Below are 57,671 nucleotides of genomic sequence, written 5' to 3' on the forward strand. Positions count from 1 at the left end.
GCCCTTTACAACTAGCAAGCCTTCGACTCCGCTCAGGGTGACATCAATGTACCCGAAAATGAAAACTGAAAGAGGAAATAGTCGCAGTTTTCAGTCGCAACTTGAAACTTGAAACTTGAAACTAAAAGCCCAAAACTGTCATGCTGAGCGAAATCGAAGCCCTTTACAACTAGCAAGCCTTCGACTTCGCTCAGGGTGACATCAATGCGCCCGAGAATGAAGACTGAACGCTAATAGATAAACATAGTCCCAGTCTCAGTTTTCAGTCGAAACCTGAAACTTGAAACCTGAAACCTGAAACCTCAGACTAAACCCCCAACTGTCAGGCTGAGCGAAGTCGAAGCCCTTTACAACTAGCAAGCCTTCGACTTCGCTCAGGGTGACATTAATGCGTCTGAGAATGAAAACTGAACGCTGACACAGAAAATAGTCTCAGTCTCAGTTTTCAGTCGAAACCTGAAACTTGAAACCTGAAACTTAAAACCTGAAATCCAAAACTAAAACCTAAGACATCCTAAACTTAGCATCTTCCATTCTATGCCCTTTTTCCTCATCAGAAATGGCGTAGTTAAATCCGGATCTCAAACTATAACCTGCATGTTCACCATTTTTATTCAAGGCAATAAACCCGACTTGCAGGTATTCCATGTCTTTATGGTTTTTATGTTTGTTGTAAATACGTTCTGTGATTTCTTTACACGCTTCCAAAGGAGATTTCCCCTGACGCATTAGTTCGACTACCATCGCGCTTCCGGCAGTTCGGATTACAGCTTCTCCAAGACCAGTTGCTGCAGCTGCTCCTACCTCGTTATCCAGAAAAAGACCTGCACCGATTATAGGGGAGTCGCCCACGCGACCGTGCATCTTCCAGGCTGCTCCGCTTGTGGTACATCCCCCTGAGAGGTTTCCATCCTGATCTAACATTAACATACTAATGGTATCGTGATTTTCTATGTTTATAACCGGTTTGTATTTAGAATCTTCCAACCATTTTTTCCAGTCTTTTTCAGCTTCGGCAGTTAATAGATTTTCTTCTTTAAAACCTTCAGACAAGGCAAACTGAAGTGCTCCCTGCCCTGCCAACATTACATGGGGTGTATTCTGCAATACTCGTTTTGCTACTGAAATAGGATGCATAATTCCTTGCAGAAAACAAACAGAGCCACAATTACTATGGTGATCCATAATACAGGCATCTAAAGTTACTTTTCCTTCCCGATCGGGGTATCCGCCATAACCAACACTTCGAACTTTCGGATCTGCTTCAGGAATTTTCATACCTGCTTCAATGGCATCCAAAGGTGGTTTTCCTGCTTTCAACTGTTTCCAAGTTTCTTCATTAGCAGGTAAACCGTGATTCCATGTCGAGATAATTACCGGTTTCTTCTGCTTTTTTATTGGAGTATCAATTTCTTCTTCTTTGTTTTTTGCAAATCCGTTATAGCCTAAGACCGAACTTATGGCAAGCGTTCCTAAAGTTGTTTTTTTTATAAAATCTCTTCTGTTTGACATCTGTTTCCTTCTTAATTCAAGTGGTTAATTTCAGTATTAAAAATAAAAGCAAAAGTTAAGTAAATTTATTTTACTGGCGGACAAACAAAAAACAATATTTTCCAAAACAAAATTAGCTGCTTCTTTCCTGTCAAAATAATTTTGCAAAGAATCAGATGAAAAACATATGGAGTACAAAAAAAGAATACCTCTAAGATTGTTTACGGTAACTAAAACAGTAAAAAATGAGGAATATAAAATCCCTCATTAAATAAAATGTTATCCCATAAAAATTAGCACAATATTCTTTAATTATAAATACGCTCCAACCTTACACCAGAGTAACAAGGAAAGGACTGGCACTTTCAAAGACAAAAGTTTCAGAATAAGTTCCCCCTTTTGAATCTTCATATAAAACAGTAAATTTAATTTTAAAAGAGTACAGATGTCCTTTTTCAAGGTTTTCAGGTACCGTAATAGAGAACTTCGTACATTTTTTCCAATCTAATACGTCCGCATCTGCTGTGAAAGACGTACCTCCTTCTCCGGTAAAAGTACCGACTATTGAATAACCATCGGGGTCTACTATTACTTCTTGACTTGGAACTATTGCAGTAATAACTGTACCAATTGGTCCTTGAATTGGCGTGAAAGATGTTATTGGAACAATGCAATCATTTTTAACTTCTGACATAATGTATCTATTTTTAAATTAATAAAATAAAGTTAGAAATAACCATCAAAAAGAAGGAATATTCTTTCTTTTTGATGATTTAAAATTAATTACTGTAAATATTTAAACTCTAAACACTCTTTAATGAATCCCATAGATTTTGCTAAACTTTAATACCATTTAAATCTTTATCTTACAATAAATTATAATACCCTATAAAAAGCTATGAAACTACTCCCATTATAAGCGTAAAACAGCATCGTTAACTATTTCATAACACTCACATTACCATTAGTTTATATTAATTTTATTAATTTGAATAAAACTAATCGTTATGAAACTCTTTAATCTAAAATTTTTCGTCTCCTTTAAAGAATGGCTTTTCTTAAAAGCAATGCAATCTTCTTTCCTACATTAATAAACCCTCCCCTATAAAGGAAAGCAGCATTTAAATGAGTAAAACAGAAAACGCACTTTTAAATAAAGAACAATTTGGAGAGGATTTCTTGTGGGGTGTATCTACTGCCGCTTTTCAAATTGAAGGAGCTCATGATGCTGATGGCAAAGGAGCTTCGATTTGGGATGTTTTTACGTCGCAAAAAGGTAAAATAAAGAATGGCCATCACGCCTTATCGGCTTGTGATTTCTATACCCATTATAAAAACGACATTGCTTTAATTCGGGAACTGAATATTCCGAATTTTAGATTTTCGATCAGTTGGCCTCGCATAATGCCAAATGGAAGTCATCCTGTAAACCAATCCGGAATTGATTACTACAATAAAATCATTGATTTTTTACTGGAATGTAATATCGAACCTTGGGTTACTCTTTACCATTGGGACCTTCCGCATGCCTTAGAAGAAAAAGGCGGATGGACCAATCGCGAATCGGTTACCTGGTTTTCGGAATATACAGAAGTCTGTGTACACTATTTTGGAGACCGAGTAAAAAACTGGATGGTCATTAACGAACCCTCTGTTTTTACAGGTGCCGGTTATTTTCTTGGGATTCATGCTCCGGGAAGAAAAGGGTTGACCAATTATTTGAAAGCCATGCATCATGTAACGTTATCTACCGCAGCTGGTGCTAAAATAATACGAAACAGACTGCCTGAGGCTAATATAGGGACTACCTTTTCGTGTACCCATATCGAACCCGAAACGGACAAACCAAAAGATATTGAAGCCGCAAAACGAGTAGATACTTTACTAAACAGAACTTTTATAGAACCCATTTTAGGACTTGGCTATCCCAAAGAGGATTTAGCCGTTCTTAAAAAACTCAAAAGTTATATACTCGAAGATGATTTAAACAATATGTCTTTTGATTTTGATTTTATAGGTTTACAATGTTACACCAGAGAAGTAGTAAGGGCCTCTTTATTGATTCCTTATATTGGTGCTGAACTGGTAAGTGCCGAAAAAAGAAATGTAATCGCGACCGAAATGGGTTGGGAAGTCTACCCTCCTGCCCTATATCATATTATAAAAAGGTTTAACGCCTACAAAAACATCAAGAAAATCATTATTACCGAAAATGGTGCCGCTTTCCCGGATATTGTCAAAAACGGAAAAGTATATGACATCAAACGGACACATTATATTCAGGATCATTTAGAGCAATTACTTAAAGCCAAAAAAGACGGTTACAATGTCGATGGTTACTTTGTATGGAGCCTTACGGATAATTTTGAATGGGCAGAAGGATACAACGCCCGATTCGGATTGATCCATATTGATTTTGATACTCAAAAAAGAACCATCAAACAATCGGGAATGTGGTTCCGTGATTTTTTATCAAAAAACAACTAAAAAGCTTCTAGATTCTTGAGAACATTTTTGGTTTGTATCTCAAAAGTCGAGAATGAATTAAATAGTAACAAACTTTACTTTAAAGAAAACGTTCTCCTTTTTTGTCCTTTCAACGAAGGAGAAATCACTCAAGCTAAGGACGAACGGTAGTCGAATATTGGTTGTGATTTCTCATACCTCAAATCACACAAATAATTTAAAAAAGAAAGGACGAGATTGTAGCGAATCGTTTCTCAAAAATCGATACTAAAAACAGTTCCCTTCCTTTTAATTCAGAGCCAAACCATTCTAAATTTTAGCTGTTTTAACTTTATAGGACGTATCATTTCCTCCTAATTCAAAAATATATCTTACAAAATTCAGCAATATTTGATTGCAAATTATTATATTTCAGTATTCTAAAAGGTATTCTTTATTATGAAAAATAATGTGCGACACGAACCTTATGAATTGGTTCTTATAGAATTAGTAGATCAATCGCAAAAAAGCGAACAAACCGATAGTTTTTTTGAACTTGTATATATTGTGAAGGGAAATGGATTACAACATTTTGCTGACCACACGTTTGCCTATGAACAAGGTCATTTGTTTCTTTTGACTCCAAAGGATTCTCATAGACTGGAGTTTGAAGAACCTACACAATTGTTTTCTATCCGATTTAATACGGTTTATTTGAACAGAACTTCGCAACAGGAAATCCTCAGACAAATAGAAGTGATTCTCAAAAATGCTTCACATGAACCCGGTTGTGTATTAAAAAGCGACGATGATAAAAAAATTGTTCATCCGTTGATAGAGGCCATTATAAGAGAACATCAAACCAAAGGATTGTATCAAAAGGAGTTGCTTACACAATACATCAATACTTTGTTGGTTATCGTGGCCCGAAATGTTATGCTAAGTCTTCCGGAGAAAATAAACGATCAAAGTGATCAGAAAGTGATTCAGATTTTGCAATATGTTCAAGCCAATATTTACAATCCCGAAAAACTCAGAGGGGAGCATATCGGTACCAAATTTGGGATTTCTGAAAGTTATCTGGGACGTTTTTTTCGCAAGCATACCAATGAAACCTTGCAGCAATATCAAACTACTTATAAACTCAATTTAATTGAAAATCGTTTGTTACATACCCATATGCGCATCAATGAAATTGCAGACGAATTTGGGTTTACTGATAAAAGTCACTTGAACAATATGTTTAAAAAACACAGGGGATTTAGTCCGTCTGAATATCGTAAAATGTTTTATGGATTAGGGGGGCTTGATCATTAAGCGCGATCTGGCAATTATAGTTTAACCGCACGCAAAGTTTAATTATAGCATTATGACTCCTTTTTAATTTATACCTAATTTTTTTGCACGCAGATTTAGCAGATTGCACAGATTTTTTTAATTGGAATTTTACACCTAACTCTTGTTTACATAAAATAAAAAAAGCCTTTCGGGAGTGCACTTCCGAAAGGCTTTTCTCTTCAAAAAACGCAATTATACCCATAGATTTTGGAATTTGGAATTTCAAAAATTGGAATTTCATATTTAATCCCGAACAAACTCCTGATTCCTAAAGTTCTCTCGCGTTTACAATGTTTGGTGTAAAAAAGCTACAGCTTCTTTCCATGTATTTACCCGCAAATAGTTTTCTTTCTCTGTATTGTGGAATGAAGTAAACATAATTGGTTTGCCCGTAAATGAATCTAAATTCTTTGGATGATCATCAATCATATAGTCTGTATTGATGATTCTTTTGCTTCCGCATAAAATGATGTTTTCCCAGCCAATAAAAGGAAAATGTTCTTTGAGCCATTCGAATTTTTCTCCGAGTGACACCGGAAATTCCATCGCAGCAGAAACGATAAAGATTTCAAAATTTTCCTGTAATAAACGCAAACTTTCGACTGCATCAGGCATTACCGGAATTGTTCGAAAGAAACCCTTAGAATTCACAATACTGTGCAAATCTTCTTTAATCGGAAATGCTTTTTCCTCACTTAAACCCTGAATGCCTTCTCTCGAGATTTCTATCCCGTGTTTTTCCTTATAAAAGGTAATTAAATGGGTTTCGATATCGGCAATCACGCCATCCATATCAATTGCAATTGTTTTCTTATTCATATTTTTTAAGTTTTTATTGCAACAAAATTATGCAAAAGTCGCAACATATTGCAATAATTAACTTATTTTTGCAATATAAATTTGCAAAATAAATGAAAAAAGAGGAGCGTCAGAAAATAATTTTAGACTATTTGTCTAAAGAACATCGTGTAACTTCAATAGAATTGAGTGAGTTTCTGAGTGTTTCAGAAGACACTATCAGACGCGACTTAAAAGAACTTTCGGATCAAGGGCTTCTAAAAGCGGTTCGTGGGGGTGCTGTTGCTCCTTCTCCAATTCCGCTGCATTATCGAAAAAGAGAAAAACACGATCTTGAAAACAAAAAAATTATTGCCGAAAAAGCGATCTCCTATCTTAAAGACGGGCAAGTTGTATTTATTGATGGTGGAACTACCTCGTTGGCTTTAGTGGCGAGTTTTCCTTATGATCTGAAATTAACGGTCGTTACTAATAGTTTTCCCGTAGCAGTGTTGGTTGAGGATTTACCTAATATTGAATTAATCTTTGCCGGAGGAAAAATGTGTAAAATCTCTTTTGCAACGGCCAGTATTGAAACGATAGATTTCTTCAGAAATTTCAGGGCAGATATTTGCATTTTGGGAATCTGCAGTATCCATCATGAAAGAGGTATTACAGGAGTTTTTTATGAAGATTCTCAAATTAAACAGAATATGATTCAAAACTCAAATTTTGTAATAGGCATAAGTTCTGTTGAAAAAGTAGAAACCGCCGAATCTTATTTTGTCTGTCCGATTAAAGACATTGATGTACTGGTTACCAATATTTCTCCGGAGGATGAGATTTTTAAAGTGTACAAAAATGCCGGTATCACGATTCTTTAATTGCTGCAAAATAAAAAACCTTCCGAAAGTGAACTCCGGAAGGTTTCTTTTTACAATTAAAAAAATCTTTTCTTTATTAATTTTTAGCCTGAGTCATTTTTGCCATGACTTCATCTAAATTAAAACTTGCCGGTTTTTGTCTTGGCGGAAATTCTTTAAAAGATTGCAGCCAATTTGCCACTAAAGCAGTAGATCCGTAATTTAAATAAACATGGTGTACCAGCCAGTTATCATACAGCAACGATTTGTCTCCACGTTCAAATGGATCGATATACATATCAAATATGTTAGGCAGTCTTAATTTCTCGAACTCTTTTCTCCAGATATCCAATCCTTCATTATTTTGTTCTATAAAAACCGTTTTCCATCTTCCGTAACGAATAGCAAAAACATCACCATCATCACTCCAATAGATAAATTCTTTACGCGGTGATTCTTTTACTTCTCCTTTAAAAAACGGAATCAGATTATATCCATCAAGATGTACTTTAAAGGTCTTTTTACCTACTTTGTATCCTTTAAGACACTTCTGCACTACATCTGGTTCGCCGGCAGCAGCAATCACTGTTGGCAATATATCTTCATGTGCAAACATGTCTGTAGTATAAATTGTGCCGGGTTTGATTACACCAGGCCAGCGAATTACAGTCGGTACGCGATACCCACCTTCCCAATTGGTTGCTTTTTCTCCTCGAAAAGGAGTGCTTCCTCCATCTGGCCATGTCATTAATTCGGTACCATTATCGGTTGTATAGATGACAATTGTATTTTCTGAAATGCCAAGATCATCCAGTTTTTTTAGTAATTTACCAATATCATCATCATGCTCCGTCATACCATCAGCCTGTAAACCAAGGCCTGTTTTACCCTCATATTCCTTACTAAGATGGGTAAAAATATGCATCCTGGTCGAATTGAAATAACAAAAGAATGGTTTGTCGGCCTTAACTTGTTTGTCCATAAAATCCATTGCTGCATTGGTAAATTCAGTGTCTACAGTTCTCATTCTTTCAATGGTAAGAGCTCCTGTATCTTCTATTTTCTGTGTTCCATCTGCATTCGCCCAAGTATGCATTACACCACGTGGCTCGAAGGCTTTTTTGAATTCGGGATTCTTTGGATAATCGGGACTTTCTGGCTCTTCTTCTGCATTAAGATGATAGAGATTACCGAAAAACTCATCAAATCCATGCATTGTTGGTAAGAATTCGTCTTTGTCTCCAAGATGGTTTTTACCAAATTGTCCGGTTGCATATCCCTGTCCTTTTAACAATTCTGCGATGGTAGGGTCTTCGGGTTTCAAACCCACATCTGCACCGGGAATTCCAACTTTTGTAAGTCCGGTCCGGATGGGTGATTGCCCTGTTATAAAGGCGGCACGACCGGCAGTACAACTTTGCTGTGCATACCAGGTCATAAATAAGGCTCCTTCACTCGCAATGCGATCGATATTAGGTGTTTTAAACCCCATAAGGCCTCGATTATAGCAACTTGGGTTAAACCAACCGATGTCGTCACCCATAATCACTAAAACGTTCATTTTTTTATTCTTTTGTGCTTGCAATCCTGTTAGAAAAAAACACATAAAAGCAATAAAAACCATGCTTTTAAATTTGATAAATTTTTTCATAATTAAATCATTTTGGTTTTTAATTTGTTCATACTCAAAAAATATACAAGCTAAACCCCAATGGGTACAGGGAATAGTGTTTTTACAAATAAAACTCAAGTGCTTAAAAGAAAATTTAAAAAACCTGCAAAGCTGGTTTATGAGGCCTATAGAGAAAAGGGGCATGCTCAAAAGGGAATTGGCTCAAGAAAAAAACAAGCTAATATACTAATTTTCAACACAATACACAATGACCAAATCGTACCTTAAATTTAAAAAAATCAGGAATATAACTTTTGAACTAAAAGCCTGCAAAAAAAATACAGATCAAAACAGTCCTAAGAAACAGGAACAATCTGCTAAAAACAAATTTCTTTAAAATAAAAAACCTTCCTCGAGCGAACTCTTGGAAGGTTTTTGTCTACAATTCAAAAACACTCTTTATTTCCAACCTCCACCTAAGTCTTTGTAAACATGGACTGCGGCATTTAATTGGTCCTTTTTAGTTTCTATCAATTCTAATTTAGATTCTAAAGCATCTCTTTGTGTCATCAGAACTTCAAAATAATCTACTCTGGCAGATTTAAATAAGTCATTTGAAACATCAATAGAAGTATTTAAAGCCGCTACTTGTTTTGATTTTAAGTCGTAGCTTTTTTCTAAATTATTAATTTTTGAAAGTTCATTCGAAACTTCAATATAAGCATTCAAAACCGTACGATCGTAATTGTACAACGCCTGAAGCTGTCTTGCATTGGCGTTACTGAACTCTGCTTTTATAGCATTTCTGTTGATCAACGGTGCGGCAAGATCTCCTGCTAAGGAATACAATAACGACTCCGGAAACGTTAGCAAATAGGATGGATTGAAAGCATTTACACCTATCGCCGCTGAAATATCCAGAGAAGGATAAAATTCGGCACGAGCTACTTTTACATCCAGTTTTGCAGCTGTAAGCTCCATTTCTGCTTGTTTAATGTCAGGACGATTCTGCAATAATTGAGACGGAATTCCGGAACTAACTGTTGATGGCAACAAACTTAAAAAGTTGTTTCTATCTCGCTTAATTTCCTGTGGATATTGACCCACCAAAAAGTTAATCCTGTTTTCCGTCTCTTTTATTTGCTGAAGAATAACAAACTCTTTGCTTTTAGAATCCATCACCTCTGCCTGAAATTTCTGAACGCCTAATTCAGTTGCTCTGGCTGCTTGTTTTTGGATTTTTACAATTTCTAACGCGTTCGATTGCAATTCTATATTTTGTTTTACAATATCCAACTGACTGTCAAGCGCTAATAATTCATAATACGAACTGGCGATCTCTGCAATCAGGTTGGTAACTACGAAGTTTTTTCCTTCTATGGTTGACAAATATCGGCTCACTGCTGCTTTCTTAGAATTTCGCAATTTTTTCCAGATATCTACTTCCCAATTCGCATAAGCAGCAACTACAAAATCACCTAACGGATCCGGTGTTTCTTTACCGGGTTTGATTTCTGTAGTGGCATCACCGGCTCCCTGACTTGTATATCTTCCTACTTTCTCTACTCCTGCACCTGCTCTCACACCAACAGTTGGTAGATACGCTCCTTTTTTAATACGAACATCGTTTTTCGCAATCTCTATTTCCTGCAAAGTGATCATTAATTCCTGATTGTTTTTCAGTGCCGTATCAATCAACTGTACCAGATTTTGATCTTTAAAGAAATCACGCCACGGAATAGTAGCGGTATTAATTGTATCCTTACTGTTAGTGTACGCCTCAGGAACAATCTTTTTATTTGAAGTTTCGGCTGTGGCCTGTGGTGCCTTGCAGCTAACTGCTGCAAGACAAAGACCTAACACAATACTATATTGTAACTTAAATTTATACATGATTATTGTCAATTTCTTCTGTTAATGGATTTTCTTCTTCATGTTTTACCAATTTGTGTTTCTCTGAGATTTTGGCAAAAATGTAATACAATCCCGGAATAATGAATACCCCACAAATGGTTCCTATAAGCATACCTCCTGCAGCCGCAGTACCAATAGTTCTGTTACCGATTTTACCCGGACCAGTAGCAAAAGCAAGCGGTAATAATCCTGCGATAAAAGCAAATGAAGTCATTAAAATAGGACGGAACCTTGCTTTTGATCCTTCCATAGCCGACTCAAAAACTGATTTTCCTGCTGCATGTCTTTGGATTGCAAACTCTACAATCAATACGGCATTTTTACCCAGTAAACCAATAAGCATTACCATCGCAACCTGTGCATAAATATTGTTCTCTAATCCTGTTAGTTTTAATAAAAGGAAAGCTCCGAAAATACCTGCCGGTAAAGAGAAAATTACGGATAACGGAAGAATGAAACTTTCGTATTGCGCAGCCAAAACCAGGTACACAAAACCTAAACAAATCAAGAATACCCAAATGGCCTGATTCCCTTGTGCCACCTCATCGGCAGAAATACCTGCCCAGTCAATGTCATATCCTCTTGGCAATTTTTTGGCGGCAACTTCCTGAATTACTTTAATGGCCGTACCGGAACTATATCCCGGAGCTGCTCCACCACTAATTTCTGTAGACGTATACATATTGTGTCTCGTAATTTCCGAAAGACCGTATACTTTTTCTAATTTCATGAAGGCAGAAAACGGCACCATTTCGTCGCGGTTATTCTTCACATACAGTTTTAAAATGTCGTCCGGTTGTGCACGGTATTCCGGCGCTGCCTGAACGATTACTTTATAATTAATTCCGTATTTAATAAAACTGATTTCATAGTTACTTCCCACAAGAGTGGACAAGGTATTCATCGCATTTTCGATAGAAACTCCTTTTTGTTGTGCCAAATCATTGTCCACTTTCATCATATACTGAGGAAAACTGGCACTAAAGAAACTAAATACGTTAGTTAACTCGGGACGTTTGTTTAATTCTTCTACAAACTCTTTATTAACCGCTTCCAGTTTTTTGAAATCACTGGTACCAGTTTTATCCAATAAACGAAGTTCAAATCCACCTGCTGCTCCATATCCCGGTACGGCTGGCGGTTGGAAAAATTCAATATTAGCACCCGGAATGTCTTTTGATCGTTCTTCGAGTTCTATCATAATTTCCTGAACCGATTCTTTTCTGTCGTTCCAGTCTTTCAGGTTGATCAAACAAGTTCCTGCATTCGATCCTGTACCCTCCGTCAAAATTTCATAACCGGCCAATGAAGAAACTGATTTTACACCGTCTATTTTTTCGGCTTCTTTCTGTAATTCCTCTGCAATATGATTGGTTCTTTCTAATGAAGATCCCGGTGGTGTCTGAATAATTGCATAAAACATTCCCTGATCCTCATTTGGAATAAATCCGGAAGGAACTGTGCTGCTTACCAACCAGGTTCCGGCACAAAAACCAAGAAGAACTACTATAGTAACTACTTTTCTGTCTACAATTTTGGCCAATACATTTTGGTATTTACCCTGCGCCAGATTAAACTTATTGTTGAAACCATCTATAAACCTGTTTACCGGTGTTTTCTTTTTAGGCTTACCATGATTGTTTTTTAACATCATTGCACAAAGTGCCGGTGTCAAAGTCAAAGCCACAATACCCGAAAGAATAATTGCGGTAGCCATTGTAATCGAAAACTGTCTGTAAAATACCCCAACCGGACCGGACATAAAGGCAACCGGAATAAATACGGCAGCCATCAGGAACGTAATTGCGATAATAGCGCCGGCAATCTCATGCATCGCTTTTTTAGTCGCTTTAAAGGCTGAAAGATGTTCTTCTTCCATCTTGGCGTGAACGGCTTCAATAACCACAATCGCATCATCGACGACAACTCCAATTGCCAAAACCAAAGCAAATAACGTAATCAAATTCAATGAAATATCAAAAAATTGCATGAACACAAAAGTTCCAACCAACGAAACCGGTACGGCAATTGCCGGAATAACGGTAGAACGCCAGTCTCCTAAGAAAAGGAATACCACTAATCCTACCAGAATAAAAGCTTCGATCAAAGTGTGAATTACTTTTTCGATAGAAGCATCAAGGAATTTAGAAACGTCATACGAGATTTCATACTCCATTCCCTTTGGAAACTTTTGCTTAATTTTTTCCAGCTTGGCTTTTACATCTTCAATAACCTGATTGGCATTACTTCCGAAAGATTGTTTTAGTACAATTGCGGCAGAAGGTCTTCCATTCAAATTGGAATAAATATCATACATTGAACTTCCAAATTCTACTTTTGCAATATCTTTCAAACGCAAAAGTTCCCCATTGCTATTCGATCGTACTACAATATTCTCGTATTGCTCTTTGTTTGTAAAACGCCCCGAATATTTCAATACATATTCAAAAGCCTGAGAGCGTTTACCTGAACTTTCTCCTGTTTTACCCGGCGAAGCTTCCAAACTCTGACTTGATAATGCTTCCATTACCTCATCGGCAGAAATTTTATATGCCAACATTCTATCGGGTTTTAACCAGATACGCATGGCATATTCACGAGTTCCTAAAATATCTCCTGATCCAACACCGTTAACCCTTTTCAATTCTGACAATACATTGATATCGGCATAATTGTATAGAAACTTCATGTCGGTATTTTTATCCGTGCTGTAAAGATTCACATACATCAACATACTCGGAACTTCACGGGTAATCTTTACTCCCTCTCTTACTACTAACGGAGGTAGTTTATTGGTTACTGAAGCGACACGGTTTTGAACGTTAATGGCTGCTTGATTTGGGTCTGTACCTAAATTAAAAACCACTTGTATACTCGCCTCACCGTCGTTACCGGCATCAGAAGTCATATATTTCATTCCCGGTACACCATTTAGGGCTCTTTCTAAAGGAATAACAACCGATTTGATCATCAACTCTCCGTTAGATCCAGGGTAATCTGCTGTAACGTTTACCATTGGAGGAGAAATCGAAGGGAATTGGGTAATCGGTAAATTTAGTACCGACAATACCCCTAAAAAGACAATGATCAACGATATTACAATCGACAGTACAGGTCTTTGAATAAATTTATTAAACATTTTTGTATTTTTTTAATGATTAAACCAATCAGACCTATTCTGCTTTAACGCGTAAATGATTCATGACTTTCGCGGGAGCTTGGAATTCATATTGAATTTTATCATTCTCTTTTACTTTCTGAACACCTTCCAGTAAAATTTTATCATTTTCAGCAAGTCCGCTGCTTACCACATACAAATCAGGGATTTCACCTGTAATGGTGATTTCTTTTGAACTTACTTTATTGCTTTTATCCACAACAAAAACATATTTTTTATCCTGAATTTCATAGGTTGCTTTTTGTGGAATCACAATCGCATTTTTAAGAGGTACAAGCATTTGAACTTGTCCTGTCTCCCCGTTTCTAAGTAATTTTCCGGTATTAGGGAATCTCGCTCTAAAGGCAATATTTCCTGTTTCGTTATTAAATTCACTTTCGATCAGTTCAACATTCCCTTTGTATTTAAACGTTTCCCCATTAGCCAAAACCAAACCAACTTTAGCGTCGGCACGATCTTTAATATTCGTCTGATATTGAAGATATTCCGGTTCTGAAACATTAAAATAAGCAAACATCTGACTGTTGTCTGAAAGACTTGTTAATAATTCACCTTCGTCAATAAGGCTTCCTAATTTTAATGGAATCCTGTCAATGGTTCCGTCAAATGGAGCTCTGATTTCGGTAAAAGACAAATGAAGTTTTGCAAGGGCCACTTCTGCTTTTGCTGCCTGAAGTTTAGACATGGCAACAGCTTGTTCGTTTCTGGAAACGATGTTTTTATCTGCTAATGTTTTGGTATTCTGTAATTCTATTTCGGCAGCTTTTTGTTCAGCTTGCGCTTTAAGTAATTCAGCTTCATACATTTTAGGCATGATTCTGAATAAAATTTGGCCTGCTTTTACAAACTGACCTTCGTCTACGTAGATGTTTTGGAGGAAACCTTTTTCTTGAGCACGTATTTCGATGTTTCGAACCGATTTAATCTGCGAAACATACTGTTTAGTAAATGAAGTATCAATTTTTACAGGATTTGTAACTGTAAATTTTTCAGCTTCTTCTTTTTCTTCTTTTTTTGATGTACAACTTGTTAGGCACAACAAGGCAACTAAGCCTGTTAACACGACAATTCTTTTCATGAGTATAATAAATGGAAATTAAGCGATTGAATGCTGGGAACAGGAATTCCCCAGGTCTGAAAATAAAATCAGTCGCCAGAATATAACGTGAAACGGTAGAATGAAAAAGTATCTTAAAAATACAATTCACACTTATGCAGGATCACACTGTGGCAACCGATGTATAAGTCGAATCAAATTCTTAAAACTCTCTGAGTAATATAAATAGGATTTGGCTGGCCGCAAGATGGGCCTAAAATTTCAAAACGACTATAAGAATTTACAACAATTTGACGAGGAAATGTCAAATACAAATCTGCTATTAAGCTATGATTGGTTGCAAAAAATTTATTTGTAAGTCCATTCTTAAGCGTATCATTCCCGACACATTCTTCGTCAAGATCAACATCTGCATCTTCAATTATTGAGCTGCCCTGATCCTGATTGGTGAATTTTACGCGGTGTCTTTTCTCAAGATTGTGGTGAGAATTTAGATGTGTTTCAGCATTAAGATATTGCCCTCCGCCCAGCAGAAGGAAATTCATGAATACTAAAAATACTACTAACTTTCTCATTTGAGTGCGAATGTAATAAAAGATTGGAATAAAAAAAATAAAATAAGAAAGTCTTAACAAGTGTTGACAAACGAAAACGTTTTCATTTCATTATTTATTTTTTTCACAAATAAAAATCGTTATGACCCGAAGAAAAGAATCTAAACAAAACTAATAATCAACTTGTTGCGTATTTATTTCTGACCTATAGATTCATCGTTTATTTAGTCCTAAAAGGGTTATTTCTCTTAAAAATAAATCATGTAAGCTAATGCAAAAAAGTATAATGGAGTTTTATATTTTGAAATTATTGCTCGCAAAGACGCGAAGTCGCAAAGTTTTTTTCTGGCTTTGTACCTCTGAGCCTAAAAAACAACTTCCATTATTGCAAACTCTTGACCTGCCTTACTAAAACTTTTAAGAGTATCTCTCATTCCAAATTTTTCGTAGAATGCTTTTTTATGACTTCGGGCATTGCACCACACCTTTGTAAGTCCTTTTTCTTTGGCCAGTTTCAGGATATAATTTAACAACTCAGAAGCGATTCCTTTTCCTTGATATTCTTCGAGCGTGGCTAATTTTCGAAACTGCATTTCATCATTGGAAATAAAACAGGAAACAATCGAAACTAACTTTTCTTCTGTAAAAACTCCAAAATGCAAACCTAAATCATCCTCTGCCAATTGCACAAATTCAAAAGGCTCGTTTGGCCACATTACTTCATGGCGAATCTTCCAGGTTTGTGGCGCTTTTATTTCTCTAATTTCCATAGTATTCTTGTTTTATTCCATGCTTTCAAATGTAGCGCATTTTATAATATCCATTCCAAAATGACAAACCACTTTGTAGCACTATCCCACTCAGGTATAGCCTCAAAATAATTCAAATTTATCATTCAATTCTGGTTAATAATATTTAATTTTATCAGATATAAATCGAATAGCTTCAATTATGAAAAACTTCATTTTAGCATTGTTATTATGTATAAGTGTAAATGGTTTTGCACAATTAATACAATTTGGACCTCAATTTTCTACTAATATAACTTCTGCCGTTACAGACGATTTTAGTTCAAAAAGCTCCGGAACCGGGATTGGTGTGGCAGGATTTGCGAGAGTAAATTTATTACTTTTTTATGGTCAGGCCGAATTTGGATATACCCAATCAAAATTCAGCGTTTCTCAAACCGGAATTGGCGAAACGCAATATGAAGTAGCCGGAACCGATGCTACCTTGATTGCCGGATTTAAAGTTGTCCCTCTAGGAAAACTGGGAAATATTAGACTTTTTGTCGGTTACAATTGGAAAAATTACTCCAGTATAGATGCCAGCAACAATTTAAACTACATTCCTTTTGAACGTAATAACGGTAGTGTTCTTGGTGGCGTTGGAGTTGATTTATGGAAATTTACACTGGACTACAGGTATCTGGCCGGTCTCACAGATCTGGATGCTTCTAACAGAGAATTAAAAACGGGAATTTCAAATATTTCATTAGGGTATAAATTTCTATAATCCGTTTGAGAACATACTAAGAACCTCCATCGCTTTTTCTGCTTCTTTTTTGTTGACAAAGATATGGTCGTGATAAAATGCCGCAACGACATTGCAACTAATGCCTTTTTGAGAAAGGGCATTAGAAAATGCGGCCGTTAACCCTATCGCCTCCAATGACGAATGGACAGAAAGTGTGATCCAGGACATAATAACGGAATACTCCAACTTTAATTCATCTGCTTTTTCTTTTTTCAGAATTAATGTAATGGCTTCTTTTTCCCTGAATAACATTTCAATATCATTCAAATTTAGAGTGTCTAATGTTTCAATTTTACAAAAAACAAATTCACCTTCATTAAGTTCGGGTTTCATGCTTTTTAATAGCTTCTGTAAATCTTTTTCTCCGGACATATTGAATTTTTATTACAATTTTAAAATCTAAATTACTTTAGAAGCCGCTCTAATTTATCTTTTGTCTCCGGAAAATCTTTATCCAGAGTTAGTACTTTCTGATAGTTGGCCACTGCATTTTTTTTATCTCCGTTCGCTTCATAAAAATCGGCAAGAGAGTCATAGGTATTGGGGCTCTCGGGATAGTTCGTCACATTCATTTTAAATAAATAGCCCGCCAGTTCATTGTTTTTGCTTACAAGTGATTGGTAGCCATAGCTATTGACCATAGCTTCGGGCAACGTTACTTTATAACCCAAATGTTTCGAAACAAGTTCGTAATGTTTTTCAATTTTAGAGAAAACAGCTTTATTGAAATTCATTTGTTCGCCAATCGTAAGTTTCAATTGGTTGAAGGCAAAAATAAACCGAAGCCCGTCATAAGTTGCAATTAGCGGAACGGAACCGTGACTGTCGTCTTTATAATATTTATATTGGTAATTTAAATGGGTTTTCTTATCGCCTAAAAAATCGTTTAAGTCCAGAATAGACCTGATATGTTTTGTCATTACGTTAGTGTCATTTCTAACTTTTACAAGATTCATATTCTCGTCCATAGTATTGGCAACCCCTAGGAATAAAGAGGTATTTACCAAATCCTTGGTTCTTAATTTTGCTTCGGTTTCTTTTAAAAAGTTCTGACGATCCCACCACATACTAGGATCTATTGCAATATAGGAATTGAATAAAGCGGTATGATTGGTCAAAATATTCATTACGGTCAATCCTCCAAAAGAATGGCCTATTAAAGTTCTGTAAGGTGCGGTAGGGTATTTTGAGTCGATAAACGGAATTAATTCTTTTTCCAGAAAGGCTGCAAATTTTTCTCCTCCACCCGATTGTTCACTTAAATCTTTGGTGACAAATGGCGGATCAATATCCGAATGTGTTGGTGTGAGGTCCCTTCCTCTATTGGTGTTTGGAATTCCTACTATAATCATTTCAGGGCAGAGCGTATTGCCGTTCATTTCGCTTAATTGTTCCATCATTCCGACAACAGAACTAAAATGAACATCACCGTCTAACAAATACAATACGGGATATTTTTGCTTGGAAAAACCAGTCAACCGGGTACTTTTTGGAAGATGAATGAGTACTTTTCTGTTTTCGTTTAAAACCTTCGAAAAAACGCTGTCGACAGTTCCAATCTCAATTTTATTGTTTTTCTGAGCAAATCCAAAACTTGTTATCAGTATCAAAACACCAAAAAATAGTATTTTTTTAATTTTAACTGTTGCAAAATCCGTGGTTATCATACTTTTATACATTTGCTCTAAATTTAGAAAAAAATCACAAAAGTATGTACGATAAAGTATAGTTTTTATAGCTATATAACTTTAGTATAATACCGCTCTAAATTATTGAGACTAATTTTTTCTACTGCGTTATTATCTTTCCGGGCAATATTAATAAGCTTCAAGGTAGTTTCCTCTTCATTTATAGAACATATCCAAATAGTACCATCTGACAGGATAATTGCCGAAAATAAAGAATCGTCCGCTTCATTTTCATAAAAAACTAAATCTTCGGATTTCACATATTTTTTAAGTTTTGTCTTTTTATCTAGTTCATTAAACAAAATACTTTTTTCATTTATTTCAAGTAATTCCGTGATCGTTCTGTTTTCATCTTCTACTGTTTTAACTGCCCAAGTTGGTTTATTTCCATCAAAACGCCAAGTACCAATTATTCTAGCCAATAAATCTTTCCTTAACATACTTTTTAAGACTGTTATCTTTTTCATCGCTTCTTTCCCAACCTCATTTTCCGGGTATATTTTACAAGCAATAGAAAACTCATCTAATGCTTTACTTAATTCGGCTTTTTTATAATATGAAATAGCCAAGTCGTATTTGTTTTTTTGAAAGGATGCTTTTGAAGCGTTCTGAGAAAAAATACTAGATGATACCAATAAAACGATAAGGACAAGGTAAGTTTTCATATTCATTATGGTAAAATTAATTTCGTTTGTAAATCGTACAGAAACACAAATTAACAGGAAGTACTTTGCTTCTATTACAAGTTCAAAAGTATTTACGGTTTCGACTTTAGCTAATCCAAAAAAGACTTTTAAATAACAATATAAGATTTTTAATACTTTATAATTTTACGCACAACACATACTGTAAGTTAAGTATTATATTTCAACAAAAATCTCCTTCTTTTTGATGATTTATTATGAATATTTTCGTAAGGAATTAATTTTTCATGAAGATTAAATACAACTTTATGTGAATTAAATATTAAAACACAGACATAGGTCACTACATATCAAAACAGTACAAACAACAAATAGTATTTCATCATTCTTCTGCATAAAAAAAATGCCCCCGGAAAGTTTTTAACTTCCCGGGGGCAAACCCAAAATTAAGATTCTGTTTTATTAGCTTTTCCAAGCATTATTGTTTGGTGTGGCATCCATAAAAATACCTCCGTCAATCATTACCTGCTTGATTTGTTTTTTGTTTTTTAAAGCAATTGTAGCCGATTTTTGGTTCTTCTCCCAAATTGCCGGTGTTTGATGTACGGTTTCTTTTGTATCGTCTGTATAAACAATATTCACATCAAATGGAATCGCAAAACCTCCTACATTTTCTACCAAAATAGTTTCTGCATTAACACTTTTCACAGCAAGATCAATATGGTTATTGGTAAAAAACCAATTGTTAAAAAACCAGTTCAGGTTCTTCCCTGAGGCGCTATTCATTGAGTTAAAATAATCCCATGGAATTGGATGCTTTCCGTTCCAATTGTCCATATAAGCGTGCAATGATTTTTTGAATAACACATCTCCAAGCAAATCTTTTAGCGCAATATAAGAAAGCGAAGCCTTCCCATATGAATTATTACCATATCCGGCACCTGAAAGTTGTGATGACATAGAGATAATCGGCTGATCTTCTTCTGTTGACGGATCGCTTATGTACTGTTTTACTCTGAAATCTTTATAAAATTTATCAGCCGCTTCTTTACCATGTTCTGCAATTCCGATTAAATATTCAAAAGTAGTAGCCCAACCCTCGTCCATAAAAGCATAACGGGTTTCATTGATTCCCATGTAAAAAGGGAAGTACGTATGAGCGACTTCATGGTCCTGAACCAATTGAGCAAACACAGGATCATTCATTTGTGAATCATTACACATCATTGGATATTCCATGTCCGCAAATCCCTGAAAAGCGGTCATTTTAGAAAAAGGATACGGAATTCCCGGCCAGTTGTTCGAAAACCAATCTAACGCGTATTGATTGTTTTTTACAGATACCACAAAATCGGTACCTTTTATATCATAGGCCGCCTGAACACTGGCACGACGGTTTGTTTTTTTGTCTACAACAACACTACTGGCGTCCCATAAATAATGGTCGCTCAAACCGAAACAAACGTCAGAGATATTCTTAGCTTCAAATTTCCAGGTGTTCCAGTCATTTTGTTTGGTTACGATACCACTTTTCATCTCCTGTTCGTTGGCAATATGAAGAACTTCATCTGTTACATATGATTTTTTCAGACGAGACGAAAATTCAGGTTGTAAAACTTCATCCGGATTTAGTAAATCTCCTGTTCCATACACTACATAATTCTTCGGCGCTTTTACAGAATAGGTATAATCATTAAAATCATTGTAAAATTCCTGACGATCGGTATGAGGCAATCTGTCCCATCTATTATAATCATCAAAAACCGTGACTCTCGGATAGCTGTAAGCAACAAAGAATGTCGTATTGTCTATTTGTCCTTCTCTTCCGCTTTCTTTAGACAAAGGGTAATTCCAATCGATATTGATTGTTATTTTGCTATGAGGAAGCATCGCTTTTTTCATTTTTACATTTCCCACCGTTCCCCAGTTTCTTGCATTCTCATTATACACTTCTCCTTCGATTTTAAGAGAAGTAATGGTTAATCCCGCACTTAAAAAATCTTCACTTACGTCTCCGCCTCTTGGTGAAGATGGCTTATGAAGATTATTCACAAATCGGATTGGTAAATTTCTTAATGTATCGTTACTATTGTTTTCGTAAATAATGGTTTCGGTACCGCTGACTACCTTAGTATCAGCGTTAACAGTCAGTTCTATCGTATACTTTCCATGATTTTGCCAGTATTTTTTTCCCGGTTTCCCATCCATAGAACGAGTACCATTTTCATAAGCTTCTTTAATATTTCTGGGCATGTAAAGCTTTTGCGAAAAGCCATATTGCGACAGAAACAGAAATCCTAAAAGCAATAATTGAAGCGAATTTTTTCTCATAAGTGGTTTTGATTTTTATTGATTGATTAATTGTCCTATCACATTAGTGGAAGATTTTATGTAAATGTTACATTGAAGCGTAAAGTTATACTTTTTGTATTTTAATTAAGTTAATTCTTATAATATTTTAATTATTGAATTATAAAAAAAACCGCCCTTTTCAAAAAAGAAAAAGACGGCAATCTAAAATTAATATATAACCTTTGAGCTACAAAATATAATCGGTATTGATAAAATTCGATTCTTTGCTGTTTAGCAATTCCTGCAAAATTTTATTATTATAATCAATATCTTTTGAAGCTACAAATGTACGAATGGAGAAAGAGCGCAAGGCATCCGGAATACTTAAAGTACCTACGGCAGAATCTTTGCGCCCTGTAAAAGGAAAGGCATCCGGTCCTCTCTGACAAGAACTGTTTAAGTTTACTCTGCAAACTAAATTGACCAAAGCATCGATAAGTGGTGCCAAAGTTTTAATATCTTTTCCGAATAAACTCACCTGTTGTCCGTAGTTGGATTCGGCCATATCTTTTAATGGTTCTCTGATGTCTTTAAAAGAAATTATCGGAACCACAGGTCCAAATTGTTCTTCATGATACACACGCATCTGTTTGTTTACCGGAAATAAAACGGCCGGAAAAATATAATTGTCTGCATGTTTTCCTCCTTTTTCATTCAATATGGTAGCTCCTTTACTTTTTGCATCATCAATTAATCCCTGAATATAAGATGGTTTATCCGTTTCGGGAAGTGGGGTTAATGAAACTCCTTTTTCCCACGGATTTCCAAATAGTAAAGCATCCACTTTTTCAGAAAAACGTCTGTTAAATTCTTCACTGATCGATTCATGTACATACAATACCTTCAAGGCCGTACAACGCTGACCGTTAAAAGACAAACTTCCTACTATACATTCCTGGATAGCCAAATCTAAATCGGCATCCGGCAAGATAATCGCAGGGTTTTTGGCTTCCAAACCTAAAATCAAACGCAATCTGTTTTTATTTGGATGTTGATCTTGTAATGCAATAGCCGATTTACTGTTTCCGATTAGTGCCAGAACATCTACTTTACCGGATTTCATTATCGGTGAAGCTACTTCACGCCCTCTTCCGTAAACAATATTGATCACACCTTTTGGAAAACTGCTTCTAAAGGCTTCTAACAATGGCGAAATACACAAAACACCATGTTTAGCCGGTTTGAAAATTACGGCATTCCCCATGATCAAAGCGGGAATTAACAAAGAGAAAGTTTCGTTTAACGGATAATTATAAGGTCCAAGACACAGAACAACTCCCAACGGACCACGACGAATCATGGCATTTACGCCTTGTACTTTAGAAAAATGGGAACTTCTTCCGTTTAGTTCTTTATAACTATCAATGGTATCGTAAATATATTCTACGGTTCGGTCAAATTCTTTTTGGGAGTCTCCTAAGGATTTTCCAATTTCCCACATTAAAAATTTCACCACTTCTTCTCGTGTAGCCTTCATTTGGGTCACGAAATTTTCCATACATTTAATACGATCGGCTACTTTCATCGTAGGCCACAAACCCTGCCCCATATCATAAGCGGCAGTCGCGGCATCCACTACTTCGTGCGCCTCTTTTTCTCCCATAAAAGGAATAGATCCTAATAAAGTCGGTGTGTATTTTTCTGTAGATGAAATTGTGGAAAAAACAGGTGTGGTTTGCCCAGTCCAATGTTTTAATTCACCATTTACAAGATACGTATCTTGATTGATAAGGTTTTTAATCTGAAATTCTTCGGGTATTAAACTCATAATCTTGGTTATTTGTAATTTGGTTATTAATAGCATTCTAAAAGAAAAAAAGAGGCTTTTCGGCCTCTTTTTCTTTATTATTGTACAGTATCACCTTCCCAATCCAGGATACCACCAAGTAAATTATAGGCTTTTTCTATCCCTAATTCATTCATGATCTGACATGCTTTGGCACTTCTGGCTCCGGAACGGCAATACACATAGTAGCTTTTATTTTTATCTAATTCTTCGATTTCGTAAATAAAACCTTGTCCTTTATTAATGTCAATATTTACAGCATTCTCGATATAGCCGTCATTAAATTCGTCTTCAGTTCTTACGTCAAGTATAACTGCATTCTCGTCAGCAGCTAGTTGAGCAACCCAATCTTCTTGTGATAAATTCATAATAAATGTGTTTTTTGTAAAATTACGACGTTTCTATTAATTAAAAACGTGCCAAATGCGATTTCGATTATTATTCTCAGAAAACGTTTTAGAGAAAGGATTATAATCAGTATTTTACAAAAATACTCACTATTTTTAAAAATTCAGTCTATAAAATCGATAGAAAATAGGATTTTTTCATTTGCATAAAACAGCTCTTAAAAACAATTTTCTGACAACTAATCCCATTTCAATCTGCTATCTTTGTAAAAAAATATCGTTTTTAAGTTCTTTTTGACAATAAAAATAAAATTCAAACACATCAGAACATCTGTTTGAAATAATAAAAAAAGAGCCAAAAACAGTTCCTATAGCACTACACTTGACGCTATCTTTTTATACAAAATGAAATGACTTTCATCACGATCATAAAAACGATATCTCCGGTGTTTAAAAAATAAGACATGCAAAATCCATTAAAAAATATCTTCCCCAATTTCTCCGATGAACTTATCGCTACTATTGAAGAGAATGCAAGTGCGCAGGATTTCGAAGCCGGGACAATCTTAATGCGAACGGGACAATACATTAAAAACACGGTTTTGATTACCAAAGGAAAAATCAAAATTTATCGTGAGGGTGAAGATGGTGGTGAATTTTTAATGTACTATCTACAGCCTGGTCAAGCCTGTGCCATCTCGATGATTTGTACCGCCAAAAGCGAAAAAAGCCAGATTATGGCCAAAGTGGTCGAAGATGTTTCCGTCATGATGATCCCCCTGCAAATGATGGACAAATGGATGATGGAACACCGATCCTGGTACGAATTTGTCATAGACACTTACAGAAGCCGTTTTGAAGAGGTCCTTGAAGTAGTAGATAATATAGCCTTCCGTTCTATGGATGAGCGTTTGGAATTTTATCTAAAAAGACATTCCGATGCCTGTGGCTGCACTGAAGTTAAACTGTCACATCAGGAAATTGCGACTGAGTTAAATACCTCAAGGGAAGTGGTTTCAAGATTACTCAAAAAAATGGAGCAGCGTGGTTTGGTTAAATTAAACCGAAATCAGATTGAGCTTTTGAAATAAAAATGTTTAACACGGATTACACTAATTCTCACGGATTGTTTTTTTCTTGCTTTTGCGGCTCAAAAATTTGTACCAATTCGTGTAATTCGTGGCGGTAAAAAATGCTTAACACGGATTACACTAATTTTCACGGATTGTTTTTTCTTGCTTTTGCGGCTCAAAAATTTGTGCCAATTCGTGTAATTTGTGGCGGTAAAAAATGCTTAACACGGATTACACTAATTTTCACGGATTGTTTTTTTCTTCCCTTTTGCGGCTAAAAAATTTGTGCCAATTCGTGTAATTCGTGTTAACAAAAAAATACTTGCCACAGATTAAATTGATTTTCACGGATTGTTTTTTTTCTTCCCTTTTGAGGCTAAAAAATTTGTGTCAATTCGTGTAATTCGTGTTAATAAAAAAATCATTCTAATCATTTTAATCTGTGGCAAAAAAAACGCTTATGTGATAAATGTTACTGTAGATTACCCCTAAACAAAGCACCTTTGCATAAAAATACAATCAATGGAATATTTCGGTTATTTTGCTTCGATTATCATAGGAATCTCACTTGGCTTAATTGGCGGCGGCGGATCTATTCTTACTATTCCGATTTTGGTGTATTTGTTTCGGGTAAATCCGGAACAGGCTACTTCGTATTCCTTATTCATCGTTGGGTTAACCGCTTTATTTGGAAGCTATAGCCATTATAAAATGGGGAATCTAAAACTGAAGTCCGCTTTGTATTTTGCGATTCCGTCGGTGATTTCGATCTTGATAATTCGGGAAGTTATTTTTCCTCAAATTGCCCAAACCTTATTTTCGGTGGCTTCGTATACCGTTTCAAAAGATTTTCTGATTATGATTATCTTTTCCGCATTGATGATTACAGCAGCCATCTCGATGATCAAAAAAAACAAACCCGAAATAAAAGGCGCTGAAACCAACTATCCACAACTAAGTCTAATTGGTTTTCTAGTCGGAATTGTAACCGGATTTCTTGGAGCCGGCGGGGGATTTTTAATTATTCCTGCTTTGCTTTTCTTCGCCAATTTACCCATGAAACAAGCCGTTGGGACTTCTTTATTAATCATCACAATTAATTCTTGTATCGGTTTTGGAGGTGATTTATACATTGGGACTCCGATCAACTACACATTTCTGCTAAGCGTGTCCGCTATGGCGCTTATCGGAATGGTAATCGGCAGTCAGCTTTCTAAAAAAATTGATGGAGCTAAACTCAAACCTCTTTTTGGGTGGTTTGTTTTGGTAATGGGGGTATATATTATTACTAAGGAGGTTTTGTTTTAACTTTATTGTTTCACGCAGATTTGGCAGATAAAGCTGATTTATTTAAACATTTTTAATCTAGTTTCGCATATAGAGTAGTCTTTGTCGCAGTTTTAAACTTGACAAAGATGAAACTAAAAAATCCGTTTATTTTGAGAAATAAACGGATTTGTATATTTTGGGCGTTTCCTCCGGCCGGGCTATCCACTTGTATCTTTTGCTTTTTAAAGAAAAAAGCAAAAGGATACCGCTCCTATCCCTAACGCAATCTCGGGTAAAATGAAATTCTTATTTTATAAATTCTAATGCTCCCCATACCCAATATCATCCATCTTCCCGCTAAAAACACGGTATTGAATAATAAAATAAATAATCACCAAAAATAAAGCAACAAAAAACCAGCTCATTCCAACAGAGAGACCATATTCTCCGGCAGCGGTATTATAAATCGTCAATGATGGATTGACTTTATTGGTTGAAGGCAAAACATTTGGAAAAATAGAAACGGCTGTAGAAGCGAATCCACCCACCAAAAACAAGGTTGAAAATATAAAACCGTGTCCGTCTTTTTTATACGAACGTACTTTAAACAAACCTATAATTCCAACAAAAGTCATTAGAGGAAAAAACCACAGAATCGGGTTTTCTATAAAATTATGAAACGGTTTTGGCTCGATGAAATGCCAAATTTGCAATGAAATAAAAACCAAAATCAACAAGACAATATTCAGTTTAAAAACTACATTTTTGAGTTGTGTATTTAAGGATGAATTCGTTTTGTAAATAATCCAATTGGCACCATGAATGGTTAAAGCCACTACACTTACAATTCCAAGAAACAAGGTAAACCAATCTATAATTCCCAACTCATTGGCTTGTGGACTAAAAGTAGGATTCCACAAGGGCAAAAAGAAATAATGGGCTTCCTGAGTAGAAACGCCATTGGTTACCATTCCTAAATTAACACCGCGAACGATATTCCCTAAAGCGATTCCGAAAAACAAAGCCAAAAGCAAACTAGCAATGCCAAACGCTTTATCCCAAATGGTCTCCCACATCGGATGGTGCACTTGTCCACGCATTTCTAATCCAATCGCGCGAAAAATCAACAACCACAAAATCATGATTAAAGGCAGGTAAAACCCGCTAAAAGAAGAAGCATATAAGGTCGGGAACGCAAAAAACAAAACTCCTCCGGCTGCAATAATCCAAACTTCATTCGCATCCCAAAACGGACCGATAGCGCTTGTAATTGCTTTTTTATCTTTTTCTGTTTTAGCAAAAAACAAATGAATGATTCCTGCTCCAAAATCGTAACCGTCCAAAACAATATAAACGGCCAGAATTCCCATTAAAACGACGTACCAAAAAAATTCCATACTTATTTATTTTCAGTTAAAGCTTCGTTGTGAGGCCCTTTGTTGATAATTTTTCCAATCAATAATAAAAACAACATTCCGAGTAAAAGGTATAGTCCGATAAAACCTAATAACGTAAACAAAGTATTTCCGGAAGAAACCGTTGGTGAGGCACCTTCGGCAGTTCGCAATAAATTATAAACCAACCACGGCTGTCTTCCTAACTCGGCGGTATACCAGCCTGTTGTGTTGGCTATATACGGAAACGGCATCATAAAAAGCAAGGACCATAAAATCCATTTGGTTTCAAATAATTTCCCTCGAATAAGTTGAAAAAGCGCACAAACCATTAAACCAATAAACAAGGTTCCGAGTCCAACCATAATATGATAGGCATAATACAACCCTGAAATATTGGTTGGATGTACATCTTCTTCAAACTGATCTAAGCCTTTTATTTCTTCATGCCAGCTTCCATACGTCAGGAAGCTCAGAATATTGGGAACTGCGATTTTATTGTCCAGTTTTTTATCTTTAACATCGGGCTGACCAATTAAAACAATTTCAGAACCTTCTTTTTCGGTATGAAAAATTCCTTCCATGGCTGCGAAAGTTACCGGTTGGTATTTTACCACATTTTTCGCCAGTAAATCTCCCGTAGGAACGGCAACAATCATACTTGAAATCAATCCGAAAATAACGCCTGTTTTAAGAAACAATTTTCCAAAAACAACATTCTTTTTACTTAAGATATAAAATGCGCCTATTCCGGCTACGACAAACGAACTGGTAACCAATGAAGCGGCCTGATTGTGTAAATAAGAGGGCCATAACCAAGGATTTAAGAACAAGGCCTGAAAGTTATTCAATACAAATTTTCCGTTTTCGAGAATTTCATATCCAACCGGATTCTGCATCCACGAATGGGTGGCTATAATTAAAAATCCGCTTGCCCACGAACCAATGCAAATCAGTAATCCGGTGACAAAATGCCATTTATGTCCAAGGAGTTTTTCTCCAAACAAAAACAAACCTAAAAAAGAAGATTCTAAGAAAAAGGAAAACATTCCTTCCATGGCCAGAGTCTGACCGATAATTCCACCAGTCAATTCGGAGAATTTAGCCCAGTTGGTTCCAAATTGAAACTCCATCGGAATTCCGGTAACCACACCCATTGCAAAATTTAGGGCGAAGATTCGCATCCAAAAATGGGTGGCGTGATTGTATTGTTCGTTTTGGGTTTTTAAATATTTCCATTTGAAATAAACAATGATCAGCGAAAGACCCATTGTAAGTTGCGGAAAAAGATAGTGAAAGGTAATGGTGAAAGCGAATTGCATTCGGTCATAAAAAAGCATTTCTTCCATGAGTGGTAATTTAATTATGAAGTCCCACAAATTTACCTATTAAAACCCGAAATCGCGGGCTTAAAAAAAAGTTTATCGTTTGATATTTAGTAAAGTTTTCGGTACTTTTAGAGGGCTTACTTTTTTTAAACCATATAAGTGATGTAAGTTCATTTTAACGTTATGCTTTAACTTAAATATTTATTTACATCACTTGTTTTTTTTAAACCATATAAGTGATGTAAGTTCATTTTAACGTTATGTTTTCACTTAATATTTATTTACATCATTTGTTTTTTTAACCATATAAGTAATGTAAGTTCATTTTAACGTTATGCTTTCACTTAATATTTACTTACATCATTTGTTTTTTTAAACCATATAAGTGATGTAAGTTCATTTTAACGTTATGCTTTCACTTAATATTTACTTACATCATTTGTTTTTTTAAACCATATAAATGATGTAAGTTCATTTTAGCGTTATGCTTTCACTTAATATTTACTTATATCACTTATATGATGAAAATATTTTCGTTACTCCTCCTTTAAAATTCCTTTTGCAACACTTTCGTTTATTAATCCTTCTGCAAAGTTCCATAAAGTGGTGGAACCTTCTTTTATGACGCTCTTTTTTTCATAAACCGTTTTGTATTTTACGCCGTATTCTTTCCAGGTTCCTCCGTTGTTTGATGTATTTTGTAATAAAGGTTCTAATCGGTCCATTGACTTTGCAAACTTGGCTTCATTGGATTCTCCCGCTTCAAATTCTTCCCAGATGGTAATTAATTCATCGGCTTGTTTTTGGGGGAGTAAACCAAAAATACGGTTCGCTGCCAAACGTTCAGCCACCGTATTATCATGATTGAGTTGTGTGTCATAAAGAAAAATATCTCCGGCATCGATTTCTACAATGTCATGTATCAAAACCATTTTTACCACTTTCAAAACATCGATTGGCTCATTGGAATGTTCTGCCAGAACTAGCGCCATCAAAGCCAGATGCCAGCTATGCTCCGCATCATTTTCATTTCGATCACTATTAAACAGCTTCGTTTTTCGCTGAATGTATTTTACTTTATCAATCTCTTTTATAAAAGCAATCTGATTTAACAAGTCTTCTGTGTTCATAATATATAGTTTTCGTCGTGCTGTAAATTTACAAAATGCGGGATCGTTAATCAAATTACATTCTTTTGATTTTAAAGCTTTAGCAGATTTATTTTTTTTCGTATTTGCACAAAAAACAAATTTCTGTAACATTAGTCACTTATTTTCCAAAAAAACAAAGTTACCTTTGTGCCACATTATTTTAGATTGCATATCATGAAAATAGAACAAATTTACACCGGATGTTTAGCACAAGGTGCCTACTATATCACTTCAAATGGCGAAGCGGCCATTATTGATCCGCTTAGAGAAATTCAGCCTTATTTAGATCGTTTGGAACGCGATGGAGTAAAACTGAAATATATTTTTGAAACTCATTTTCATGCTGATTTTGTTTCAGGTCACGTTGACTTAAGCAAAGAAACGCAAGCTCCTATTGTTTACGGACCAAATGCGGTATGTGAATTTGATTGCATTTCTGCAAAAGACGGGCAAGAATTTAAAATCGGAACTACTACCATAAAAGTGTTGCATACTCCGGGTCACACGATGGAAAGCACCACGTATTTGTTAATTGATGAAAACGGAAAAGACCATGCTATTTTCTCGGGAGATACTTTATTTATCGGGGATGTGGGGCGACCAGATTTAGCACAAAAAGCGGCCGGAATGACACAGGATCAATTGGCCGGAATTTTGTTTCATTCGCTAAGAGATAAAATCATGACACTGGCAGATGATGTTATTGTATATCCTGCACATGGTGCCGGAAGTGCTTGTGGTAAAAACATGAGTAAAGAAACTGTTTCTACGATTGGAAATCAAAAAGCAACCAATTATGCTTTGCGCGCCAATATGACGGAAACAGAATTCATTACTGAGGTAACGGATGGATTATTACCTCCACCCGCCTATTTTAGTATGAATGTTGCTATGAATAAAAATGGCTACGAAAGCTTTGAGTCAGTTTTGAATAACGGAATGAAAGCAATAGACCCAAAAGATTTTGAAGCTGTTGCCGAAGAAACCGGGGCTTTAATTCTGGACACCAGAAGTGCTGCCGATTTCAGCAAAGGATTTATTCCACAGTCTATTAATATCGGAATCAATGGTGATTTTGCTCCGTGGGTTGGAACTTTAATAGCCAATGTAAAACAACCTATTATATTGGTTACCGAAAAAGGATTAGAAGAAGAAACCGTAACCCGTTTAAGTCGCGTTGGTTTTGATACTATTATAGGTCATTTGGAAGGCAGTTTTGAAGCCTGGCAAAATGCCGGTTTCGAAGTAGATACTGTAAACCGAATTACTGCTGCACAATTTGCAAGTGAGTTTAATATTGCCAAAGACAAGGTAATAGACATCCGTAAAGAAACAGAATACGCTGCTGAACATATTGAAGATGCCTACAGCAAACCACTTGCTTATATTAATGACTGGGTAAAAGACATTAATCCGAATGAGCATTTTTACCTGCATTGTGCCGGAGGTTATCGCAGTATGATTGCGGCTTCGATTTTGCAGGCACGTGGTTTTAGAAACTTTTCCGAAGTTGAAGGTGGTTTTGGAGCAATTTCTAAAACTGAAATCCCAAAATCGGATTTTATTTGTCAAAGTAAAGTATTATAATAATTGAAGGGGCTAAGACTCTGAGTCACTAAGTTTCTAAATTTTTGTGCTTAGAAATTTTTAACTTAGAACCTCAGCTACTTAGTAACTCAGAAACTCAAAAAAAATCATGCTCGAAATTATACAACAACCTTGGCCTTGGTACGTTGCAGGCCCTTTAATAGGATTAACGGTTCCTATATTATTAATCATCGGAAATAAATCTTTCGGAATCAGTTCGTCGTTGCGACATATTTGCGCGGCTTGTATTCCTGCCAATATTTCTTTTTTTAAGTACGATTGGAAAAAAGAAAGCTGGAATTTATTGTTCGTTTTCGGAATATTTTTAGGCGGTATACTTGCAACAGCATTTTTATCAAATCCAAATGCGGTTCAAATTACTCCTGCACTTTCAGAGCAGTTAGCCACTTATGGTATTACAGATCATTCGGGTTTATTGCCTGCACAGCTTTTTTCGTGGGAAAGTTTGTTCACACTTCGTGGATTTATTATGATTGTAGTGGGTGGATTTTTAGTTGGTTTCGGAACGCGTTATGCGGGAGGATGCACGAGTGGTCATGCCATTATGGGAATCTCAAATTTACAATGGCCTTCTTTAGTTGCCACAATCTGTTTTATGGTTGGCGGTTTTGCTATGGCCAATTTGATTCTTCCTTATATTTTTTCACTTTAATATTTTTAAAATGACACATTCTAATCTAGAAAATAAAAATACCGATACAGAAGGAATCAACGGAAGTCAATTGAAAGATTCTGCATTCTCTAATCTAAAATACCTGATCGTTGGAATCTTTTTTGGAATTGTATTCGTAAAGGCTGAAATCATCAGCTGGTACCGTATTCAGGAAATGTTTCAGTTACAATCTTTCTTTATGTACGGCGTAATCGGAAGTGCCGTTATGGTCGGTATTATATCAGTCTGGTTGATTAAAAAATTCGATATCAAAACCATTCAAGGCGAAAAAATCGAAATTCAGCCTAAAACATTCAACAAAGGACAAATTTATGGTGGCCTCTTGTTTGGTTTCGGATGGGCTATTACCGGTGCTTGTCCGGGTCCTCTTTTTGCGCAAATTGGTACCGGAGTAACTGTAATTGTGGTTACTTTGGTTAGCGCCATTGCAGGAACCTGGGTTTATGGGTTGTTAAAGGACAAACTTCCTCATTAAATTTTTTATTTAAATTTATATTTATATTTAAACCTGACAGGTTTTAAAAACCTGTCAGGTTTGTTTAATAGTTACGAAACAAATACCCCGATCGTTTTAAAAAACGTTCGGGGTATTTGTTTTACTTTATATAAAAAAACAATTAAATAACATCTGTACAACACTTTAAACCATAAAAACAACTTACATTTATTCCGGTATTCAAAATTTGAAACTTACTTCTAAACCAACCCTTTAATAAAATTAACTAAAAATTAACACAACACTTGTATATACAACTATTAAAAGATATACATTTGTATATACAAATTATACACTTACGACTATGACGATTGAAGAGGTTATTAAAAGTACAGTTAAGATGGATAATGCGAGAAAGGTTATTCTGAATATTATGTACACGCAAAATGTGATTCAGGATCATTTTAATGAAATATTAAAACCATATGATCTGTCAGGAGAACAATATAACGTGTTGCGCATACTAAGAGGGCAAAAAGGAAATCCCGCTAATATGTGTGTGATCCAGGAGCGTATGCTGGCCAAAACCAGTAACACCACCCGTCTGGTAGACAAATTGTTACTAAAAGAACTGGTAACAAGAAATGTTTGCCCGAACAACCGAAGAAAAATAGAAGTTTTAATTACCCAAAAGGGATTAGATACATTAAAAGAGCTAGATCCGAAAGTAGACAACCACGAGCAGACGTTTGCTCAGAATGTGGAACCGGAAGAATTAGAATTATTAAATCAATTATTAGAAAAATACCGCAATCAACACAATTAATATTATGAGCACTTTCTTAGAAAATCAAAATTGGAGATATGCAACAAAACAATTTGATGCAACCAAAAAAATAGCAGAAGCAGATTTAAATACCCTAAAAGAAGCCGTCAGACTAAGTGCCTCTTCTTACGGATTACAACCTTATAAAGTAGTAATAATTGAAAATCCGGAATTAAGAGAGCAATTAAAAGGAGTCGCTTTCGGGCAAACTCAAATTACAGATGCTTCTCACCTATTTGTTTTTGCAAATGATACCAATACAGGAGCAGAATCAGTAGACAACTATATCAACACCATCAGCGAAACAAGAGGCGTTCCTACCGATGCATTAGCCGGATTTAGTGATATGATGAAAGGAGCAATCTCCAGATTACCTCAAGAAGCCAAAAACAACTGGACTTCAAAACAAACTTATCTTGCTTTAGGAAACTTATTGAACGCTGCAGCTGAATTGAAAATTGACGCTACGCCAATGGAAGGTTTTAATGCAACTGCTGTCAATGAAATCTTAGGATTTGACAAATTAGGTCTAAATGCATCTGTAATTGCAACTGTAGGTTACAGACACGATGAAGACAGCACACAGCATTACAAAAAAGTTCGAAAATCAAACGAAGAATTATTTATCACACTTTAATTATTAATAACAATCAAAATCCATTTTAACAAATGAAAAATTTAAAGACAATTGCAATAGCATTATTCGTAGCAGTAGCTAGCGTTTCAGTAAACGCACAAACTAAGAAAATCGACGTAAAAGCGTCTTCTATCAAATGGGTAGGTAAAAAAGTAACAGGAGAGCACTCCGGAACAGTAAACTTTAAAGAAGGTGCTGTTGTTTTAAAAGGAAAAAAACTAGTTGGTGGTAGCTTTACTGTTGATATGAATTCATTAACTGCAACTGATATTACAGGAGAATACCAAGGAAAATTAAACGGTCACTTAAAAGCGGACGATTTCTTTGGAACTGCAAAATTCCCAACTGCAAAATTAGTTTTCAAAACTGTAGCGGCTAAAGCAACTGACGTTTATACTGTAACGGCTGATTTAACAATTAAAGGAATCACTAAACCGGTAACTTTTGATATTACTGTAGCAGGAAACACTGCAACTACTGCATTCAAAGTAGACAGAACTAAATACGATATCAAATACAATTCTGGTAACTTCTTCGAAAACTTAGGAGACAAAACGATCAATGACGATTTCGAATTGACTGTAGCTTTAAAATTCTAATATTTCAGATATACTAATTCAGAAATGCTGGTGGCCTCAATAGTTTGTACTATTGGGGCTACTTTTTTTTATTCTATTTCCAAAAAAATAACGTTCGTAATAGTAATGTAACACTTTGGTAATATCCATCAGGACGTTGATTAACATTGGCCTTCTAATTTTGAGCAAATTAAAAAAATCAAAAACTAGAAATCAAATAGTTATGAAAACAAAAGTATGCCTTGTCATTATTACCCTTATCAGCACTTTTATTTTACACGCACAACAACAGCAAAAAGGAATTATTGGTACTACAAACTGGATGAACAATTGGACTAATTTTAAGCCTTTCGCTAACGAATATAATGAAGCTACCAACATCATTGCCGGAACCATAAACAAAGACACCAAACTACTAAAACGCAATACCTATCAATTAGTTGGTGTGGTTTACGTTACCAATAATGCGACTTTAACCATAGAACCCGGAACGGTAATCCGTGGAGACGATAAAACCTGCGGAACTCTTGTAATCACCAATGGCTCTAAAATTATGGCCGAAGGTTTAGAAACTGATCCAATCATTTTTACTTCAAACAAAGAAAAAACAGAAAGACGTCCAGGCGATTGGGGCGGAATAATTGTTCTAGGAAAAGCTCCTATCAACACGCTTGGCGGCCTACATACTTTGCCTTTTGACTTAGAGCCTCTTTTAAACCATTACGGAGGTCCCGATGCCGAAGATAATTCGGGGATTTTAAAATATGTACGAATTGAATATGCCGGAAGAAAACTGAGCGCCCTTAAAGAACTTAACGGTCTTTCTTTAGCCGGAGTTGGAAGAAAAACGGTTCTTAACAACATTCAGATTAGCTATTCAAATGATGATTCTTTCGAATGTTATGGTGGCGATTTAAACCTTTCCAATCTGATTTCTTACCGAACTACCGATGACGATTTTGATTTTACACAAGGTGCTCAAATCAACATTAGCAACAGTATCGCGATTCGCCACCCTTTTTCTTCAGACGTTTCAGGATCAAGATGTTTTGAAGTAGACTCTTACGATAAAATCCAGAATACAGATATGAGCAAAAAACTGACTCATATCAATGCCAGCAACATTACACTGGTCAATCTGGAAGAAAACAATCAGGGATTAGTCAGAGAATCCATTTATATAAAAGAAAATACCTTTTTCAACCTAACCAATAGTATTGTTTCGGGCTTCTCTCCTTTTGTATTATTAGAAGAAAATATCGGAAATGGTAGTGTAAATTTATCCAAAATCACCTTCAAAAGTATAATAGCGAACAATTGTAATGGCGGAGTTACCAGTGAATCCAGTGGTACTAATACATCACTTCAAAATTGGTACGACCAACCGGAATTTGCTATCGGGTACTCCAAACTAAAAAACAGCGAACTGTTTACAACGCCCAATATCAAAGGGAATCCTGACTTTAGAGCCAACGTAAACAACACAATTGCAATTGGAAATTAGACACTTAAAAATCATTTAATATTTTAAAATTTAACAAATTTCCAAATTAAGAAAAGTTTTTTTTGAAATTTTATGTGTTCTAATTCAAATTACATTTATATCTTTGTCACAACAAAAAAAGAAATGAGAACAATTTTAAACAATACTTGGTGGTGGAAGAATTTACGTCAAACGTCGTGAACGAAGCTTCCTATGGTACTTTAAAAACTATAAATATAAAAGGCTTGTCATGACGACAAGCCTTTTTTTTTGGTAAAAATCGAACTTAAAAAATAATATCAACTACAAAAACTAAATACATTGAAACCTTTTATACTCAACACACACTACAAACAAATTCTGGCCGATACCATTACGCCGGTAAGTATCTATTTTAAAATCAGAGATAAATTCCCAAACAGTCTATTATTGGAAAGTAGTGATTATCACGGAAATGACAACAGTTTCTCCTATGTTTGCTGCAATCCGATTGCGACCATCAAAATCGAAAACGAAATCATTTCAAAAACATTTCCTGACGGAACATCAGAAACAATTTCAATTGATAGCTTGACGAATATTCCGGAAATAATTCAGGAATTTTCAAAACAGTTTAAATCCGAAAAAAACGATTTCAAATTCATCAATAATGGTTTGTTCGGATACATTTCTTATGATGCCGTTCGTTATTTCGAAAAAGTTTCCATTGCCAAAAAAGACAATGCAACTTCAATTCCCGATGTATTCTATGCCGTTTATCAGAACATTATCGCCATTAACCACTTCAAAAATGAAGCTTACCTATTTTGCCACAGCGTAGACGACAAAAACAACATTTCTGAAATTGAGCAATTACTACAATCCAGAAATATTGCTTCTTATAAATTCACCAAAGAAGGAGAAGGATATTCAAATTTAACTGACGAAGAATTCAAACATAATGTGGCTTTAGCCAAAAAACATTGTTTCCGTGGTGATGTATTTCAACTGGTTTTATCCCGTCGTTTCACACAGGGTTTCAAAGGAGACGAATTTAATGTTTACAGAGCTTTACGCAGCATAAACCCCTCTCCGTATTTGTTCTTTTTTGATTATGGTGATTTCAAAATATTTGGTTCTTCACCTGAGGCACAAATCATCGTAAAAAACCGAAAAGCCGAAATTCACCCGATCGCCGGAACCTTCAAAAGAACCGGAAATGATGAACGCGATGCCCTTTTGGCCAAAGAACTTTCTGAAGATAAAAAAGAAAACAGCGAACACGTAATGTTGGTTGATTTGGCCCGAAACGATTTAAGTCGAAATGGTCACGATGTCAACGTAGAGAAATACAGAGAGGTTCAGTTCTTTTCTCATGTCATTCATTTGGTTTCAAAAGTTACCGGGCATTTACATGAAAAAGCCACCACTATGCAGGTTGTCGCAGATACTTTCCCAGCCGGAACTTTAAGCGGAGCGCCAAAACACAGAGCCATACAACTGATTGAAAATTACGAAAAAACCAATCGTAACTTTTACGGGGGCGCCATTGGCTTCATGGACTTTGAAGGCAATTTTAATCACGCCATCATGATTCGAACTTTCCTCAGTAAAAACCATCAATTGCATTGTCAAGCCGGAGCCGGAATTGTAGCCAGCTCAGACGAAGAAAGCGAAATGCAAGAGGTCTACAACAAACTAAAAGCACTGAATACAGCCTTGGAAATGGCAGAGAAAATTTGATATTAATTAGTGCTCAGTCGCAGTCGCAGTCGCAGTTTTCAGAACCTGAAACTTGAAACAAAAAAAACCAACCCATAAAAACCACAATATAAAAATGAAAAAAGCATTATCACTCTTAGTACTATTAATCACAATTTCAGCCTGTAATTCAGATAAAAAACAAAACTTGATTGAAGGAACCTGGCGTTTAATATCCGCCGAAACGACAGAAAAGGATTCTACTTTTTCTACTTTCAATTCAAAAACAAAAATGATTAAAATTATAAACGGTTCGCACTTTGCTTTTTTTAATCATGATTTAAATAATGGAAAAGATTCAACCGCGGCAGTGTTTTTTGGAGGAGGCGGAAAATATACTTTAAAGGATAGTGTTTACACTGAAAACTTGGAATATTTCAATAACCGTCAGTGGGAAAACAACAAATTTGAGTTTGTGGTAAAAGTTAAAAACGATACCCTGATTCAAAAAGGAATTGAGAAAATAGAAAAATTAGGCGTTGATCGTGTTATTGTAGAGAAATACGTTAGAGAGAGATAAAAAAAAGTTTCACGTTTTATTTGTTTCAAGTTTCAAGTTGTTGGAACGTGAAACCTGAAACAGAACAAAAAAAGTTTCATGTTTTCCTTGTTTCAAGTTGTTGGAACGCGAAACCTGAAACCTGAAACAAAAACAAAAAAGACATCATGAAAAAAATATTAGTTATAGACAATTACGATAGTTTCACTTACAACCTTGTACACTATCTGGAAGATTTAAATTGCGAAGTTACCGTTTACAGAAACGACGAATTTGATATCGATGAGATCAGTTCTTTTGATAAAATTTTACTTTCTCCGGGGCCTGGAATTCCGGATGAAGCAGGATTATTAAAAGCTGTGATTCAAAAATACGGAGCAACCAAAAGCATTTTAGGCGTTTGTTTAGGACAGCAGGCTATTGGAGAAGTTTTTGGAGGAACACTTTCTAACCTTGACAAAGTATATCACGGTGTTGCCACAAATGTTAAAACGGTGGTTTCTGATGAAATTTTGTTTGAAGGTTTGGGTAGTGAATTTGAAGTAGGGCGTTACCATTCGTGGGTTGTAGATGCCAATCTACCGGAAGTTTTAGAAGCCACTTCAATCGATGAAAACGGACAAATCATGTCGCTAAGACATAAAACTTTTGATGTAAGAGGCGTTCAGTTTCATCCGGAAAGTGTGTTAACACCAAACGGAAAAAGGATTTTGGAGAATTGGATAAAGGGGTAATGTTATGTTTTTTTTGTTTCAAGTTTCAAGTTTCAGGTTATTGGAACGTGAAACCTGAAACCTGAAACTTGAAACCTGAAACAAAACCTCAGAACCTCAGTATCTCAGAACCTTAGCAACTTTAAAAAAAAATGAACATAGAAATTTTAGCAACCAAAGAAATCAGAATCGAAGATGTATTGGCGCTTTACGAAGCAAATGAATGGAGTTCGGCCAGTAAACCTAATGAATTATACAACGGTCTTTTAAATTCCGAAACTTTGATAACCGCTTGGGAAGGAAAAAAACTGGTTGGACTTGGAAATGCCATTTCTGATGGACATTTAACGGTTTATTACCCACATTTACTGATACTTCCCGAATATCAGGGCAAAGGAATTGGAAAGATGATTTTAGATAAATTACAAGAGAAATACCGTCATTTTCACATGCAAATGCTAACAGCAGATGGAAGATCGGTTGATTTTTATAAAAAGAACGGATTTGAACGCGCCGGAAAAACAGAACCCATGTGGATTTATCAAGGAAATGAACATTGATAGTTTTCAGTCGCAGTATTCAGTCTCAGTAAAACCTGAAACCTAAAACTTGAAACAAAACCTCAGAACCTCAGCATCTCAGAACCTTAGCAACTTAAAAAAAAATGAAAAATATACTAAATAAACTAATCAATCACGAAGTACTTTCTAAGGAGGAGGCAAAAAACGTATTGATTAATATCTCAAGCGGGGCGTATAATCCGAGTCAGATTTCGGCATTCCTTACCGTGTTTATGATGAGAAGTATCACGATTGAAGAGCTTTCGGGATTTCGTGAAGCTTTATTGGAGTTATGTATTAAAGTAGATTTATCTGCCTACAACGCCATCGATTTATGTGGTACGGGAGGTGACGGAAAAGACACTTTCAATATCTCAACTTTAGCTTCCTTCGTTGCAGCGGGAGCCGGAATAAAAGTAGCCAAACACGGAAATTATGGTGTTTCTTCTATTTCAGGATCAAGCAATGTGATGGAGAAAATGGGAGTTAAATTTAGCAGCGATCCCGATTTTTTAGAAAAATGTATCGATCAGGCGGGAATTTGTGTTTTACATGCCCCTTTGTTTCACCCTGCAATGAAAAATGTCGGGCCGATACGAAAAGAACTGGCTGTAAAAACCTTCTTCAATATGTTAGGACCAATGGTAAACCCATCGTTTCCTAAAAACCAGTTGGTTGGCGTTTTCAATTTAGAATTAGCCAGAATGTATGCCTATTTATACCAAAATACCGATGTAAATTTTACGATTTTACATTCGCTTGACGGGTATGATGAAATCTCCTTAACCGGTCCGACAAAAATCATTACTAGTGACATGGAAGGCATGTTAAAACCGGAAGATTTTAAAGTTCGTCTTTTATCACAAAGAGAAATTGAAGGTGGCAGAACAATAGAAGAATCTGCAGATATGTTTACCAATATCATTTCCGGAAAAGGAAGTGAAGCGCAGAATAATGTTGTTTGTGCGAATGCCGCAATGGCCATTGCAACCGTAACAAAATGCTCTGCGAAAGAAGGTTTTAAACAAGCCAAAGAAAGTTTATTCTCCGGAAAAGGATTAAAAGCACTAAAAAAATTACAAGAATTAAGTAAGTAAAAAATAGTTTCAAGTTTTTTTTGTTTCAGGTTTCATGTTGTTGAAACGTTAAACCTGAAACTTGAAACGTTAAACTTGAACCCCGAAACAAACAACAATGAATATACTTGATAAAATAATATTCGACAAACAACGAGAAGTTGTTCTTAAAAAGGCAATTATTCCGGTTTCTCAATTGGAGATCTCTGTTTTTTTTGAAAGACAAACGATTTCTTTAAGTCAAAAGTTACAGCAAAGTGCAACGGGAATCATCGCAGAACACAAACGCCGCTCTCCTTCAAAATCAGTAATAAATCACAATTTTACGGTAGAAGAAGTGGTGAAAGGATATGAAAATGCGGGTGCTTGTGGAATCTCTGTTTTAACCGATGGAAAATATTTTGGTGGTTCACTTGACGATTTACTTTTGGCAAGAGCTTCTGTAAATCTGCCGCTTTTGCGAAAAGAATTTATTGTAGATGAATACCAAATTTTGGAAGCCAAAGCATTTGGTGCCGATTTGATTTTACTGATTGCAGCCGTTTTGACTCGTGAAGAAATCAAGACGTTGTCTGAATTTGCTAAAAAATTAGGTTTAGAAGTTCTATTGGAAGTTCACAATCAGGAAGAATTAGAAAAATCAATTATGCCAACGCTGGACATGATTGGCGTGAACAATCGAAACCTTAAGACCTTTGAAGTAAGTCTGGATTTCAGCAAACAACTGGCATCGCAAATTCCGGATGATTTTGTGAAAGTTTCAGAAAGCGGTATTTCGTCCGTTGAAGCCATTTCTGAACTAAAACCATACGGATACAAAGGCTTCTTAATTGGAGAAAATTTCATGAAAACGGATGATGCCGGAAAAGCCGCAACGGAATTTATTGCACAGCTGTAAGCCGTAAGCTTTAAGAAGCTTCAAAAAAAATAGAAACTAAAAGTTTCGCCACGAATTACACGAATTTACGCCAATTCGATTCGTGAAAATTCGTGTAATTCGTAGCAAAAAAAACAAACACAAAGCTTTGCGAACTTAGCGTTTACAAAGACCAACATAAAAAAACCTTGCGCCCTTTGCGGTTAAAAAAAGAAAAAAATGAAACTCAAGATCTGTGGCATGAAACATCTCGATAATATACTTGAAGTAGGAGCGCTCCTACCCGACTATATGGGATTTATTTTCTGGGAAAAATCTGCTCGTTATTTTGACGGAACGATTCCGGAACTGATTAAAACAATTAAAAAAACGGGCGTTTTTGTAGACGAAACCGTTGAAAATATTATGTCGAAAATCGACAAATACCATTTACAAACGGTTCAGTTACATGGAAAAGAATCCGTTGCATTTTGTCAGGAGTTAAAAGCTAAAATCGATGGCAGAATTGACATCAATACAGAAATCATTAAAGTATTTTCTGTTGATGAAAGTTTTGATTTCACCGTTTTAGAGCCTTATGAAAAGGTTTGTCACTATTTTCTATTTGATACAAAAGGAAAATTACCGGGCGGAAACGGAACCACTTTCGACTGGAAGATATTGGAAAATTATAAATCTGAGAAACCCCTTTTCTTAAGTGGTGGAATTGGGATTGAAGAAATTCCAATGATAAAAGACCTCAAAATTCCGATATACGCTATTGACGTAAACAGCAAATTTGAGATTGAACCGGGATTAAAAAACACAAGTCTATTAAAGAAGTTTCAGAAAAAATTAAAACCTGCTACTTTAAACCCTAAACAACTATACAATGAATTATAATGTTAACGAAAAAGGTTATTACGGCGAATTTGGAGGGGCTTACATTCCCGAAATGCTGTATCCTAATGTAGAAGAATTACGTCAGCAATATTTAAAAATTATAGCAGAGCCTGATTTTAAATCCGAATTCGATCAATTATTAAAAGATTATGTAGGGCGTCCTAGCCCTTTATATTTTGCCAAACGTTTGTCTGAAAAATACAATACCAAGGTTTATTTAAAAAGAGAAGACTTAAATCATACAGGGGCACACAAAGTCAACAATACAATTGGACAAATATTAGTGGCCAAACGTTTGGGTAAAAAACGAATTATTGCAGAAACCGGTGCAGGTCAGCACGGTGTGGCTACAGCAACCGTTTGTGCCTTAATGGGGATTGAATGTATTGTGTACATGGGTGAAATTGACATCGCACGTCAGGCACCAAACGTTGCCCGTATGAAAATGCTTGGAGCAGAAGTTCGTCCGGCACTTTCGGGTTCAAAAACTTTAAAGGACGCTACAAACGAAGCCATCCGCGATTGGATCAACAATCCAGTTGACACTCATTATATCATCGGATCTGCTATTGGCCCGCATCCTTATCCGGATATGGTAACCCGTTTTCAAAGCATTATTTCTGAAGAGATCAAATGGCAGTTAAAAGAAAAAGAAGGTCGTGAGAATCCGGATTACGTGGTCGCTTGTATCGGTGGAGGAAGCAATGCAGCCGGAACCTATTACCACTTTTTACACGAACCTGAAGTAGGTATTATCGCCGTTGAAGCTGCCGGAAAAGGGGTTGACAGCGGTCACAGTGCGGCCACCAGTAAATTAGGAAAAGTAGGAATCATTCATGGTTGCAAAACCCTTTTGATGCAAACTCCGGATGGTCAAATTACAGAACCTTACTCGATTTCTGCCGGTCTGGATTATCCGGGAGTTGGTCCTATGCACGCGCATTTGGCACAAACGGGTCGTGGTGAATTTTTCTCTGTAACGGATGATGAAGCGATGAATGCCGGTTTAGAACTTACCAAATTAGAAGGGATTATTCCGGCAATTGAAAGTGCACATGCCTTTGCCGTTTTAGATCAGAAAAAATTCAAACCTACAGATGTTGTGGTAATCAGTCTTTCTGGTCGTGGTGACAAAGATTTAGACAATTACATCGAGTACTTTAAATTATAATAAAAATCGTAATTTGCATGTTCTCAAGGGTCGGACTGTTTGCGTGATCTTTTGCTATTTCACAAAAAATATCACAAACACAACTCAACAATAATTGCTTCACGAAATGATCCTTGACGCGAACAAATAACGAGAAAAATAATAATTATGGAACAGATATTCTCTTACGGAACCTTACGCTCAAAAGAAATTCAAATGCAGGTTTTTAATAAATTATTGACCGGAAAAGCAGACCAGCTTACGGCCTATAAACTAAAAGACCTGAAAATAGAAGAAGAATTTGGTATGACTGACTATTTTGTGGCGGTACCAAGTGAAAACCCTGCAGATTGTATTAAAGGGACTGTTTTTACAATTTCCAACGAAGATCTAACCAAAGCAGATCAATTTGAATCGAATGCGTATAAAAGAGTCCGAATAACACTGAAATCAGGAACTATTGCGTGGATTTATATTGAAAGTTAATGATCGCAAAAATGTAACGATATAGATCAAATCTGAATGGCCTTTAAACAGATAAAATTTTAAAAAGTATAAATAATAAAGAATAATTAACAACCAAAATGATCTTAGCAGCAGCTCAAACAAAACCAAAACGCGGAGATATCGACTCCAATTTAATAGATCATTATCGTCTGATCAAAATCGCCGGAGAAAAAGGCGCCAATTTAATCGCATTTCCCGAACTGTCGATTACCGGTTATGAAAGAGAAAATGCTGCGGAACTGGCTTTTACCAAAGATGATTCCAGAATTGATCATTTAAAAGAATTAGCGGTTCAATATAATATCATAATTATTGCCGGAGCTCCGATTCAAACTGAAACGGGAATGTTTATTGGGGAGTTTATAATTTTTCCGGACCAGTCGGTTTCTATTTATACCAAGCAATTTCTGCATGAAGGCGAGGACGAATTCTTCCAGCCTTCATTCGATTACAACCCGACGGTTACCCTTGAAAACCAAAAGATCTCATTTGCTATTTGTGCCGATACTGACCATCCGCAACATCCCGAAAATGCGAGTAAAAAAGAAACTTCGATTTATGTCGCCAGTATTTTCTTTACTCCAAACGGAATTCCGAATGCGTACCGGAATTTACAAAGTTATGCCCAGAAACATCAGATGCATGTTTTGATGGCCAATTTTAGTGGGGAATCCTGGGGAACTCCTTCTGCCGGAAAAAGTGCTTTTTGGAACAACAAAGGAGAATTGGTTGCCCAAATGAACGATTCAGATTCCGGTATTTTACTACTGGAAAACAAAAATGATAATTGGACAAGTGAGATTATCGTTGACTAAATATAACACTATAGCTAACCAATTTTTGAAATCGGTTAGGATCAAATAAAACGACATTAAGATGAACAGAATAACTCAAAAACTACAAGAAGATAAAAAGATACTCTCTATTTATTTTTCGGCGGGATATCCAAACTTAAATGACACCGCTCAAATTATACAGGATCTGGAAAAAAATGGTGTTGATCTAATTGAAATTGGTCTGCCCTTCAGCGATCCTTTGGCTGATGGACCAACTATTCAGGCGAGTTCTACACAGGCTTTGCATAACGGAATGACCACACAACTTCTTTTCGATCAGCTGAAAAACATTCGCGAAAGCGTAAAAATTCCGTTGATTATTATGGGGTATTTCAATCCGATGTTACAATATGGGGTTGAAGAGTTCTGCAAAAAATGTGCTGAAATTGGTATCGATGGTTTAATTATTCCGGATCTTCCGGTTGATGTTTATGCAGACCAATACAAAGCCATTCTCGAAAAATACGGTTTAATTAATGTACTGTTGATTACTCCGCAAACTTCCGAGGAACGCATTCGTTTTATCGATAGTGTTTCAGACGGATTCATTTATATGGTAAGTTCTGCAAGTGTAACCGGTTCTCAGGCAGGATTCGGAAATACGCAAGAAAGTTATTTCGAAAGAATCGCAGCCATGGAGCTAAAAAATCCACAAATTGTTGGTTTTGGAATTTCGAATAAAGAAACTTTTACCCAAGCAACCAAATTTGCAAAAGGGGCTATAATTGGAAGTGCTTTTATCAAACATTTAGCGGAAAGCGGAAGTGGAAAAATTGAAGAATTTATTGGAGGAATCAGATAGATTTCTTTTTAGTTTATAAATCAAAAACGGCGTTTAAATTTAAAACGCTCTGATCGCAATCTTAGTTACTTATGCCTCTACTGTATTTGTAATAAAGTTAATAAAACTAAAAACATCTTTCCCATTATGGAAAAAGAGGACACTCTCACTCCATACTATAAAATTATATACTCTAAAAATACTTTGGTGTATTTTTATCCACAGAGAAAAAATATTTGTACAGTTGGTCTTAACACTGAGTTCGAAATTCAGCGTTAAGACCAATTTTTATTTATGATAATTTTTCATAAAAATTCCCCTTCACGTTATGTTAATATTTTGTTAAAATAAAATTAAACAAGCGTTTAAATTAAACGCTTGTTTAATTTTGTACTCTATTAGAAAAATACCATGTCTAAAATCGAATTAAACGATAAAAAAATTCAGATTCTGGAAGTCTCAGAAAAACTTTTTTCTGAACGAGGATTTGAAGGCACATCCATACGGGACATCTCAAAAGCGGCAAAAATAAATATTGCCATGGTTTCGTATTATTTTGGTTCTAAAGACCGTTTGTTAGAGTCTTTAATCATCTACAAAACTTCTGATCTGAAATTAAAAATTGAAAATTTATTACACGAAAATCTGGAACCCATTGATAAAGTCAATAAATTAATCGAAATTTACATTCACAGAATCAATTGTAACAAAGGGATTTTCAGAGTTTTACACTTTGAATTTGCGTCCAGAAAGAAAGAAGAGAATCTACAAGCCTTTACAGAACTGAAAAAAGGGAATTTAAAACTTGTAGAAAGCATCATTCAGGAAGGACAGGCAAAAGGTGTTTTTAGAAAAGATGTTATCATTCCATTAATCACTCCAACTATAATGGGGACTTTTTTCCACTTTCATATGAATAAAACATTCTTTCAGGATTTACTTCAATTAGATACCGAAGCGAAGTATGATGCCTACATTAAAACCAGTCTTACAAATCACATTCAACAAACTATAAAAGCGCTACTTGTTTATGAAAATTAGTCAATTAATGCTCTTTGGGATTTTCTTTATCGGAATTTCATCAATAGAAGCTCAAGAAAAAACAAGTTTAACCTTAGACGAGGCCGTTAAACTGGCTTGGGAAAAAAGTAACGAAGTTACTCTTGCCAACACTAAGGTAAACTCAAAAAAATACGAGTTACAAAACGTCAAAAACAATCAATATCCCGATATTAAAATTGCGGGGCAATACCAGCGTTTAACAAAAGCGTCGATTGATATGCATAATGACGAGGCAAGTGCTGAGCCAATGCCGGCACCCAATCAGGTATTATTTGGTCAGGCGACTCTAAGTCTGCCGATATTCTCCGGATTTAAAATTCAAAACAGCATCAACGCTTACGATAATCTTTACGAAGCTGAAACTGCAAGTGCGGCTAAAACTAAAGAGGATGTAGCCTTACGTGTCATCACTTACTACACTGCTTTGTACAAAGCGCAGAAAACATTAGATCTATTAAACGAAAATCAGAAGCAAGCCAAACAACGTGTTACTGATTTCAAAGAATTAGAGAAAAATGGAATCATCCCACGAAATGATTTATTGAAAGCACAATTATTGGTTTCAAAAACGCAATTATCTATTGATGAAGCAAATAACAACCTCAATAACATCAATTTTTACCTGACGACCTTACTAAAATTAGATCCTACCGTAAAACTTCAGGTTAACGAGTCTGATTTCTTCAATCTAAAAACAAACAATGCACCAACTTCGGATGCAATGGCACTTGAAAACAGAAAAGATCTCGAAGCAATTCGTTTTCAACAAAAAGCAAGTGAGGCAAACATCAAGGTTGCAAGATCAGGATATTATCCGACACTAGCTTTATTAGGTGGTTACACTGCTTTTGACCTTAAAGATTTTATTACCGTAAAATATGCTATGAATTTTGGAGTAGGTTTATCTTATGACTTATCGGGAATTCTAAAAAACAGCGCTTCAGTAAAAGCAGCTGAAAGCAAGGCTTTGGAAGTAAAAAACACAGAGGCTATCATGACGGATAGAATTAAAGTTGAAGTTCAGAAATCTATCGAGGACTATGACTTGGCAATCAATCAAAGTGTGGTATATGATGAAGCATTACAACAGGCCGAAGAAAACTACAGACTTGTAAAAGACAAATTTGATAATGGTTTATCTGATACCAATGATTTAGTTGAAGCTGATGTTGAACATCTAAGCGCTAAAATCAATACGGCTGTGTCTAAGGCAACCATTATTCAAAAATATTACGAATTACTTTCAGTATCAGGACAATTATCACAATCATTCAATCTTTCTAAAATATAATCGATAGCTCTCATGGAAAAGAAAAAAACAAATACTAAATTCATCATTATACTAGCCGTATTGGTCTTAGTGGGCGGAACTTACGGAATAACAAAATACATGCATTCTTTAGCTCACGAAGAAACGGATGATGCTCAGATTGAGAAAAAAATGAACCCGATTATCCCGAGAGTATCCGGTTATGTTAGCAAAGTATATGTAAAAGATAATGATTTTGTAAAAAAAGGAGATACTTTATTTACTATTGACAAAAGAGATTATCAATTAAAAATTGACGAAGCTACTGCTGCAGTATTAGGCGCTGAAGGCCAATACGAAGCTGCAAAAGCCGATATTGGAAGTGCTTACGCAAGCATTTCTGTTTCAGATGCCAACATGAAATCTGCAAGTGGTTCTATCGAAAGTGCAAAAATAAGATTGAGACAACTTACAAACGATTACAACCGTTACAATAATTTGTACAAAACACATACCATTACAAAACAACAGTATGAGCAAGCTTTGACTGCAAAAGAAGAAGCAGAAAATCAGGTACGTGTTTTACAACAACAACAAAGAGCAAGTTCTTTTCAAAAATCGGTAATCGAATCAAAATCTAAGGCTTCTGACAAACAAACAGAAGTTGCAGCTGCCAATATTAAAAGAGCTAAAACAATGTTGGATGTTGCGAAATTAAACCTTACTTACACGGTTGTAACTGCTGCTATCGACGGTCAGGTTTCTAAAGTTGATATTCAGCCGGGACAATTAGTTCAACCGGGACAATCTTTATTTTATATCATCAATAACAATGAAGCTTGGGTTGTAGCAAACTTTAAAGAAACACAATTAAACAAAATGGTTGTGGGGCAAAAAGTTTCTTTAAAAGTAGATGCTTATCCAAACTATGAGTTTAAAGGAGTTGTAACTTCATTTTCACCGGCAACAGGATCTCGTTTTTCTTTATTACCTCCTGATAATGCTACAGGTAACTTCGTGAAAACAATCCAAAGACTACCGGTAAAAATCAGTTTAGATCAATCAAACGATCCTGAAAAAGTAAAATTATTGCGTCCGGGGATGAATGTTGATGTAGATGTACATTTGAAATAAAATATGGCAACAGCAGTACAAGCAGAAGATGATTTAGTAGAATACGGTTTCAGACGTGTCATTATTACGATTACAGCGGTACTTTGTGCCTTACTGGAAATTGTTGATACCACGATTGTAAACGTAGCACTAACAGACATGCGAGGTAGCCTTGGTGCTACTTTGACTGATGTGGCCTGGGTTATTACAGCATACGCCATTGCGAATGTTATTGTAATACCGATGACAAGCTGGCTTTCGCAGCAATTTGGAAGACGTAATTATTTTGTGGCCTCTATCATCTTATTTACGGTCTGCTCCTTTTTATGTGGAAATGCCAGTAATATCTGGGAACTGGTAGCTTTCAGGTTCGTACAAGGTATGGGTGGAGGTGCCTTACTGGTAACCGCTCAAACCATTATTACCGAAAGTTATCCGGTAGCAAAACGTGGTATGGCACAGGCTATTTATGGAATGGGTGTAATTGTTGGTCCAACTTTAGGTCCGCCTTTAGGAGGTTATTTAGTAGATAATTATTCTTGGCCTTATATCTTTTATATCAATATTCCTTTGGGAATTATTGCTACTATTTTGGCACTAACTTTTGTTAGAAGTCCGAAATATGGAGAAAAACTAAAAGCAAATCAGGTAGACTGGTGGGGAATTATTCTTTTGGCAACGTTTATCGGTTCTTTACAATTTGTTTTAGAACACGGACAACAAGACGACTGGTTTAATGATCCCTTAATTACAGGATTAAGTGTCCTTACCGTTTTTGGATTAGTCCTTTTTATATGGAGAGAGCTTACTTATAAATATCCGATTGTAAATCTGAGTGTATTAAAAGATGGAAATCTAAGAATTGGAACGGTAATGTGTTTTATTCTAGGTTTCGGTTTATACGGATCAACATTGATTATCCCGATCTACACCCAGTCCATTTTAGGATGGACGGCAACTGATGCGGGACTATTATTGATTCCGGGTTCGATTACAACAGCGATCATGATGCCATTTGTTGGAAACATGATACAGAAAGGGGTTCCGCAAGGGTATATGGTTGGAGTTGGATTTTTAGTCTTCTTCTTTTTTACCTTTATGATGCAAACCCGTATGACACCTGATACCGGTGTAGAACATATGTATTGGCCGTTGATTTTAAGAGGTATTGGATTAGGTTTACTTTTTGTACCAATCACAACACTTTCGCTTTCGACTTTAAAAGGGAAACATATTGGTGAAGGAGCTGCTTTTACCGGAATGATGCGTCAATTAGGAGGATCGTTCGGTATTGCCATTATCACCACTTTTATCACCCGTTTCAGTCAAGAGCACCGAGTTAATCTGATCAACAATTTAGATCCTGCAAATCATGATGTGCAGCAACGTATTTCAGGAATGCAACATGCTTTTATGTCCAAAGGATATAGCGCCGATGTCGCCCTTAAAAAGGCCTATCAGGCAATAGATTATGCTATTTTAAAACAAAGTACAGTAATGTCATACATTGATATTTTTATGTATTTAGGAATCATGTTCTTATGCTGTATTCCGATTATATTTTTCATCAAAAAAGGAAAAAACAAAATTAATCCTGCTGATGCAATGCATTAATTTTTAACAAAACTAAAAAAGCCGAATTCAAAAATTTGAATTCGGCTTTTTTACTTCGGAAAATTCTATAATGAGATTTTAGGTCTTCAAATTAAATAATTTGGCTAAAGCCTTTTGAAAAACACCCCTGGTCCCACCAGCTGAAGCTGGGGGCTATTAAACCTGAAACCTGAAACTTTAAACTTTTAACAAAAAAACCTACCTCGTAAAAACCAGGTGATTTCCTTTCGAAAGATTCGCATCAAACTGATACCCTTCATAATTAAAGCCTTTCAAATCATCTATCGTTTCAGCATTGGTGTCGATAATGTAACGCACCATCATTCCTCTTGCTTTCTTTGCGAAGAAACTGATTATCTTTAATTTGCCGTCTTTATAATCTTTAAAATCAGGGGTAATTACCGGAACTTTCAAGTTTTTAACATCAACAGCGGAGAAATACTCAGTACTGGCTAAATTCACAAACAACTCTCCTTTTTTCAGTTCTTTATTCAGCGCTTTTGTAACGGGACCTTTCCAAAAATCATGTAGATTCTTATGCTCTTCTATTGGTAGTTTTGTACCCATTTCCAAACGATACGCCTGCATGAGATCCAAAGGTTTTAAGACTCCATAAAGTCCTGATAAAATTCTCAGTTTATCTTGCAGCACCTCTAACTTTTCTAACGGAAGAGTATAAGCATCCAAACCGGTATATACATCGCCATCGAAAGTATAAACTGCCGGACGTGCATTTTCGGGAGTGAAAGGTGTTTTCCAAACTTGATTTCTCTGCCAGTTCAGATCGGCTAATTTTTCGGAAATCGACATTAACACAGCCAAATCTGCCGGTTTTTTAGGTTTTAAAACTTTATGAACCACACGGGCTTCCTTTAAAAAAGACGGTTCTGTATATTGAGTAGTTGGTAATTCTTTTTCGAAATTTAATGACTTCGCAGGCGATATAACAATTTTCATTTGTGCATTTTTAAGTGACCCAAAAATACAAATTGCATTTCTAAAAATAACTAATCAGGATTGATTTGTTCGATGGTGATATAGGCCTATTCGTTGCTGTATTTTTTTTAAACACGAATTACACGAATTATCACTAATTAAACTGCGCAAGCCATACTTAAACATTCGTGATAATTCGTGTAATTTGTGCCAAGCCTTTTTCTAAACACAAATTGCTCTTATAAAAACAACCGATTCGTTGCTTATTTTTTTAACACGAATTACACAAATTTTCACTAATTAAACTGCGGAAGCCACACCAAAAAATTCGTGATAATTCGTGCAATTCGTGTTAAACCTTTTACCCGTTTACGCCTAACATTCTATAATTACACCAATTTTCACGAATCAAACTCCACAAGCCGGACAAAAACATTCGTGATAATTCGTGTAATTCGTGTCAAACCTTTTCCTCGTTTACCACTACATTTTGTGTTTTGGTAAAAATTGCCCCATAAAACTAAGACTTTCGATAAAAAAGTGAGCGATAGATTATAAAAGGCATTTTCAATGTTGTAAATTTGCAGGCGTTCCATTCTCTTCAAGAATAAGACGTACTATTTAAAATTCGTGAATTCGTGGCTATACAAACAAATTATAAAACAGCTTTACAACATAAAATCTTCGGAATCATTTCGCAGGCATCTCAGGAACTAAACGTAGACAGTTATGTCATTGGCGGCTTTGTACGGGATTTACTTTTAAACCGTGGTTCAAAAAAAGATATTGATGTTGTGGCCGTTGGCAGCGGTATCGAATTGGCTTTAAAAGTATCTGAATTACTTCCTAAAAATCCAAAAGTACAAGTTTTCAAAACCTACGGAACTGCTATGTTGCGCTTTGAAGACACGGACATTGAATTTGTCGGAGCCCGTAAAGAATCTTATAATTTTGACAGTAGAAATCCTCTTGTCGAAAACGGAACACTTGAAGACGATCAAAACCGTCGTGATTTCACGATAAATGCTTTAGCCTTATCCCTAAACGAAAAAACTTTCGGAGATCTTTCTGATCCTTTTGACGGATTGGCAGATTTAGAAAATAAAATCATCAAAACACCCTTAGATCCAAGTATTACTTATTCTGATGATCCGTTGCGAATGCTTCGCGCCATTCGTTTCGCTACCCAGTTAGGTTTTGAGATTGAAAAGAATTCTTTGGATGCCATTACTAAAAATGCAGACCGAATTAATATCATCTCGGGAGAAAGAATTGTCGATGAATTAAACAAAATTCTTTCGACAGACCAACCTTCTATCGGATTTTTACTTTTATATAAAACCGGACTTTTAGATCTTATTTTACCCGAATTGACTGCGTTGAATCAAGTGGAAGAAATTGAAGGTCATACCCACAAAAACAATTTTTACCATACACTGGAAGTCGTAGACAATATTTGTCCCAATACCGATGATGTTTGGTTGCGTTGGTCTGCTTTATTGCACGATATTGGAAAAGCGCCAACAAAACGTTTCAATAAAAAACAAGGCTGGACTTTTCACGGACATGAGTTTTTAGGCGGAAAAATGGCTAAGAAAATATTCGAACGCTTGCACATGCCTTTGAATCACAAAATGAAATTTGTACAGAAAATGGTTATTATGAGTTCACGTCCAATTGTATTGGCACAGGATCTTGTAACCGATAGTGCTGTGCGTCGTTTGGTTTTTGATGCCGGAGAAGATGTAGAAAATCTAATGACCTTGTGCGAAGCTGATATTACAACTAAGAACCCGTCTAAGTTCAAAAAATACCATAAAAACTTCGAATTGGTCCGCAAAAAAATTGTTGAAGTTGAAGAACGCGATCATGTGCGTAATTTTCAACCACCAATTTCAGGTGAAGAAATTATGGAACTATTCGATTTGAAGCCATCGCGTGAAATCGGCGTTTTGAAAGAAGCGGTAAAAGAAGCCATTTTAGAAGGTGAAATCCCTAACGAATATCAGGCTGCTTATGATTTTGTTGTAAAAAGAGCGGAGAAGATGGGGTTGATAAAAGCCTCTAAGTAACTAAGTTTCTGAAACTGTAAGGCTACAGCGCCCACGAAAGCAAAATACTGATTATTAAAAAAATAAAATATTGTAAATAGAACATTTGCTGTTTAAAAAAAGACGTGGTTAACCACTACAAACTCAGAACCTCAGCAATTTAGTTCCTCAGCAACTTTTAAAAAGAATGAAAAAACACTTCCCTACAATCGCAAAAACAGCATTAGTTTTAGTTTATTTAGTAATTGTTGCAGGAGCATTAGTACGTATGACAGGTTCCGGAATGGGTTGTCCGGACTGGCCAAAGTGTTTTGGATATTACATTCCTCCAACGGATTTAAAAGAACTGACCTGGGCACCCAATCGTGTTTTCGAAAAAGGACAAGTAATCATTAAAGACGAAACCTTATTGGTTGCCAAAGACAATTTTACAACTCAGACTAATTTTGACGTTTCGCATTGGGAGAAATACACCAAACACGATTATGCGATTTTTAATCCGCTTCATACTTGGATCGAATATATCAATCGTTTGTGTGGTGCTTTGGCAGGAATGGCTTGCTTTTTTATGGCTATTGCTTCCTTTAAATTTTGGAAAGAGAAGAAAAGAATTACCCTTCTTTCCTGGTTAGTTGTTTTTATGATGGGCTTTCAGGCGTGGTTAGGCGCGAAAGTGGTGTATTCGGTATTAAACCCGATCAAAATTACTGTCCATATGGTTATGGCTTTGGTTATTGTTGCCGTGATTTTATACATTATACAGGTAGCAAGACCAAAACTCGCAGCAGTAACGTACAATAGCACATTCAAAAATGTACTATTACTTTCTCTTTTACTGACCTTAATACAAGTAGCTATTGGTACACAAGTACGTCAGCTTGTCGATCAGCAAATAAAAAACGGGTTAACCGAAAGTATTCTTTGGCTGCAAAACCCTACTATTACCTTTTATATTCACCGTTCTTTCTCTGTTATCGTTTTACTTGTAAATGTGTATTTATTCACTAAAAACAGAAAACTAAACTTAGGATTTTCAAAGATGAACTGGGTATTGGCTCTTATCGGAATTGAAATTCTAACTGGAATGGCTATGGCTTATCTTGATTTCCCAATTGGAAGTCAGGCCATACATTTAGTATTGGCCTCTATCTTATTCGGAATTCAGTTTTATATGATTTTGGAAGCGCAAAAACCTAGTTCAGCCAATTCTTAAAATCCTGAACTTTTTCACGGCTTACCACTACCTCATCTTCTTTATATGAAGGTAAAATTACTTTCAAACGGGAGTTGGTGTATACTTGTATTTCTTTTATTGCCTTTAGTGGTACAATAAACTTTCTGCTTACACGAAAGAAATCTTTCATATCAACTTCTTGTTCGAGAATCTCTAAAGTCGAATCGATTAAGTAGTTTCTGTTTTCAAAAGTATGAATGTAGGTTCCTTTATTTTCACTAAAAAAACATTCAATTTCGTCGATTGTAATTACTTTAAGCTGTTGACCGATTTTAACGGTAAAGCGTTTTTTGTAGTTTTTCTCAAAGGGATTTGACAACATCTTCCTGATCTGTTCAAAATCAAGCTGAAGATTGGTATTCTCCATATCTAATTTAGGAAGACGACTTTTAAATTTAGTAACGGCAACATCAAGATCATCTTCGTCAATAGGCTTCAGAAGGTAGTCGATACTGTTCAGTTTAAAGGCTTTCAAAGCATATTCGTCATAAGCAGTAGTGAAAATAATAGCGCTTTTAATGTCTATTTTTTCAAAAATTTCGAACGATAAACCATCAGACAACTGTATATCCAAAAAAATCAGATCGGGATGGTTGTTATTCGAAAACCAGTCTATTGATTCTTCAACAGAATGTAACATGGTTTCTACGCTAATATTTAGCTTTTCAAGCTTTCGCTGCAACAATCTTGCTGCCGGCTTTTCGTCTTCAATAATTAATGTGGTCATTTAATAAAATGCAAGGATTTACAAAAATAACCTTAAAATTAGTACTATTTTTTGAGTTTAGATCGCTCCTTATCCATATATTTTTGAATTTTCTTTTCTTGCCACTCCTGACCAAAAAACAAGTTCTCTCCAAAAACAGATAATGCATGAAAAAACAAACCAATCCCCCAAAAAAGCGCTGTCGAATAAGTATGCCAGTCTAACAATCCAATCTCATAAAGATCTGCTCCTCTCCCAAACCAATCCCGATTTAAGTTGGTTATTATTATGATTATATTTACAATAACATAAATCCTCAAATGCGAGTAAAACCCTTTGATTCTGCGCATCTTTTTGTATGCTGCATCAAAATTCTCATCATCACCAAATTGCTCAAAATAATCTTCTCGTGTATCTCTTTTATAGTGTCTCATTTTTATTTTTATTAGATTATTGCCACTTTTCTTTATTATTGTTTTTTTCTTTCTCCATGAGTTCTTTAATTTTCTTTTCTTCCCAGTCTTTTCCTAAAACCGGAAGCACATCAAAAACCATCAGTCCATGAAAAACAACTCCTATACCCCACCACATTAAGGGCCAATAGAACCATAAATACTCCGGTGATGTCAATAAATTTATAACCAGTAAAACTATATTTACACCTATAAAAGATGCCAGATTACCGTAAAACCCTTTGATTTTTTCTACTTTCTTTTTAGCGGAAAAATATCGATCCTCTTCATTAAAATTTAGTTCCATGATTACTCCCATTTTTGCGTTTTTGACTTTTTCTCTAAGATGCTTTTTACTTTACGCTCTTCCCACTCCTCTCCAAATATTTTATAAGAAGCAAACAAATCAATTGCCGTCACTACTAAAAAGACCGTCCAGACACCCATTATAAGTAGATTGAGATGCTTTATCGGAAAGAAATTTAAAGGCGCTCCGAAATACTCTTTTGAAACAAAAATAAGTACGCCAATAACATAGATAATCAGATGCCTGTAAAACGATCTTAGCTTTACTACTTTTTTACTTGCCATTTTTTGGAGTTCATACTCTTCAATGTTCTTATTAAAATTTGTTTCCATACCTATTTCTTAGTTTCCTTCTTAGCTTCTTTTTCTAAAATTTCTTTGACCTTTTGTTCTTCCCATTCCTTAGTAAAAAAAGGAAAAACATTAAAAACCTTCGCTGCATCCATTGCTATGGCAATCCCCCAGCCAAACAGACACCATAAAAACCATAAATATCCCGGTGAAGTCATCAGATTTATGACTGCTAAAATGGCATTTGCAATCACAAATTCTCCAAGATGCTTGTAAAATTTCCTAAGCTCTGTTACTCTTTTTTGAGCTTGCTGATAACGCTTTTCTTCTTCTGTATAAATTCTTTCCATCCTTACTTCCAATTTTTCTTATTACCCTCTCTTTCCAAAATCTCTCTGATTTTTCTTTCTTCCCAATCTGAACTGTAACCAAACACTTTAAAAGCATGCATTACAACTCCAAATCCCCAGCCTAAAGCCGAAAACCAAAACCATTGAAATCCGGGAGAAAATCTTAAGTTTATAAAAATTAAAAAAGGAATTACACAACAATAAGAAATTACATTACCATAGAATCCTTTTAATTCCTGCACTCTTTTCTTAGCTCTGAAATAGGCTTTAGTTTCATCATTATAATCTGAACTTGTTTCCATAACTGTAACTTGTTTTGTTAAAATTGGTATTTTAACTGTAAAATTTTGTTCATTTTGTTCGATCACCACTTTTCTGTTGGATACGATTGCGTAGCGATTTACAATATTCTGCAAACCAACCCCCTGGCGATCTTGCAAAACTTCTTTTTTCTGAAAATCATTTTGGATTGCGAGATAGTCTCCATCAATAAAAATTCTGATATGAAGCGGTTTCTGCTCACTTACTACATTGTGTTTTACGGTATTTTCAAGCAAAAGCTGTAAAGACAACGGAACCACTTTTGCATCAGGATTTATATCTGTTGTTGGCATTTCGTAAAACAAACTATTCTCGAAACGCATCTTC

Annotated in this window: 56 protein-coding genes (1 of these 56 running past the window's edge); 31 read left to right on the top strand and 25 right to left on the bottom strand. The window is 35.6% G+C overall.

Annotation, left to right across the window (positions count from 1 at the left end):
- Positions 1-504: 504 nt before the first annotated feature.
- The gene (locus ACHRV3_RS19265; RefSeq protein WP_395435560.1) at positions 505-1,512 is read right to left on the bottom strand and encodes an isoaspartyl peptidase/L-asparaginase family protein; all 1,008 of its coding nucleotides are present in this window, start codon (positions 1,510-1,512) and stop codon (positions 505-507) included.
- 310 nt (positions 1,513-1,822) lie between these two features.
- Complete coding sequence (locus tag ACHRV3_RS19270; RefSeq protein WP_395435561.1) at positions 1,823-2,185, bottom strand: hypothetical protein; 363 nt, start codon at positions 2,183-2,185, stop codon at positions 1,823-1,825.
- Between the two features lie 431 nt (positions 2,186-2,616).
- On the opposite strand from ACHRV3_RS19270, the gene ACHRV3_RS19275 reads away from it, so the two are divergent.
- Together ACHRV3_RS19275 and ACHRV3_RS19280 are read left to right on the top strand one after the other, a co-directional pair.
- Positions 2,617-3,978, top strand: coding sequence for a GH1 family beta-glucosidase (locus tag ACHRV3_RS19275; protein ID WP_395435562.1), 1,362 nt, complete (start codon positions 2,617-2,619; stop codon positions 3,976-3,978).
- A gap of 417 nt (positions 3,979-4,395) precedes the next feature.
- Positions 4,396-5,253, top strand: a complete 858-nt coding sequence (locus ACHRV3_RS19280) for an AraC family transcriptional regulator (RefSeq protein WP_395435563.1) — start codon at positions 4,396-4,398, stop codon at positions 5,251-5,253.
- Between the two features lie 306 nt (positions 5,254-5,559).
- Here ACHRV3_RS19280 and ACHRV3_RS19285 read toward each other — a convergent pair whose 3' ends face one another.
- Positions 5,560-6,093 (bottom strand): 5'(3')-deoxyribonucleotidase, encoded by a 534-nt coding sequence (locus ACHRV3_RS19285; protein WP_230002878.1) that lies wholly within the window; start codon positions 6,091-6,093, stop codon positions 5,560-5,562.
- A 92-nt stretch (positions 6,094-6,185) separates the two neighbouring features.
- Here ACHRV3_RS19285 and ACHRV3_RS19290 point away from each other — a divergent pair, with 92 nt between their 5' ends.
- Positions 6,186-6,935 (top strand): DeoR/GlpR family DNA-binding transcription regulator, encoded by a 750-nt coding sequence (locus ACHRV3_RS19290; RefSeq protein ID WP_395427472.1) that lies wholly within the window; start codon positions 6,186-6,188, stop codon positions 6,933-6,935.
- A 76-nt stretch (positions 6,936-7,011) separates the two neighbouring features.
- Here ACHRV3_RS19290 and ACHRV3_RS19295 read toward each other — a convergent pair whose 3' ends face one another.
- Positions 7,012-8,565: an arylsulfatase gene (locus ACHRV3_RS19295; protein ID WP_395435564.1), complete on the bottom strand. Its 1,554-nt coding sequence runs from the start codon at positions 8,563-8,565 to the stop codon at positions 7,012-7,014.
- Between the two features lie 60 nt (positions 8,566-8,625).
- Between ACHRV3_RS19295 and ACHRV3_RS19300 the strand changes: the two genes are divergently transcribed.
- Positions 8,626-8,814: a hypothetical protein gene (locus tag ACHRV3_RS19300; protein ID WP_395435565.1), complete on the top strand. Its 189-nt coding sequence runs from the start codon at positions 8,626-8,628 to the stop codon at positions 8,812-8,814.
- A gap of 171 nt (positions 8,815-8,985) precedes the next feature.
- Here the strand turns inward: ACHRV3_RS19300 and ACHRV3_RS19305 are convergent, their stop codons facing one another.
- From ACHRV3_RS19305 to ACHRV3_RS19325, 5 genes are all read right to left on the bottom strand, one after another.
- Positions 8,986-10,419 carry a TolC family protein gene (locus tag ACHRV3_RS19305; RefSeq protein WP_230002881.1) on the bottom strand — a complete coding sequence of 478 codons (1,434 nt, stop codon included), beginning with the start codon at positions 10,417-10,419 and terminating at the stop codon, positions 8,986-8,988.
- Complete coding sequence (locus ACHRV3_RS19310; RefSeq protein ID WP_230002882.1) at positions 10,412-13,579, bottom strand: efflux RND transporter permease subunit; 3,168 nt, start codon at positions 13,577-13,579, stop codon at positions 10,412-10,414. Before ACHRV3_RS19310 ends, ACHRV3_RS19305 begins: the two co-directional genes overlap by 8 nt.
- A gap of 34 nt (positions 13,580-13,613) precedes the next feature.
- The gene (locus ACHRV3_RS19315; RefSeq protein ID WP_395435566.1) at positions 13,614-14,696 is read right to left on the bottom strand and encodes an efflux RND transporter periplasmic adaptor subunit; all 1,083 of its coding nucleotides are present in this window, start codon (positions 14,694-14,696) and stop codon (positions 13,614-13,616) included.
- A 173-nt stretch (positions 14,697-14,869) separates the two neighbouring features.
- Positions 14,870-15,250, bottom strand: a complete 381-nt coding sequence (locus ACHRV3_RS19320; protein ID WP_230002884.1) for a hypothetical protein — start codon at positions 15,248-15,250, stop codon at positions 14,870-14,872.
- Positions 15,251-15,594: 344 nt separating this feature from the next.
- Positions 15,595-15,999, bottom strand: a complete 405-nt coding sequence (locus ACHRV3_RS19325; protein ID WP_395435567.1) for a GNAT family N-acetyltransferase — start codon at positions 15,997-15,999, stop codon at positions 15,595-15,597.
- Between the two features lie 181 nt (positions 16,000-16,180).
- Between ACHRV3_RS19325 and ACHRV3_RS19330 the strand changes: the two genes are divergently transcribed.
- Positions 16,181-16,744, top strand: coding sequence for a porin family protein (locus tag ACHRV3_RS19330; protein ID WP_230002886.1), 564 nt, complete (start codon positions 16,181-16,183; stop codon positions 16,742-16,744).
- On the opposite strand, the gene ACHRV3_RS19335 is transcribed toward ACHRV3_RS19330, so the two are convergent.
- The 6 genes from ACHRV3_RS19335 to ACHRV3_RS19360 form a co-directional block, all read right to left on the bottom strand.
- The gene (locus ACHRV3_RS19335) at positions 16,739-17,137 is read right to left on the bottom strand and encodes an ACT domain-containing protein (protein ID WP_047778655.1); all 399 of its coding nucleotides are present in this window, start codon (positions 17,135-17,137) and stop codon (positions 16,739-16,741) included. The two genes, ACHRV3_RS19330 and ACHRV3_RS19335, sit on opposite strands and share 6 nt — an antisense overlap.
- Positions 17,138-17,169: 32 nt before the next feature.
- Positions 17,170-18,432 carry an alpha/beta hydrolase-fold protein gene (locus tag ACHRV3_RS19340; RefSeq protein ID WP_395442788.1) on the bottom strand — a complete coding sequence of 421 codons (1,263 nt, stop codon included), beginning with the start codon at positions 18,430-18,432 and terminating at the stop codon, positions 17,170-17,172.
- A gap of 71 nt (positions 18,433-18,503) precedes the next feature.
- Positions 18,504-19,118, bottom strand: coding sequence for a hypothetical protein (locus tag ACHRV3_RS19345; protein ID WP_395435569.1), 615 nt, complete (start codon positions 19,116-19,118; stop codon positions 18,504-18,506).
- A gap of 441 nt (positions 19,119-19,559) precedes the next feature.
- Positions 19,560-21,428 carry a M1 family metallopeptidase gene (locus ACHRV3_RS19350; RefSeq protein ID WP_395435570.1) on the bottom strand — a complete coding sequence of 623 codons (1,869 nt, stop codon included), beginning with the start codon at positions 21,426-21,428 and terminating at the stop codon, positions 19,560-19,562.
- 208 nt (positions 21,429-21,636) lie between these two features.
- Complete coding sequence (locus ACHRV3_RS19355) at positions 21,637-23,217, bottom strand: NADP-dependent glyceraldehyde-3-phosphate dehydrogenase (RefSeq protein ID WP_395435571.1); 1,581 nt, start codon at positions 23,215-23,217, stop codon at positions 21,637-21,639.
- Positions 23,218-23,294: 77 nt separating this feature from the next.
- On the bottom strand, positions 23,295-23,603 hold the full coding sequence (locus ACHRV3_RS19360; RefSeq protein WP_047778653.1) for a rhodanese-like domain-containing protein: 309 nt from the start codon (positions 23,601-23,603) through the stop codon (positions 23,295-23,297).
- A gap of 443 nt (positions 23,604-24,046) precedes the next feature.
- Here ACHRV3_RS19360 and ACHRV3_RS19365 point away from each other — a divergent pair, with 443 nt between their 5' ends.
- Positions 24,047-24,673: a Crp/Fnr family transcriptional regulator gene (locus ACHRV3_RS19365; RefSeq protein WP_047778652.1), complete on the top strand. Its 627-nt coding sequence runs from the start codon at positions 24,047-24,049 to the stop codon at positions 24,671-24,673.
- A gap of 504 nt (positions 24,674-25,177) precedes the next feature.
- Complete coding sequence (locus ACHRV3_RS19370) at positions 25,178-25,963, top strand: sulfite exporter TauE/SafE family protein (RefSeq protein WP_230002891.1); 786 nt, start codon at positions 25,178-25,180, stop codon at positions 25,961-25,963.
- A 281-nt stretch (positions 25,964-26,244) separates the two neighbouring features.
- Here the strand turns inward: ACHRV3_RS19370 and cydB are convergent, their stop codons facing one another.
- From cydB to ACHRV3_RS19385, 3 genes are all read right to left on the bottom strand, one after another.
- Positions 26,245-27,321 (bottom strand): cytochrome d ubiquinol oxidase subunit II, encoded by a 1,077-nt coding sequence (cydB, locus tag ACHRV3_RS19375; RefSeq protein WP_047778650.1) that lies wholly within the window; start codon positions 27,319-27,321, stop codon positions 26,245-26,247.
- A gap of 2 nt (positions 27,322-27,323) precedes the next feature.
- Positions 27,324-28,667, bottom strand: coding sequence for a cytochrome ubiquinol oxidase subunit I (locus ACHRV3_RS19380; protein WP_395435572.1), 1,344 nt, complete (start codon positions 28,665-28,667; stop codon positions 27,324-27,326).
- Between the two features lie 515 nt (positions 28,668-29,182).
- The gene (locus ACHRV3_RS19385; protein ID WP_395435573.1) at positions 29,183-29,776 is read right to left on the bottom strand and encodes an HD family hydrolase; all 594 of its coding nucleotides are present in this window, start codon (positions 29,774-29,776) and stop codon (positions 29,183-29,185) included.
- 195 nt (positions 29,777-29,971) lie between these two features.
- Between ACHRV3_RS19385 and ACHRV3_RS19390 the strand changes: the two genes are divergently transcribed.
- From ACHRV3_RS19390 to ACHRV3_RS19495, 22 genes are all read left to right on the top strand, one after another.
- Positions 29,972-31,384, top strand: a complete 1,413-nt coding sequence (locus ACHRV3_RS19390) for a rhodanese-like domain-containing protein (RefSeq protein ID WP_395435574.1) — start codon at positions 29,972-29,974, stop codon at positions 31,382-31,384.
- Positions 31,385-31,493: 109 nt separating this feature from the next.
- Positions 31,494-32,057 carry a YeeE/YedE family protein gene (locus ACHRV3_RS19395; protein ID WP_395435575.1) on the top strand — a complete coding sequence of 188 codons (564 nt, stop codon included), beginning with the start codon at positions 31,494-31,496 and terminating at the stop codon, positions 32,055-32,057.
- A 10-nt stretch (positions 32,058-32,067) separates the two neighbouring features.
- Entirely contained in the window at positions 32,068-32,553 is a 486-nt protein-coding gene (locus ACHRV3_RS19400; protein WP_047778646.1) for a DUF6691 family protein, read from the top strand.
- Between the two features lie 325 nt (positions 32,554-32,878).
- Entirely contained in the window at positions 32,879-33,340 is a 462-nt protein-coding gene (locus tag ACHRV3_RS19405; protein WP_047778645.1) for a MarR family winged helix-turn-helix transcriptional regulator, read from the top strand.
- 4 nt (positions 33,341-33,344) lie between these two features.
- Positions 33,345-33,977, top strand: coding sequence for an NAD(P)H-dependent oxidoreductase (locus ACHRV3_RS19410; protein ID WP_395435576.1), 633 nt, complete (start codon positions 33,345-33,347; stop codon positions 33,975-33,977).
- Positions 33,978-34,009: 32 nt separating this feature from the next.
- On the top strand, positions 34,010-34,576 hold the full coding sequence (locus ACHRV3_RS19415) for a YceI family protein (protein WP_395435577.1): 567 nt from the start codon (positions 34,010-34,012) through the stop codon (positions 34,574-34,576).
- A 202-nt stretch (positions 34,577-34,778) separates the two neighbouring features.
- Positions 34,779-36,059: a hypothetical protein gene (locus tag ACHRV3_RS19420; protein WP_395435578.1), complete on the top strand. Its 1,281-nt coding sequence runs from the start codon at positions 34,779-34,781 to the stop codon at positions 36,057-36,059.
- A gap of 300 nt (positions 36,060-36,359) precedes the next feature.
- Positions 36,360-37,760, top strand: coding sequence for an anthranilate synthase component I family protein (locus ACHRV3_RS19425; protein ID WP_395427455.1), 1,401 nt, complete (start codon positions 36,360-36,362; stop codon positions 37,758-37,760).
- Positions 37,761-37,854: 94 nt separating this feature from the next.
- Positions 37,855-38,298 carry a hypothetical protein gene (locus tag ACHRV3_RS19430; protein ID WP_395435579.1) on the top strand — a complete coding sequence of 148 codons (444 nt, stop codon included), beginning with the start codon at positions 37,855-37,857 and terminating at the stop codon, positions 38,296-38,298.
- 146 nt (positions 38,299-38,444) lie between these two features.
- The gene (locus ACHRV3_RS19435) at positions 38,445-39,011 is read left to right on the top strand and encodes an aminodeoxychorismate/anthranilate synthase component II (protein ID WP_230002899.1); all 567 of its coding nucleotides are present in this window, start codon (positions 38,445-38,447) and stop codon (positions 39,009-39,011) included.
- 131 nt (positions 39,012-39,142) lie between these two features.
- On the top strand, positions 39,143-39,550 hold the full coding sequence (locus ACHRV3_RS19440) for a GNAT family N-acetyltransferase (RefSeq protein ID WP_395435580.1): 408 nt from the start codon (positions 39,143-39,145) through the stop codon (positions 39,548-39,550).
- 104 nt (positions 39,551-39,654) lie between these two features.
- A complete protein-coding gene (gene trpD / locus ACHRV3_RS19445; protein ID WP_047778639.1) occupies positions 39,655-40,647 on the top strand; it encodes an anthranilate phosphoribosyltransferase in 993 nt (330 codons plus the stop codon).
- A 97-nt stretch (positions 40,648-40,744) separates the two neighbouring features.
- Positions 40,745-41,524: an indole-3-glycerol phosphate synthase TrpC gene (gene trpC, locus ACHRV3_RS19450; protein ID WP_395435581.1), complete on the top strand. Its 780-nt coding sequence runs from the start codon at positions 40,745-40,747 to the stop codon at positions 41,522-41,524.
- 198 nt (positions 41,525-41,722) lie between these two features.
- The gene (locus ACHRV3_RS19455) at positions 41,723-42,385 is read left to right on the top strand and encodes a phosphoribosylanthranilate isomerase (protein ID WP_395435582.1); all 663 of its coding nucleotides are present in this window, start codon (positions 41,723-41,725) and stop codon (positions 42,383-42,385) included.
- Entirely contained in the window at positions 42,375-43,556 is a 1,182-nt protein-coding gene (gene trpB, locus ACHRV3_RS19460; protein ID WP_395427453.1) for a tryptophan synthase subunit beta, read from the top strand. Before ACHRV3_RS19455 ends, trpB begins: the two co-directional genes overlap by 11 nt.
- Before the next feature lie 147 nt (positions 43,557-43,703).
- On the top strand, positions 43,704-44,021 hold the full coding sequence (locus tag ACHRV3_RS19465) for a gamma-glutamylcyclotransferase family protein (protein WP_047778635.1): 318 nt from the start codon (positions 43,704-43,706) through the stop codon (positions 44,019-44,021).
- A gap of 98 nt (positions 44,022-44,119) precedes the next feature.
- Positions 44,120-44,857 carry a carbon-nitrogen hydrolase family protein gene (locus ACHRV3_RS19470; protein WP_395435583.1) on the top strand — a complete coding sequence of 246 codons (738 nt, stop codon included), beginning with the start codon at positions 44,120-44,122 and terminating at the stop codon, positions 44,855-44,857.
- Positions 44,858-44,918: 61 nt separating this feature from the next.
- Entirely contained in the window at positions 44,919-45,680 is a 762-nt protein-coding gene (gene trpA / locus ACHRV3_RS19475; protein WP_395435584.1) for a tryptophan synthase subunit alpha, read from the top strand.
- A 390-nt stretch (positions 45,681-46,070) separates the two neighbouring features.
- Positions 46,071-46,700 (top strand): TetR/AcrR family transcriptional regulator, encoded by a 630-nt coding sequence (locus tag ACHRV3_RS19480; RefSeq protein ID WP_047778632.1) that lies wholly within the window; start codon positions 46,071-46,073, stop codon positions 46,698-46,700.
- Positions 46,690-48,012: a TolC family protein gene (locus tag ACHRV3_RS19485; protein WP_395427451.1), complete on the top strand. Its 1,323-nt coding sequence runs from the start codon at positions 46,690-46,692 to the stop codon at positions 48,010-48,012. Before ACHRV3_RS19480 ends, ACHRV3_RS19485 begins: the two co-directional genes overlap by 11 nt.
- 12 nt (positions 48,013-48,024) lie before the next feature.
- Complete coding sequence (locus ACHRV3_RS19490; RefSeq protein WP_047778630.1) at positions 48,025-49,104, top strand: HlyD family secretion protein; 1,080 nt, start codon at positions 48,025-48,027, stop codon at positions 49,102-49,104.
- Positions 49,105-49,107: 3 nt separating this feature from the next.
- Positions 49,108-50,697 carry an MDR family MFS transporter gene (locus tag ACHRV3_RS19495; protein WP_047778629.1) on the top strand — a complete coding sequence of 530 codons (1,590 nt, stop codon included), beginning with the start codon at positions 49,108-49,110 and terminating at the stop codon, positions 50,695-50,697.
- Between the two features lie 198 nt (positions 50,698-50,895).
- Here the strand turns inward: ACHRV3_RS19495 and yaaA are convergent, their stop codons facing one another.
- Positions 50,896-51,654 (bottom strand): peroxide stress protein YaaA, encoded by a 759-nt coding sequence (gene yaaA / locus ACHRV3_RS19500; RefSeq protein ID WP_230002907.1) that lies wholly within the window; start codon positions 51,652-51,654, stop codon positions 50,896-50,898.
- 617 nt (positions 51,655-52,271) lie between these two features.
- Here yaaA and ACHRV3_RS19505 point away from each other — a divergent pair.
- On the top strand, positions 52,272-53,705 hold the full coding sequence (locus tag ACHRV3_RS19505; protein ID WP_395435585.1) for a CCA tRNA nucleotidyltransferase: 1,434 nt from the start codon (positions 52,272-52,274) through the stop codon (positions 53,703-53,705).
- 166 nt (positions 53,706-53,871) lie between these two features.
- The gene (locus ACHRV3_RS19510) at positions 53,872-54,897 is read left to right on the top strand and encodes a heme A synthase (RefSeq protein ID WP_395435586.1); all 1,026 of its coding nucleotides are present in this window, start codon (positions 53,872-53,874) and stop codon (positions 54,895-54,897) included.
- Here the strand turns inward: ACHRV3_RS19510 and ACHRV3_RS19515 are convergent.
- The 6 genes in view from ACHRV3_RS19515 to ACHRV3_RS19540 are tightly spaced (at most 44 nt apart) and all read right to left on the bottom strand, a layout consistent with a single transcriptional unit that may run on beyond the window.
- Positions 54,878-55,645, bottom strand: coding sequence for a LytTR family DNA-binding domain-containing protein (locus ACHRV3_RS19515; protein WP_047778625.1), 768 nt, complete (start codon positions 55,643-55,645; stop codon positions 54,878-54,880). The genes ACHRV3_RS19510 and ACHRV3_RS19515 overlap by 20 nt on opposite strands.
- Positions 55,646-55,689: 44 nt before the next feature.
- A complete protein-coding gene (locus ACHRV3_RS19520; RefSeq protein ID WP_395435587.1) occupies positions 55,690-56,058 on the bottom strand; it encodes a 2TM domain-containing protein in 369 nt (122 codons plus the stop codon).
- 16 nt (positions 56,059-56,074) lie between these two features.
- Positions 56,075-56,383, bottom strand: coding sequence for a 2TM domain-containing protein (locus tag ACHRV3_RS19525; RefSeq protein ID WP_395435588.1), 309 nt, complete (start codon positions 56,381-56,383; stop codon positions 56,075-56,077).
- Between the two features lie 2 nt (positions 56,384-56,385).
- Positions 56,386-56,715 carry a 2TM domain-containing protein gene (locus tag ACHRV3_RS19530; RefSeq protein WP_047778622.1) on the bottom strand — a complete coding sequence of 110 codons (330 nt, stop codon included), beginning with the start codon at positions 56,713-56,715 and terminating at the stop codon, positions 56,386-56,388.
- Between the two features lie 2 nt (positions 56,716-56,717).
- Positions 56,718-57,023, bottom strand: a complete 306-nt coding sequence (locus tag ACHRV3_RS19535; RefSeq protein ID WP_230002911.1) for a 2TM domain-containing protein — start codon at positions 57,021-57,023, stop codon at positions 56,718-56,720.
- A gap of 2 nt (positions 57,024-57,025) precedes the next feature.
- On the bottom strand, positions 57,026-57,671 hold the end of the coding sequence (locus tag ACHRV3_RS19540; protein ID WP_047778620.1) for a 2TM domain-containing protein. It continues 713 nt past the right edge of the window; only the last 646 of its 1,359 coding nucleotides appear in the window; the start codon falls outside the window, past its right edge; its stop codon occupies positions 57,026-57,028.

Origin of the sequence: Flavobacterium sp. FlaQc-49 (assembly GCF_044005985.1) — a bacterium.
Classification (GTDB): Bacteria; Bacteroidota; Bacteroidia; order Flavobacteriales; family Flavobacteriaceae; genus Flavobacterium; species Flavobacterium cupriresistens.

What these genes read in the sequence shown, in the direction of transcription:
- ACHRV3_RS19265 (WP_395435560.1), bottom strand. Translation starts at nt 1,512, where the DNA reads ATGTCAAACAGAAGAGATTTTATAAAAAAAACAACTTTAGGAACGCTT.
- ACHRV3_RS19270 (WP_395435561.1), bottom strand. Translation starts at nt 2,185, where the DNA reads ATGTCAGAAGTTAAAAATGATTGCATTGTTCCAATAACATCTTTCACG.
- ACHRV3_RS19275 (WP_395435562.1), top strand. Translation starts at nt 2,617, where the DNA reads ATGAGTAAAACAGAAAACGCACTTTTAAATAAAGAACAATTTGGAGAG.
- ACHRV3_RS19280 (WP_395435563.1), top strand. Translation starts at nt 4,396, where the DNA reads ATGAAAAATAATGTGCGACACGAACCTTATGAATTGGTTCTTATAGAA.
- ACHRV3_RS19285 (WP_230002878.1), bottom strand. Translation starts at nt 6,093, where the DNA reads ATGAATAAGAAAACAATTGCAATTGATATGGATGGCGTGATTGCCGAT.
- ACHRV3_RS19290 (WP_395427472.1), top strand. Translation starts at nt 6,186, where the DNA reads ATGAAAAAAGAGGAGCGTCAGAAAATAATTTTAGACTATTTGTCTAAA.
- ACHRV3_RS19295 (WP_395435564.1), bottom strand. Translation starts at nt 8,565, where the DNA reads ATGAAAAAATTTATCAAATTTAAAAGCATGGTTTTTATTGCTTTTATG.
- ACHRV3_RS19300 (WP_395435565.1), top strand. Translation starts at nt 8,626, where the DNA reads ATGGGTACAGGGAATAGTGTTTTTACAAATAAAACTCAAGTGCTTAAA.
- ACHRV3_RS19305 (WP_230002881.1), bottom strand. Translation starts at nt 10,419, where the DNA reads ATGTATAAATTTAAGTTACAATATAGTATTGTGTTAGGTCTTTGTCTT.
- ACHRV3_RS19310 (WP_230002882.1), bottom strand. Translation starts at nt 13,579, where the DNA reads ATGTTTAATAAATTTATTCAAAGACCTGTACTGTCGATTGTAATATCG.
- ACHRV3_RS19315 (WP_395435566.1), bottom strand. Translation starts at nt 14,696, where the DNA reads ATGAAAAGAATTGTCGTGTTAACAGGCTTAGTTGCCTTGTTGTGCCTA.
- ACHRV3_RS19320 (WP_230002884.1), bottom strand. Translation starts at nt 15,250, where the DNA reads ATGAGAAAGTTAGTAGTATTTTTAGTATTCATGAATTTCCTTCTGCTG.
- ACHRV3_RS19325 (WP_395435567.1), bottom strand. Translation starts at nt 15,999, where the DNA reads ATGGAAATTAGAGAAATAAAAGCGCCACAAACCTGGAAGATTCGCCAT.
- ACHRV3_RS19330 (WP_230002886.1), top strand. Translation starts at nt 16,181, where the DNA reads ATGAAAAACTTCATTTTAGCATTGTTATTATGTATAAGTGTAAATGGT.
- ACHRV3_RS19335 (WP_047778655.1), bottom strand. Translation starts at nt 17,137, where the DNA reads ATGTCCGGAGAAAAAGATTTACAGAAGCTATTAAAAAGCATGAAACCC.
- ACHRV3_RS19340 (WP_395442788.1), bottom strand. Translation starts at nt 18,432, where the DNA reads ATGATAACCACGGATTTTGCAACAGTTAAAATTAAAAAAATACTATTT.
- ACHRV3_RS19345 (WP_395435569.1), bottom strand. Translation starts at nt 19,118, where the DNA reads ATGAAAACTTACCTTGTCCTTATCGTTTTATTGGTATCATCTAGTATT.
- ACHRV3_RS19350 (WP_395435570.1), bottom strand. Translation starts at nt 21,428, where the DNA reads ATGAGAAAAAATTCGCTTCAATTATTGCTTTTAGGATTTCTGTTTCTG.
- ACHRV3_RS19355 (WP_395435571.1), bottom strand. Translation starts at nt 23,217, where the DNA reads ATGAGTTTAATACCCGAAGAATTTCAGATTAAAAACCTTATCAATCAA.
- ACHRV3_RS19360 (WP_047778653.1), bottom strand. Translation starts at nt 23,603, where the DNA reads ATGAATTTATCACAAGAAGATTGGGTTGCTCAACTAGCTGCTGACGAG.
- ACHRV3_RS19365 (WP_047778652.1), top strand. Translation starts at nt 24,047, where the DNA reads ATGCAAAATCCATTAAAAAATATCTTCCCCAATTTCTCCGATGAACTT.
- ACHRV3_RS19370 (WP_230002891.1), top strand. Translation starts at nt 25,178, where the DNA reads ATGGAATATTTCGGTTATTTTGCTTCGATTATCATAGGAATCTCACTT.
- cydB (WP_047778650.1), bottom strand. Translation starts at nt 27,321, where the DNA reads ATGGAATTTTTTTGGTACGTCGTTTTAATGGGAATTCTGGCCGTTTAT.
- ACHRV3_RS19380 (WP_395435572.1), bottom strand. Translation starts at nt 28,667, where the DNA reads ATGGAAGAAATGCTTTTTTATGACCGAATGCAATTCGCTTTCACCATT.
- ACHRV3_RS19385 (WP_395435573.1), bottom strand. Translation starts at nt 29,776, where the DNA reads ATGAACACAGAAGACTTGTTAAATCAGATTGCTTTTATAAAAGAGATT.
- ACHRV3_RS19390 (WP_395435574.1), top strand. Translation starts at nt 29,972, where the DNA reads ATGAAAATAGAACAAATTTACACCGGATGTTTAGCACAAGGTGCCTAC.
- ACHRV3_RS19395 (WP_395435575.1), top strand. Translation starts at nt 31,494, where the DNA reads ATGCTCGAAATTATACAACAACCTTGGCCTTGGTACGTTGCAGGCCCT.
- ACHRV3_RS19400 (WP_047778646.1), top strand. Translation starts at nt 32,068, where the DNA reads ATGACACATTCTAATCTAGAAAATAAAAATACCGATACAGAAGGAATC.
- ACHRV3_RS19405 (WP_047778645.1), top strand. Translation starts at nt 32,879, where the DNA reads ATGACGATTGAAGAGGTTATTAAAAGTACAGTTAAGATGGATAATGCG.
- ACHRV3_RS19410 (WP_395435576.1), top strand. Translation starts at nt 33,345, where the DNA reads ATGAGCACTTTCTTAGAAAATCAAAATTGGAGATATGCAACAAAACAA.
- ACHRV3_RS19415 (WP_395435577.1), top strand. Translation starts at nt 34,010, where the DNA reads ATGAAAAATTTAAAGACAATTGCAATAGCATTATTCGTAGCAGTAGCT.
- ACHRV3_RS19420 (WP_395435578.1), top strand. Translation starts at nt 34,779, where the DNA reads ATGAAAACAAAAGTATGCCTTGTCATTATTACCCTTATCAGCACTTTT.
- ACHRV3_RS19430 (WP_395435579.1), top strand. Translation starts at nt 37,855, where the DNA reads ATGAAAAAAGCATTATCACTCTTAGTACTATTAATCACAATTTCAGCC.
- ACHRV3_RS19435 (WP_230002899.1), top strand. Translation starts at nt 38,445, where the DNA reads ATGAAAAAAATATTAGTTATAGACAATTACGATAGTTTCACTTACAAC.
- ACHRV3_RS19440 (WP_395435580.1), top strand. Translation starts at nt 39,143, where the DNA reads ATGAACATAGAAATTTTAGCAACCAAAGAAATCAGAATCGAAGATGTA.
- trpD (WP_047778639.1), top strand. Translation starts at nt 39,655, where the DNA reads ATGAAAAATATACTAAATAAACTAATCAATCACGAAGTACTTTCTAAG.
- trpC (WP_395435581.1), top strand. Translation starts at nt 40,745, where the DNA reads ATGAATATACTTGATAAAATAATATTCGACAAACAACGAGAAGTTGTT.
- ACHRV3_RS19455 (WP_395435582.1), top strand. Translation starts at nt 41,723, where the DNA reads ATGAAACTCAAGATCTGTGGCATGAAACATCTCGATAATATACTTGAA.
- trpB (WP_395427453.1), top strand. Translation starts at nt 42,375, where the DNA reads ATGAATTATAATGTTAACGAAAAAGGTTATTACGGCGAATTTGGAGGG.
- ACHRV3_RS19465 (WP_047778635.1), top strand. Translation starts at nt 43,704, where the DNA reads ATGGAACAGATATTCTCTTACGGAACCTTACGCTCAAAAGAAATTCAA.
- ACHRV3_RS19470 (WP_395435583.1), top strand. Translation starts at nt 44,120, where the DNA reads ATGATCTTAGCAGCAGCTCAAACAAAACCAAAACGCGGAGATATCGAC.
- trpA (WP_395435584.1), top strand. Translation starts at nt 44,919, where the DNA reads ATGAACAGAATAACTCAAAAACTACAAGAAGATAAAAAGATACTCTCT.
- ACHRV3_RS19480 (WP_047778632.1), top strand. Translation starts at nt 46,071, where the DNA reads ATGTCTAAAATCGAATTAAACGATAAAAAAATTCAGATTCTGGAAGTC.
- ACHRV3_RS19485 (WP_395427451.1), top strand. Translation starts at nt 46,690, where the DNA reads ATGAAAATTAGTCAATTAATGCTCTTTGGGATTTTCTTTATCGGAATT.
- ACHRV3_RS19490 (WP_047778630.1), top strand. Translation starts at nt 48,025, where the DNA reads ATGGAAAAGAAAAAAACAAATACTAAATTCATCATTATACTAGCCGTA.
- ACHRV3_RS19495 (WP_047778629.1), top strand. Translation starts at nt 49,108, where the DNA reads ATGGCAACAGCAGTACAAGCAGAAGATGATTTAGTAGAATACGGTTTC.
- yaaA (WP_230002907.1), bottom strand. Translation starts at nt 51,654, where the DNA reads ATGAAAATTGTTATATCGCCTGCGAAGTCATTAAATTTCGAAAAAGAA.
- ACHRV3_RS19510 (WP_395435586.1), top strand. Translation starts at nt 53,872, where the DNA reads ATGAAAAAACACTTCCCTACAATCGCAAAAACAGCATTAGTTTTAGTT.
- ACHRV3_RS19515 (WP_047778625.1), bottom strand. Translation starts at nt 55,645, where the DNA reads ATGACCACATTAATTATTGAAGACGAAAAGCCGGCAGCAAGATTGTTG.
- ACHRV3_RS19520 (WP_395435587.1), bottom strand. Translation starts at nt 56,058, where the DNA reads ATGAGACACTATAAAAGAGATACACGAGAAGATTATTTTGAGCAATTT.
- ACHRV3_RS19525 (WP_395435588.1), bottom strand. Translation starts at nt 56,383, where the DNA reads ATGGAACTAAATTTTAATGAAGAGGATCGATATTTTTCCGCTAAAAAG.
- ACHRV3_RS19530 (WP_047778622.1), bottom strand. Translation starts at nt 56,715, where the DNA reads ATGGAAACAAATTTTAATAAGAACATTGAAGAGTATGAACTCCAAAAA.
- ACHRV3_RS19535 (WP_230002911.1), bottom strand. Translation starts at nt 57,023, where the DNA reads ATGGAAAGAATTTATACAGAAGAAGAAAAGCGTTATCAGCAAGCTCAA.